Origin of the sequence: Pseudomonas sp. URMO17WK12:I7, from assembly GCF_003269045.1 — a bacterium.
GTDB classification, from domain to species: Bacteria; Pseudomonadota; Gammaproteobacteria; order Pseudomonadales; family Pseudomonadaceae; genus Aquipseudomonas; species Aquipseudomonas putida_J.
Genome location: NZ_QLTL01000003.1, coordinates 207,006 through 257,667, shown reverse-complemented (window position 1 = coordinate 257,667; position 50,662 = coordinate 207,006). Strand labels below are relative to the sequence as shown.

Genomic DNA, 50,662 nt, shown 5'->3' with positions numbered 1-50,662 from the left:
CAGGCAAACGATCAACCCTTGGCGGAAGCCTTGGGCTTTTTCAGCAAGTGCGAGAACACGGCGTGCAGGTCGTCCGAGGCACTCTCGTCGTCCAGGTTCAGCTTGCTGTCGATGTGGTCCATGTGGTGCATCATCAGGCTCACGGCCTGCTCCGCATCGCGCGCCTCGATGGCATCGATCAACTGCATGTGCTCGTCATAGGAGCAATGCGAACGGGTGCCGCTCTCGTACTGGGCGATGATCAGCGAAGTCTGCGATACCAGGCTGCGCTGGAAGCTGACCAGCGGTGCGTTGCCTGCGGCTTCAGCGAGCTTCAGGTGGAACTCGCCGGAAAGGCGGATACCGGCGCCGCGGTCGCCACGGGAGAAGCTGTCGCGCTCCTCGCGCACCATCTGACGCAGTTCGTTGAGCTGCTCCAGGGAGGCGTGCTGCACGGCCAGCTCGGTGATGGCCCGTTCGACCATGCGCCGCGAGAAGAACACCTGCCGCGCCTCTTCCACCGTCGGGCTGGCCACCACGGCACCGCGGTTAGGCCGCAGCAGCACCACGCTTTCGTGGGCCAGCCGCGACAGGGCGCGGCGGATGATGGTGCGGCTGACGCCAAAGATCTCGCCCAGCGCTTCCTCGCTCAACTTGGTGCCCGGCGCCAATCGCTGCTCGAGGATCGCCTCGAAAATATGCGCGTAGACGATGTCGTCCTGGGTACCACTGCGGCCGGCCTTGCCAGTGCGCGCAGGTTTTTTCAGAGGTTGCAGCTGTTCGTTCATGGGCTCTCGAGGCACGAAGAGAAAGTATGGCGCCATTGTACACAGGCTGAGGCGATTCCGCAGGGGGCGTTTTACCTATATAGCCGTTATTCGACGCATTGCGCATACAAAACATAAAACATTATTTGCATTCTTTGTACACAAAAGCATAATCCACCCAGCAACTTCTTGACCCGTGAGTCAACAAAGCGCGTCAGACGTCTGCCTTCCCTCGTGGAGCCACCAAGTGCATTGCTCAGGACCCTGGCTCCAACAACAACAAGAAAGACTTGAGGAGTACTCGCTGTGGAAAGCCGCAAATCCGAAGCACCTACGCTGGATCTCGCGCCGCCGCTCGAAACGAGTTGGCTGGAGCGGATTTTCAAACTCAAGCAACACGGCAGCACTGTCAGAACCGAACTGATCGCCGGGGTGACCACCTTCATCACCATGGCTTACATCATCTTCGTCAACCCAAACATCATGGCCGACGCCGGCATCGACCATGGTGCCGCTTTCGTCGCCACCTGCATTGCCGCCGCGCTGGGCTGCCTGCTGATGGGCCTGTATGCCAACTGGCCGGTGGGCCTGGCGCCGGGCATGGGGCTGAATGCCTTCTTTACCTACACCGTGGTCGGCACCATGGGCTACAACTGGGAAACGGCGCTGGGGGCGGTGTTCGTCTCGGGCGTGCTGTTCATGTTCCTCACATTATCGAAAGTGCGCGAATGGCTGCTGAACAGCATCCCGGTGAGCCTGCGCCATGCCATGGGGGCCGGCGTCGGATTGTTTCTCGGGCTGATCGGCCTGAAGACAGCAGGTATCATCGTCGACAGCCCCGCCACCCTGATCAAGCTGGGTTCGCTGCATGAGCCGGGGCCGCTGCTGGCGGCGGTGTGCTTCCTGCTGATCGCCATCCTCAGCTACAAGCGGGTGTTCGGCGCAATCCTGATCAGCATCATTGGCGTCACCCTTGCGGGCTGGGGCCTGGGGCTGGTGAAGTTCGGCGGGGTGATGTCGATGCCGCCAAGCCTGGCACCGACATGGATGGCAATGGACGTGGCCGGCGTATTCAATGTCAGCATGATCAGCGTGGTGCTGGCGTTCCTGTTCGTGCACATGTTCGACACCGCAGGCACGCTGATGGGCGTGGCGCAGCGGGCCAACCTGGTGGCGCCGGATGGGCGCATCGAGAACCTGTCGAAGGCGTTGAAGGCTGACAGTGCTTCTAGCGTGTTCGGTGCAGTCGTTGGCGTGCCACCAGTGACGAGCTATGTGGAAAGTGCCGCGGGTGTCGCAGCTGGCGGACGCACGGGCCTGACGGCCGTGGTAGTCGGCATTCTGTTCATCGCCGCGATGTTTTTCGCGCCATTGGCTGGAATGATCCCGGCTTACGCAACTGCCGGTGCCCTGATCTATGTGGCGATGCTGATGATGGGCAGCATGGCGCACATTCATTGGGACGAAGCCACCGACAGCATTCCGGCGATCGTCACAGTGATCATGATGCCGCTGACATTCTCGGTCGCTGACGGTATTGCCCTGGGCTTTATCAGCTATGTGGCGCTGAAGGCGGGTACCGGTAAGTACAAGGAAATCTCGGCCAGCCTGTGGGTACTGTGCGCGATCTTCATTGCTAAATTTGTCTTCCTATAACCCCTCGCAACAACAAAGGGCGCCTCGCGCCCTTTGTAAATACCGCTGGCTTCGCAGGCAAAATGCGTAAAACGAACAATGCGCTACCAACTGCCTCTCAGGGCGAATCGTAGAAGCCAATACGTATGAGCGCTACTTCAACTTCGAGTCCCTTCGCGTATTCATCTACGGGGTACAGATCCTCGAATCTGGGCTGAAAGTGGCCAGAGTAGTGATTGAGCGAAATTTGACCATTGTCACCGATGACAATATACCCTGCGCTGATCGCTTTCTCACCCAGCCCCTTCGTACCAAATCCCTGCCCCGAGTATTCAGCGAGACTACCGTGACTAGGCATCGTCGCGTCATCCTTGCTGCTGAACACGACAAGCCTTTTTTCATTCGTGAATACAAATTTATGGTTTAACCCTGGTTCCAGTTGCTCGAAGCCGTTTCTACTGCTGATGACACGGTATAAAGTCTTGCTTTTTTTTACATGCTGTCTCGCGTAGCTCATCTCTTCACGCATATTCCAGTATTGATTGTTCGTAGGCCCTCCATCCTGGGTAAGCGATTTAAAACGACTGGCTGCCTGAGTAGCAAAACGACCAAAAACTTGAACTGCACTCTTTAAAAAAGGGACCTTGCCACTGGGATCCCGCCCGTTGACAGGGTCATTCAGGCAGTAGGCATAAGCGTTGATACCGCCTTTGAGAAACGGGCTCAACGCGTCTGGGCTGATGAATCGCATCAAACGGGGGTTATATACCCGGTGCCCATTTCCGAGTGCATAACATCCCAGTGCAGCATGAAAAAACTCACCATTGAAGCCTACTACCCCGGTAGATGCCGTAGCGGTGCTTCGAACGCCATGGGGCGAATACACATTTCTGGTGCTCATCTGATAAGGCCTCAAAGTGCCACAGGAAACCCGATCATGCAGAATGAGCCCACGGGCGACTACTGACAAAAATGTCAGTCGCGCTGATGACTCCACCTGCAAGCGAATAAACACCAGACGAAAAAAAGCCCGCCAGTGTGAGAGCGGGCCAAAGGACCTACGAAGATTCTTCTAGCGACCAACTAGCTTCCACGATAGGTCGAATAGCTGTACGGCGAGATCAGCAGCGGCACGTGGTAGTGCTCCTGCTGCTCGTCGATGCCAAAGCGCAGCACAACAACATCCAGAAACGCCTGGGCCGGCAGTTGCACGCCGCGGGCGCGGTAGTAGTCGCCAGCGCTGAACTGCAACTGGTAAACGCCACTGCGGTAGTCGTCACCCTGCAGCAGCGGCGCGTCGACGCGGCCATCGCTGTTGGTCAGGGCGGTATTCACCAGCTCCAGCTGCTGGCCTTCGACGCGGTACAGCTCGACCTTGATCGAGCTGCCTGGGCAGCCATGCGCGGCATCCAGTACGTGTGTGGTCAAACGTCCCATCTGCTTGTCGCCTCTTGTTCAATCTATGGGCAAAAAATACACAGCCAACGCCCCGGCATGGGGCCTGCGATGTGCGGGAATGACGCCATTAAGACATTTCATCGCCAGATTGTACACAATTTTTTAATCCCTTCCGTCGTAGCCCCGATAAACCGGCCATCAGTCGCAAATACAGGCGCTGTGCAAAGCCTGACGTCATTAACTGACCAATCAGGCAGGTTTCTTGCACTGCATTCTCATGCGACAAAAGGGAAGAAATGCGGAAAAACAGGCTTACAAAAGATTTCAGAAGTTGTATACAATCAGCCCATCCGGTGGTGCGACATCCCGACGCGGCCCGCCCACCCCCGCACAAACGCACAAGAAGGAAGACTGCAGTGAGCGCTGACTACCCTCGCGACCTGATCGGTTACGGCAACAACCCTCCTCACCCGCAATGGCCGGGCAACGCTCGCATCGCGCTGTCTTTCGTCCTCAACTACGAGGAAGGCGGCGAACGCAACATCCTGCACGGTGACAAAGAGTCCGAAGCCTTCCTGTCCGAAATGGTAGCCGCCCAGCCGCTGCAGGGCGCGCGCAACATGAGCATGGAATCGCTGTACGAATACGGCAGCCGTGCCGGTGTGTGGCGCCTGCTCAAGCTGTTCAAGGACAGCGGCGTCCCCCTGACCATCTTCGCCGTGGCCATGGCCGCCCAGCGCCACCCCGACGTGATCCGCGCCATGGCCGAAGCCGGCCACGAGATCTGCAGCCACGGCTACCGCTGGATCGACTACCAGAACATGGACGAGGCCCAGGAGCGCGAGCACATGCTCGAAGCCATCCGCATCCTCACCGAACTCACGGGTGAGCGCCCGGTGGGCTGGTACACCGGCCGCACCGGCCCGAACACCCGCCGCCTGGTCATGGAGGAAGGTGGCTTCCTGTATGACAGCGACACCTACGACGACGACCTGCCCTACTGGGAGCCGAACAACCCGACCGGCAAGCCGCACCTGGTGATCCCTTACACCCTGGACACCAACGACATGCGTTTCACCCAGGTACAGGGCTTCAACTGCGGCGAGCAGTTCTTCCAGTACCTGAAAGACGCCTTCGACGTGCTGTACGCCGAAGGTGCCGAAGCACCGAAGATGCTTTCTATCGGCCTGCACTGCCGCCTGGTCGGCCGCCCGGCGCGCCTGGCTGCGCTGAAGCGCTTCGTCGATTACGCCAAGAGCCACGACCAGGTCTGGTTCGCCCGTCGCGTGGACATCGCCCGCCACTGGCACGCCACCCACCCGTACAAGAAAGAGAACGCCTGATGACCGCCTTCAAGACCCTCAAGCCCTCCACCCTGGACCGTGATGCCTTCGTCAAGGTTTTCGCCGACATCTACGAGCACTCGCCGTGGGTCGCCGAAAAAGCCTACGACCTGGGCCAGCTGGGTGAACTGGACGAGATCGAGGCGCTGCACCAGCGCATGAGCGACATCCTGCTCAGCGCCAACCCTGCCTCCCAGCTGGCGCTGATCAACGCTCACCCGGACTTGGCCGGCAAAGCCGCCATCCAGGGCGAGCTGACCGAATCGAGCACCAACGAACAGGCCGGCGCCGGTATCCACCAGTGTACCGCCGAAGAGTTCGCCCGCTTCACCGAGCTGAACGACGCCTACAAGGCCAAGTTCCAGTTCCCGTTCATCATGGCGGTGAAGGGCAGCAACCGGCACCAGATCCTCGCTTCCTTTGAAAAGCGCATCCACAACGACGCCGATACCGAGTTCAAGGAAGCCCTGGCGCAGATCAACCTGATCGCCCTGTTCCGCCTGCTGCAGCTGTAAGCGACAGCCGAACCTTATTTTAGAAAAACGAACAATAGAAGAGATAACCGCATGCGCACCCTGATGATCGAGCCCCTGACCAAAGAAGCCTTCGCCCCCTTCGGAGACGTGATCGAAACCGACGGCAGCGACCACTTCATGATCAACAACGGCTCGACCATGCGCTTTCACAAGCTCGCCACGGTCGAGACCGCCGAGCCTGAAGACAAGGCGATCATCAGCATCTTCCGCGCCGACGCGCAGGACATGCCGTTGACCGTGCGCATGCTGGAACGCCATCCGCTGGGCAGCCAGGCTTTCATTCCGCTGCTCGGCAACCCCTTTCTGATCGTGGTCGCGCCGGTTGGCGATGCACCTGTATCAGGCTTGGTCCGTGCCTTCCGCAGTAATGGCAGGCAGGGCGTTAATTACCATCGCGGCGTGTGGCACCACCCGGTGCTGACGATCGAAAAGCGGGATGATTTCCTGGTGGTTGATCGCAGTGGTTCTGGCAACAACTGCGATGAGCATTACTTCACCGAGGAACAGATGCTGATCCTCAATCCCCACCAATAAGAAAAGGTCAGTCATCCTTCTCGGTGACTGGCAGAGGTACATACTGTGGAAGCACACCTTCACGAATGGCTGAACCTGAGCATTCGCTGGGTTCACATGATCACCGGTGTCGCCTGGATCGGTGCATCGTTCTACTTCGTCTGGCTGGAGAACCACCTGAACCGAAGCAACCCGCGCGATGGGTTGTCGGGTGATCTCTGGGCGATTCACGGCGGTGGTATCTACCACCTGGAGAAATACAAGCTTGCACCCCCGAAAATGCCCGAGAACCTGCACTGGTTCAAATGGGAAGCCTACTTCACCTGGATGTCCGGTATCGCCCTGCTGTGCGTGGTGTTCTACTGGAACCCGAGCCTGTACCTGCTGGCACCCGGCAGCACCCTGAGCGGTGCCGAAGGCGTGGCCATCGGTATCGGTTCGCTGGTTGCCGGCTGGTTCATCTACGACTTCCTGTGCGACTCGCCGCTGGGCAAGCACCCTGCCCTGCTCGGCGCCGTGCTGTTCGTCCTGATCATCGCTGCCTGCTTCGGCTTCAGCCTGGTATTCAGCGGCCGTGGTGCGTACCTGCACACCGGCGCGATCATCGGCACCATCATGGTCGGTAACGTGTTCCGCATCATCATGCCGGCCCAGCGCCAGCTGGTGGCGGCGATCGAGAACAACCAGACTCCGGACCCGGTACTGCCGGCCAAGGGCCTGCTGCGCTCGCGTCACAACAACTACTTCACCCTGCCGGTGCTGTTCATCATGATCAGCAACCACTTCCCGAGCACCTACGGTAGCCAGTACAACTGGCTGATCCTGGCGGGTATCGCAGTAGCCGCGGTTCTGATCCGCCACTACTTCAACACCCGCCACGACAGCAACAAGTACGCCTGGACCCTGCCGGTCGGCGCCCTGGCGATGATCTGCCTGGCCTATGTCACAGGTCCCAAGCCGATGGCAGTCAGCCCTGAGCAGGCCGCGGCGAAGGTCGAGTACCAGCCGCTGCCGGCCACCGCCGTAGGTGGCAAGACCGCTGCCGAGCTGCGAGCCGAGGAAGCCGCCAAGGCCGCCGAAGCGCCAGCCGCACCAGCCGAAGCTCCGGCCCAGGCGACCGCACAGGCTGCCGGTGGCGACTTCGACAAGATCCACAAAGTCATCCAGGAACGCTGCAGCGTGTGCCACTCGTCGAAACCGACCAGCCCACTGTTCAGCGCAGCACCTGCCGGCGTGATGTTCGACACCCCGCAGCAGATCCAGGCCCAGGCCGCGCGCATTCAAGCGCAAGCGGTCGCCAGCCAGATCATGCCACTGGGCAACATCACCCAGATGACCGCCGAAGAGCGCAAGCTCGTCGGTGACTGGATCGCCAAAGGCGCTCAGGTCAACTGATCCACCCTCTCCTGCCTGGGCGTCCGCGCGCCCTGGCGGGGGCGGCCTTGCGCCGCGAAGAGGCCGGTACCCCCGGCCTCGCCCTTTACAGATTCATGCAACAAGCAAGCATCGAGCGTTCGACTGCATGCGCGAACCCCAGGCTGCCTCCAACGGGCCTGCCGTATGCGACGGGCGCTTGGATCCGAGAATAAAAACAAAACTCGAGGTGCTGCATGTCCGAGTCACGCAAGGCGTACATTCCAGTTGCGCCGCCGCGACAGCCTCTGCCCCTGTTCCAACTGATCCTGGTTGGCCTGCAACACGTACTGCTGATGTACGGGGGTGCGATTGCCGTCCCTCTGATCATCGGCCAGGCCGCGGGTTTGTCCCGTGAAGAAGTCGCTTTCCTGATCAACGCCGACCTGCTGGTCGCCGGTGTCGCCACCATCATCCAGTCGTTCGGTATCGGCCCGGTCGGGATCCGCATGCCAGTGATGATGGGTGCCAGCTTCGCTGCCGTCGGCAGCATGGTGGCCATGGCCGGCATGCCGGGCGTAGGCCTGCAGGGGATCTTCGGCGCAACCATCGCTGCCGGGTTCTTCGGTATGCTGATCGCGCCGTTCATGTCCAAGGTCGTACGTTTCTTCCCTCCACTGGTCACCGGCACGGTGATCACCTCGATTGGCCTGTCGCTGTTCCCGGTGGCAGTCAACTGGGCCGGTGGCGGCCAGGACGCAACGACTTTCGGTTCGCCGATCTACCTGATGGTGGCTGGCCTGGTGCTGGCAGTCATCCTGTTGATCAACCGCTTCATGCGCGGCTTCTGGGTCAACGTTTCGGTCCTGGTGGGCATGGGCCTGGGCTACATCCTGGCCGGCTCCATCGGCATGGTCGACCTGACGGGCCTGAGCGACACACCGTGGCTGCAAGTGGTCACCCCACTGCACTTCGGCATGCCGACCTTCAGCCTGGCGCCGATCCTGTCGATGTGCCTGGTGGTGGTGATCATCTTCGTCGAGTCCACGGGCATGTTCCTCGCCCTGGGCAAGGTGACAGACCGTGAAGTGACACCAGGAATGCTGCGTCGCGGCCTGTTGTGCGATGCCGGTGCGTCGTTCATCGCCGGTTTCTTCAACACCTTCACCCACTCCTCGTTCGCCCAGAACATCGGCCTGGTGCAGATGACTGGCGTGCGTTGCCGTTACGTCACGGTAACGGCGGGTGCACTGCTGATCGTGCTCAGCCTGCTGCCAAAGGCGGCCTTCCTGATCGCCTCGATCCCGCCCGCAGTACTGGGCGGCGCGTCCATTGCCATGTTCGGCATGGTCACCGCCACCGGGATCAAGATCCTCCAGGAAGCCGACATTGGCGACCGCCGCAACCAGTTGCTGGTGGCGGTGAGCGTCGGCTTTGGCCTGATCCCTGTGGTCAAGCCGGAGTTCTTCGCGCAGATGCCGCAGTGGATGGAGCCCATCACCCACAGCGGGATCGCCATGGCCACGGTCAGTGCCCTGGTGCTCAACGTGCTGTTCAACATCCTCGGTGGTGCCGAGCGCGCCGTGCATAACGACGCCTGCCACCAGCATTGAGCCCCAGGCGGGGCGGCGCAGTTTGCCGCCCCTGCTCATATTCCGCAGTAACCGCTTTACCGTCGACCCGCCGGAATGGGCCGCTCGGGGCGCCTGCGCGCCGAAAAAACCGCCAACAAAAACAATAAGTCCGGGAATCACAACATGAAGCGCATCACCTCGTCCCTGCTGCTGGGCAGCAGCCTGCTGGCCACCCTCCCCGCCCATGCAGGCGATTGGCTGCTGTGGCATGGCGAAAGCCTGACCTACTTGTACGGCAAGGATTTCAAGGTCAACCCCGACATCCAGCAGACCATCACCTTCGAGCACGCCAACAAATGGAAGTACGGCGACACCTTCCTGTTCGTCGACAAGATCTTCTACAACGGCAAGCCCGACCCCGGCAAAGGGGTGACCACCTACTACGGTGAATTCAGCCCGCGCCTGTCGTTCGGCAAGATCTTCGACCAGAAGCTGGCCTTCGGCCCGGTCAAGGACGTGCTGCTGGCGATGACCTACGAACGTGGCGAAGGCGACAACGAGGCCTACCTGATCGGCCCCGGCTTCGACCTGGACATTCCCGGCTTCAACTACTTCACCCTCAACTTCTACATGCGCCAGACCGAAGGCGGCCGCCCCGGTGACGACGTCTGGCAGATCACCCCCGGCTGGTCCTACACCATCCCTGTGGGCAAATCCGACATTCTGATCGACGGTTACATGGACTGGGTCCCGGACAACGACCAGAACAGCCGTGGCACCTACCACGCCAACCTGCACTTCAACCCACAGGTCAAGTATGACCTGGGCAAGGCCCTGAACCTCGGTGCCAAGCAGCTCTATGTCGGCTTCGAATACAGCTACTGGAAAGACAAGTACGGCATCGACAGCCGCGGCAACCTGGAGAGCAATCAGAGTGTCGCCAGCGCGCTGATCAAGGTACATTTCTGAAAACCTGATCAAACGCCCAGGTTTGAATCACTGTGCTCCAGGACGGAGCACTTGAGGCGCGGCGCGCAAGCCAGTAATCTGCGCGCCCCCTCGATCAGGGCAGGAAGGATTCTGCCTGCGTTTACTGACCGCTCAGTCAATGAATTCGGGCGGTTGGCCAACGTGTTGCCAGCCTGAAACACCCATTTTCATCCGTTCAGAACGAGTCGAGCAGGAAGGTAGCAGCTAACCCCGAAAAGTTGGCGCAGCTCTTGCCAAACAACTGTGGCCAATCGAAAAAAGCTGACTCAAAAGACAACAAAAGCGCCTGTACCGAGCGCTGACAACAGATCAATCAAGGGAGCGACACTCGCAATGCGTACCATCAATAGCCTGATTCTCGCGGGCGGCCTGCTGGCCTGCGGCACCACCTTCGCTGGCGACCTGCTGCAGTGGCAGAACAACAGCCTGACCTACCTGTGGGGCAAGAACTTCAAGGTCAACCCGGCGATCCAGCAGACGGTCACCTTCGAGCACGCCGATGGCTGGAAGTACGGCGACAACTTCATCTTCGTCGACAAAATCTTCTACCAGGGCCAGAAGGACGCCGGCAACGGCCCGAACACCTACTACGGCGAGATCAGCCCGCGCCTGTCGTTCAACAAGATCTTCGACCAGAAAGTCGAGTTCGGCCCGGTCAAGGACGTGCTGCTGGCCATGACCTACGAGTTTGGCGAGGGTGACACCGAGTCGTACCTGATCGGCCCAGGCTTCGACCTGAACATCCCGGGCTTCGACTACTTCCAGTTGAACTTCTATAACCGCACCACCGACGGCAGCCGCGCCGGCGACAACGTCTGGCAGATCACCCCGGTCTGGTCCTACACCATCCCGGTCGGCGACTCCGACGTGCTGATCGACGGCTTCATGGATTGGGTGGTCGACAACGACGAGAACCGTCACGGCACCTACCACGCCAACCTGCACTTCAACCCGCAGATCAAATACGACCTGGGCAAGGCGCTGCACCTGGGCGAAAAGCAGTTGTATGTGGGTGTCGAGTACGACTACTGGAAGAACAAGTACGGCATCAAGGACAGCGATGCCTTCACCACCGACCAGAACACCATGAGTTTCCTGGTGAAAGTGCACTTCTGATCGGCTGAACGTGACAGCGCCGTTATATGACGGCGCCGTCATCGACATGACTTGTAAGTTTAAACTTACAGCTTTTTAAGATTTAACTTACCCACCATGAAAGCTGCCTTGAACGTCAAGTACACACCCACCGGTACCAACATGCCAAACACCAGCAATATCAACTCCACTTCGTGGTGCGGAATGACTCGAAAAATATCCAGCACCCGCACAACCGCATTGATTATCAATGCCAGGCCGAACATCGCACAGCATTTGTAAAGGGCCTGAGCGTCGGTGCCGCGCAGCAGGAAGCCAAAGCCCAAAGCCCCCCACGCCAACGCCGTCAAGAGGTACAGCGCGAGGTGGTAGGCGTCGTAAGTCAGTACACCGAACATGTGAAATTCCCCTCCCGATAGAATCTGAAAAAGCACATTACGACTATAAAGCCACCTCAATCGCGCGCAGCGCGAAATTTTGACATTTTTTTTGCATCATTCGACTAGACTCGTGGCCCTCGCACAACCAATAAAGAAAACAGGCCAACTTGATGCGCACTCCCCTCGCCGCGCCATGGCGCTATCTGCTGCTACTCTGCTCAACCTGGTTCGGCATCTTCCTGCTGACACGCTTCATATTGCTGGTGACGCATCTCTACGAGGTCAGCGGCAATTACTTCTCGATCTTCTTCGACGGTGCCCTCTACGACCTGAGCTTCCTTATCTACATGGCCCTGCCGCTGGGTGTGTACCTGGTGCTGTGCCCGAGCAGATTGTGGCGCTCACGTGCTCACCGCTGGCTGCTCAGTGGCTTGCTCGCGGTCAGCCTGTTCGTGATGCTGTTCGTCGCCGTGGCCGAGTGGCTGTTCTGGGACGAGTTCGGCGTACGCTTCAACTTCATCGCCGTCGACTACCTGGTCTATTCCAAGGAAGTGCTGGATAACATCCGCGAGTCCTACCCGCTGCCGGCGCTGCTCAGCGGCATCGCGGTGGCCGCGATCCTGCTCGCACTGGTGCTGCGCAAGCCACTGGCCCAGGCCCTCAGCGGCCCTGTCGCCACCCTGCGCCAGCGCCTGTCCGGGCTGGCCTTGCTGGCGGTGCTGGTCGGGCTGAACATCCTGGTGATCGATCAGCAGTTCCCACGCGGCCAGGGAGGCAACGCCTACCAGCGCGAACTGGCCAGCAACGGCCCGTACCAGTTCTTTGCCGCCTTTCGCAACAACGAACTGGACTACACCCAGTTCTACGCCAGCCTCGGTGCCGGCGAAGTCGGCGCGCAGATGCACCAGGAACTGGCCGAACCCAATGCCCGCTTCCAGGGCCAGGAACCCCAGGACATCCGCCGCCACATCAGCGCCAACGGTGAGCAGCGCACGCCGAACATCATCCTGGTGACCATCGAGAGCTTCAGCGCCAAGTACATGGGCAGCAACGGCGATTCGCGCAACCTCACGCCGAACCTCGACGCCCTGCGCCGCGAAAGCCTGTACTTCAACAATTTCTACGCCACCGGTACCCGCACCGACCGCGGCCTGGAAGCCATCACCCTGTCGATCCCGCCCACCCCGGGCCGCTCCATCGTCAAGCGCATCGGCCGCGAAAGCGGCTACGCCAGCCTTGGCCAGCAACTCACCGCCAAAGGCTACGACGCTGTGTTCGTCTACGGCGGGCGCGGTTACTTCGACAACATGAATGCCTTCTTCAGCGGCAACGGTTACCGCATCGTCGACCAGAGCAGCGTCGATGAAAGCGAAATCAGCTTCAAGAACGCCTGGGGCATGGCCGACGAGGACCTGTACCGGCAGACCCTCAAGCTGGCCGATGCCAATTACGCCCAGCAAAAGCCGTTCTTCCTGCAGCTGATGACCACCTCGAACCACCGCCCCTACACCTACCCGGACGGCCGCATCGACATCCCGTCAGGCGACGGCCGCGAAGGCGCGGTGAAGTACACCGACCATGCCATCGCGCAGTTCCTCAAGGACGCCAAGGGCAAGCCGTGGTTCGACAACACCCTGTTCGTCTTCGTCGCTGACCACACAGCCGGTAGCGCCGGGGTCGAAGACCTGCCAGTGAACAACTACCAGATCCCGCTGTGGATCTACGCACCGAAAATGATCGAGCCCCGCGAAGACGCCAAGCTGGCCAGCCAGATCGACCTGGCGCCGACCCTGCTGGGTCTGCTCAACTTCGACTACACCTCGACCTTCTTCGGCCGCGACCTGCTCAAGGAAGACGACCTGCCGCCACGCGTGGTGATCGGCAACTACCAGCACCTGGGGCTGTTCGACGGCAACAACCTGGCCATCCTCAGCCCGCGGGGCGGCATGCGTGTGCATGAGGATGCCCTGGGCAAGAGCCACGAAACCACGGTGACCAGCGACAACCCGCTGATCCGCCGGGCAATCGCCTACTACCAGAGCGCCGCCTACGGCTTCAGCCAGGGCTTGCTGGCCTGGAAGCCAGAGCAGCAGAGCGTCACGACCGAAAACTGATGACGATGGATGGCACCGGCTCCGCCGGTGCCATACCCTCAGCTGGCCGGGCGAACCATGCGCCACAGTTTCCCCGCAACCGCCACCACCGCCAGCACCACGGCTCCGGCCAGCACACCGGCCACGCCATTGAGCAGGCCGCTGGTCAGCGCCCCTCCGCGCCCTTCGCTGAACGCCTCGACTGCATGATGCAGAGGCGCTACCCCGTGTACCAGGATCCCGCCACCGACCAGGAACATCGCTGCAGTGCCGATCACCGACAGGCTCTTCATCATGTAGGGCGCAGCACGCAGGATGCCGTTGCCGACCGCACGGGCCAGGCTTGAAGACTTCTGGGTCATCCACAGCCCCAGGTCGTCGAGTTTGACGATACCGCCCACCAGCCCATACACACCGATGGTCATGACCACCGCAATGCCCGACAGCACGATGATCTGCTGCGTCAGCGGCGAGTCGGCGACAATGCCCAGGGTAATGGCGATGATTTCAGCGGACAGGATAAAGTCGGTACGCACCGCGCCCTTGATCTTGGCTTTCTCGAACGCCACCAGATCGACATTGGCATCGGCCACCGCTTCCTTGCGCGCCTCGTGCTGGCGTTCGTCCTCTTCCTTGCTATGCAGGAACTTGTGCGCCAGCTTCTCGAAGCCTTCGAAGCACAGGTAGGCGCCACCGAGCATCAGCAGCGGCGTCACTGCCCAGGGGATGAATGCGCTGATCAACAGCGCCGCCGGCACCAGGATCGCCTTGTTCACCAGCGAGCCCTTGGCCACCGCCCACACCACCGGGATCTCGCGCTCGGCGCGCACGCCGGTGACCTGCTGCGCATTCAGTGCCAGGTCGTCGCCAAGCACGCCGGCGGTCTTCTTTGCCGCGACCTTGGTCATCACTGAAACATCGTCGAGCACCGTGGCGATGTCGTCGATCAGTACCAATAGACTGCTTCCTGCCATGTTTGCGGGTATCCAAATGAGTGAATGTGGCGGAGTCTAGCCCAAAGGCGCTGCCTTGAGCGCCCGTCGGGCGCGGTGCTACCATGCCCGATCCCTCTTTGAGGTGGCCAGACACGAGGAAGATCCCTGACCATGAGCACCATTCGCGAGCGCAACAAGGAGCTGATCCTGCGCGCAGCCAGTGAAGAATTCGCCGACAAGGGCTTCGCCGCCACCAAGACCAGCGACATCGCCGCCAAGGCCGGCCTGCCCAAGCCGAACGTGTATTACTACTTCAAATCCAAGGACAACCTCTACCGTGAGGTCCTGGAAAGCATCATCGCGCCGATCATGCAGGCTTCGACGCCGTTCAATGCCGACGGTGACCCGAAAGAAGTGTTGAGTTCGTACATCCGCTCGAAAATCCGCATCTCGCGTGACCTGCCGCATGCCTCGAAGGTGTTCGCCAGCGAAATCATGCATGGCGCACCGCACCTGTCGCCAAGCCAGGTGGAGCAGTTGAACGAGCAGGCCCGGCACAACATCGAGTGCATCCAGCGCTGGATCGACCGCGGGCAGATTGCCCATGTCGATGCCCACCACCTGATGTTCAGCATCTGGGCAGCGACCCAGACCTATGCCGATTTCGACTGGCAGATCTCGGCAGTGACCGGCAAGGCCAAGCTGGCCGACAGCGACTACGATGCTGCGGCCGACACCATCATCCGCATGGTGCTGAAGGGCTGCGAGCCCGAGGCGGCCTGACAATCGGCGCAGGCTTCTTCGCGGGTGAACCCGCTCCACATGACCACCACAGGCCTGAAGCTTGTGGAATCCCTGTGGGAGCGGGTTTACCCGCGAATAGGCCGGAACAGGCTACATCGGTTTAGGCCGCTACACCCGCATCCGCCTTCAACCCCACCTCTTCGATCGCACTGATCGCGCACTGCTCGTCGATATCCGACGTATCGCCGCTGATCCCTACCGCACCCAGCACCTTGCCGTCCTGATCACGAATCAGCACACCACCCGGCGCCGGCACCACCGGCCGTTCGCCCAGCCCGTTCAACGCCGCGAAAAACGCTGGCCGCTGCTGCGCATCAAGCGCCAGCAAACGCGAGCCCTTGCCCAGGGCAATCGCCCCCCAGGCCTTGCCGGTAGCCACTTCCGGGCGAATCAGGCTGGCACCGTCCTCGCGCTGCAAGGCCAGCAGGTGCCCACCGGCGTCAAGCACGGCCACGGTCAGTGGCGCTGCATTGATCTTGCGGCCCGCCGCCAGCGCGGCGTTCACCAGGCTAACAGCGACTTTCAGGTTCAAAGCGTTCATGGAAAGGTCCTCTTCTTGTTGTGAGAAGCCCTGAGGGCAGGTGAAAAACCGATAAGCCAATAGAACACAACTGAATGTATTTTTGTATACAATAAATTGAAACGATCGTATGCGAGACTGCAAACCGCTGTTTTCACGGGCGCTCGAACGAAAGCGACGTAAGCCGACGAAAACCCGTTGACCTGAGCGGCCAGCCATGAATACACTTCGGCACAAAGCAAGTTGTATACAATTACAAAATCGATGAGGCACAAACCATGAGCAAAATGAGAGCAATCGATGCAGCCGTTCTGGTCATGCGCCGTGAAGGTGTAGATACCGCGTTCGGCATCCCGGGGGCTGCCATCAACCCGTTGTACTCGGCCCTGAAAAAAGTCGGTGGCATCGATCATGTCCTCGCTCGTCACGTCGAAGGCGCCTCGCACATGGCCGAGGGCTACACCCGTGCCAACCCAGGCAACATCGGCGTGTGCATCGGCACCTCCGGCCCAGCCGGCACCGACATGGTCACCGGCCTGTACAGCGCCTCGGCCGACTCCATCCCGATCCTCTGCATCACCGGCCAGGCGCCGCGTGCTCGCCTGCACAAGGAAGACTTCCAGGCTGTCGACATCACCAGCATCGTCAAGCCGGTGACCAAGTGGGCGACCACCGTTCTGGAGCCAGGCCAGGTGCCGTACGCCTTCCAGAAAGCCTTCTATGAAATGCGCACCGGCCGCCCAGGCCCTGTGTTGATCGACCTGCCGTTCGACGTGCAGATGGCCGAAATCGAATTCGACATCGATGCCTACGAGCCGCTGCCGGTCAACAAGCCGTCCGCTACCCGCGTACAGGCTGAAAAAGCCTTGACCCTGCTCAATGACGCCGAGCGCCCACTGCTGGTAGCCGGTGGCGGCATCATCAACGCCGACGCCAGCGACAAGCTGGTCGAGTTCGCCGAGCTGACTGGCGTGCCGGTAATCCCGACCCTGATGGGCTGGGGCACCATCCCTGACGACCACGAACTGATGGTCGGCATGGTCGGCCTGCAGACCTCGCACCGCTACGGCAACGCCACCCTGCTCAAATCCGACCTGGTGTTCGGTATCGGTAACCGCTGGGCCAACCGCCACACCGGTTCCGTCGACGTTTACACCGAAGGCCGCAAATTCGTGCACGTGGACATCGAACCGACCCAGATCGGCCGCGTGTTCACCCCGGACCTGGGTATCGTGTCCGACGCAGGCAAGGCACTGGACGTGTTCCTCGAAGTGGCCCGCGAGTGGAAAGCCGCAGGCAAGCTGAAGTGCCGCAAGGCCTGGCTGCAAGACTGCCAGGAGCGCAAGGCCACCCTGCAGCGCAAGACCCACTTCGACAACGTGCCGGTCAAGCCGCAGCGCGTATACGAAGAGATGAACCAGGTATTCGGCAAGGACACCACCTACGTCAGCACCATCGGCCTGTCGCAGATCGCTGGCGCGCAGTTCCTGCACGTGTACAAGCCACGCCACTGGATCAACTGCGGCCAGGCCGGCCCGCTGGGCTGGACCATCCCTGCCGCCCTCGGCGTGGTCAAGGCCGACCCGAAACGCAAGGTCGTTGCGCTGTCCGGTGACTACGACTTCCAGTTCATGATCGAAGAGCTGGCTGTCGGCGCGCAGTTCAACCTGCCGTACGTCCACGTGCTGGTGAACAACGCCTACCTGGGTCTGATCCGTCAGGCACAGCGTGGCTTCGACATGGATTACTGTGTACAACTGGCGTTCGAGAACATCAACTCGACCGACGCCGCCACCTACGGTGTCGACCACGTCGCCGTGGTCGAAGGCCTGGGCTGCAAGGCCATCCGTGTGTTCGAGCCGGCAGAAATCGCCCCTGCCCTGCTCAAGGCGCAAAAGATGGCCGAAGAGTTCCGCGTGCCGGTCGTGGTCGAAGTGATCCTCGAGCGTGTGACCAACATTTCCATGGGCACCGAGATCAACGCGGTCAACGAGTTCGAAGACCTGGCTCTGGTCGGCAACGACGCGCCAACCGCCATCTCGCTGCTGGACTGATCGCCTGACGCCCCCAGGCATGCCCTGGGGGCCTTCATCGCAAGGAGACAACTCATGCCTCGCTTCGCTGCCAACCTGTCCATGCTGTTCACCGAACAGGACTTCCTGGCCCGCTTCAAGGCTGCCGCCGACGCTGGTTTCAGCGGCGTCGAATACCTCTTCCCGTACGACTTCAGCGCTGCCGAAATCAAGCAGCAGCTGGACGCCAACGGCCTGACCCAGGTGCTGTTCAACCTGCCGGCGGGCGACTGGGCAAAAGGTGAGCGTGGCATCACCTGCCACCCTGACCGCGTCGAGGAATTCCGCGCTGGTGTCGACAAGGCCATCGAATACGCCAAGGTGCTGGGCAACACCCAGGTCAACGCCCTGGCCGGCATTCGCCCACAAGGCCCGGACTGCGCCACTGTGCGCAAGACCTTCGTCGAAAACCTGCGCTACGCCGCTGACAAGCTCAAGGCCGCCGGGATCCGCCTGGTCATGGAAATGATCAACACCCGCGACATCCCGGGCTTCTACCTGAACACCACAAAGCAGGCCCTGGAAATCCAGGCCGAAGTCGGCAGCGACAACCTGTTCCTGCAGTACGACATCTACCACATGCAGATCATGGAAGGTGACCTGGCGCGCACCATGGAAGCCAACCTGAAACTGATCAACCACATTCAGTTGGCCGACAACCCGGGCCGCAACGAACCAGGCACCGGCGAGATCAACTACCGCTTCTTGTTCGAGCACCTGGACCGCATCGGCTACCAAGGCTGGGTGGGCGCGGAGTACAAGCCGCTGACCACCACCGAAGCAGGCCTGGGCTGGCTGAAAACCCATAACGCGATCTGAAGGCCAAGCATCAGCCTCTGTGAAACACCCGACACTGTGGGAGCGGGTTCACCCGCGAACACCGGCGAAGCCGGTGCCATCCACCGCAGTGTCTGCTTCGCGGGTGAACCCGCTCCCACAAGGGGCCTGCAGCGCTTGCTCAATCGAGATTCAACAAATACAAAAGAGGTAATTTCTCATGGCTAAAATCGGATTCCTCGGCACCGGCATCATGGGCAAGCCCATGGCTCAGAACCTGCAGAAAGCAGGTCACAGCATCTTCGTTTCCACCCACCACGACGCCGCCCCGGCTGACCTGATCGCCGCTGGCGCGGTGGCCCTGGCCAACCCGAAAGAAGTGGCCCAGGAAGCCGAGTTCATCATCGTCATGGTCCCGGACACCCCGCAGGTCGAAAGCGTCCTGTTCGGTGAGAACGGCGTGGCTGAAGGTGTCGGCCCGAACAAGGTGGTGATCGACATGAGCTCGATCTCCCCTACCGCCACCAAGGCCTTCGCCGAGAAGATCAAGGCCACTGGCGCTGCCTACCTGGACGCCCCGGTGTCCGGTGGTGAAGTCGGTGCCAAGGCCGCGACCCTGAGCATCATGGTCGGTGGCTGCCCGAAAGCCTTCGAGCGCACCCTGCCGCTGTTCGAAGCCATGGGCAAGAACATCACCCGCGTCGGTGGTAACGGCGATGGCCAGACCGCCAAGGTGGCCAACCAGATCATCGTTGCCCTGAACATCCAGGCCGTTGCCGAAGCCCTGCTGTTCGCCGCCAAGAACGGCGCCGACCCGGCCAAGGTACGCGAAGCCCTGATGGGCGGCTTCGCTTCGTCGAAGATCCTCGAAGTGCACGCCGAGCGCATGATCAAAGGCACCTTCGACCCAGGTTTCCGCATCAACCTGCACCAGAAGGACCTCAACCTGGCCCTGCAAGGCGCCAAGGAACTGGGCATCAACCTGCCCAACACCTCCAACGCCCAGCAAGTGTTCAACACCTGCCAGGCCCTGGGCGGCGGCAACTGGGACCACTCGGCGCTGATCAAAGGCCTGGAGCACATGGCCAACTTCTCGATCCGCGACGACAAGTAAGACTGTACCGGCCCTTCGCGGATAAATCCGCGCCTGCACGTTACCCCTTGTAGGAGCGGATTCATCCGCGATGAAGCCGACACCGCTGAACCTGCGACCACAGGTTCAGCGGGTGACACCGAGCAACACCCGCCCCTGGTTCGGCCTGCACGGAGGCAGTTCCAGGGGCGTTTTTGATTCTGCAGAACAACAATAAATGGGAGCCTGCCATGTCGGTCGATCCGCAAAAAATTCTCCGCGACCTGTTCGACACAGCCATCGCCGCCGCCCACCCAAGCCAAGTCCTCGAACCCTACCTGCCCGCCGACCGTAGCGGCCGGGTCATCGTCATCGGCGCAGGCAAAGCCGCAGCCGCCATGGCCGAAGTGGTCGAGAAGAGCTGGCAGGGCGAAGTTTCCGGGCTGGTTGTCACTCGCTACGGCCATGGCGCCAACTGCCAGAAGATCGAGGTGGTCGAAGCCGCTCACCCGGTCCCCGACGCCGCCGGCCTGGCCGTGGCCAAGCGCGTGCTGGAACGGGTCAGCAACCTCAACGAAGAAGACCGCGTCATCTTCCTGCTTTCCGGCGGTGGTTCTGCCCTGCTGGCGTTGCCAGCCGAAGGCCTGACCCTGGCTGACAAGCAACAGATCAACAAGGCGCTGCTCAAGTCCGGCGCCACCATCGGCGAGATGAACTGCGTGCGCAAGCACCTCTCGGCGATCAAGGGCGGCCGACTGGCCAAGGCCTGCTGGCCGGCCACCGTCTACACCTATGCGATTTCCGATGTACCTGGCGACCTGGCCACGGTCATCGCCTCCGGCCCGACCGTGGCCGACCCGAGCACCTCGGCCGATGCCCTGGCGATCCTCAAGCGTTACAACATCGAAGCGCCCAAAGCCGTCATCGACTGGCTCAACAACCCCGCCTCGGAAACCGTCAAGGCCGATGACCCGGCGCTGGCCCGCAGCCACTTCCAGCTGATCGCCAAGCCCCAGCAGTCGCTCGAAGCCGCCGCGGTCAAAGCCCGCCAGGCCGGTTTCAGCCCCCTGATCCTGGGTGACCTTGAAGGTGAATCGCGCGAAGTGGCCAAGGTGCACGCCGGCATCACCCGCCAGATCGTCCAGCACGGGCAGCCACTGAAGGCGCCCTGCGTGATCCTCTCCGGCGGCGAAACCACCGTGACCGTGCGCGGCAATGGCCGTGGCGGGCGCAACGCCGAATTCCTGCTCAGCCTCACCGAAAGCCTCAAGGGCCTGCCGGGCGTGTATGCCCTGGCTGGCGACACCGACGGCATCGACGGCTCGGAAGAAAACGCCGGCGCATTCATGACCCCAAGCAGCTACGCCCGCGCCGAGGCCTTGGGCCTGTCGGCCAGTGACGAGCTGGACAACAACAACGGCTACGGCTACTTCGCCGCGCTCGATGCGCTGATCGTCACCGAGCCGACCCGCACCAACGTCAACGACTTCCGCGCCATCCTGATCCTCGAGACTGCCCAATCATGACGCCTGATAAAAAAGTAAAGATCCTCGCCACCCTCGGCCCTGCGATCAAAGGCATCGACGACATCCGCCAGCTGGTCGAAGCAGGGGTGAACATCTTCCGCCTCAACTTCAGCCACGGCGAGCACGCCGACCACGCCCTGCGCTATCAGTGGATCCGCGACGTCGAGCAGCAGCTAAATTACCCGCTGGGCATCCTCATGGACCTGCAAGGGCCTAAGCTGCGCGTCGGCCGCTTCGCTGATGGCAAGGTCCAGCTGCAACGCGGCCAGGCCCTGCGCCTGGACCTGGACAAGGCCCCGGGCGACAGCCGCCGGGTCAACCTGCCGCATCCGGAAATCATCGCTGCGCTGGAGCCAGGCATGGACCTGCTGCTCGACGACGGCAAGCTGCGCCTGCGGGTGACCGCCAAGCACAGTGACGCCATCGATACCGAAGTGCTGAACGGTGGCGAGCTCTCCGACCGCAAGGGCGTCAACGTGCCGCAAGCGGTGCTGGACCTCTCCCCGCTCACCGAAAAGGACCGCCGCGACCTGGCATTCGGCCTGGAACTGGGTGTGGACTGGGTGGCCCTGTCGTTCGTGCAACGCCCTGAAGACATCGTCGAGGCGCGCCAGCTGATCGGCGACCGCGCCTACCTGATGGCCAAGATCGAAAAGCCTTCGGCGGTCGAACAGCTGCAAGCCATCGCGGAACTTGCGGATGCGATCATGGTGGCCCGTGGCGACCTGGGCGTGGAAGTACCAGCCGAAAGCGTGCCGCAGATCCAGAAGCGCATCATCGGCACCTGCCGCCAGCTGGGCAAACCGGTGGTGGTGGCCACGCAGATGCTCGAATCGATGCGCTTCTCGCCAGCGCCGACCCGTGCCGAAGTCACCGACGTGGCCAACGCCGTGGCCGAAGGCGCCGATGCGGTGATGCTGTCGGCGGAAACCGCCTCGGGTGACTACCCGCTGGAAGCTGTGCAGATGATGAGCAAGATCATCCGCCAGGTGGAAAACGGCCCGGACTACCAGGCCCAGCTCGACGTCGGCCGGCCGAAGGCCGAGGCGACCGTGTCGGACGCCATCAGCTGCGCAATCCGCCGCATCAGCGGCATCCTGCCGGTGGCGGTGCTGGTCAACTACAGCGAGTCGGGCGCCTCGACCTTGCGTGCCGCCCGCGAGCGGCCACGGGCGCCGATCCTCAACCTGACGCCTAACCTGGCCACCGCTCGACGCCTGAGCGTGGCTTGGGGTGTGCACTCGGTGGTAAACGACCGCCTGCGCCAGGTCGACGAGGTGGTTTCCACCGCACTGGAGATTGCCCAGGCACAAGGCATGGCCAGCCGTGGCGACACGCTGCTGATCACCGCGGGTGTGCCTTTCGGCAAGCCGGGCTCGACAAATACCTTGCGCATCGAGACCTTGGTCTAAGGATCTCCCCCTCTCCTGTGGGAGCGGGCTTGCCCGCGAATGCGTCAGCTCAGGCAACGCCGTTGCACCTGCTGACCTCTTCGCAGGCAAGCCCGCTCCCACAGGGGGGGTGCCGCGCCCTGTAACGGCGGAAAACCGAGGCCCAAAGAGGCCCACCGCTCCCCCATCAACCTTGTCGACTGCCCCGATGTACACCAAAAATTTCGTCAACCCGTGCCCCGACTGGGCCACGGCGCTGCTCAACGGCTTCAGCCAGGTGCTGCTGCTGCGCAACCCCCTGTGCGGCCTGTGCTGCCTGCTGGCCATCCTGCTGACCGCGCCCGACCTGGTCGGCGGCGCCCTGCTCGGCGCCCTTTCTGGCCTGCTGACTGCCCAGCGCCGCGGCTACGACCGCGCCGACCGCCAGGCCGGGCTGTATTGCTACAACGGCGTGCTGATCGGCATCCTGATCAGCGCCTTGCTGCCCTGGTCGGTCATTCTGCCGCCGCTGATCATCGCTGCGGGTGGCCTCTCGAGCATCATCACCCACCAGTGGCGCAAGCGCGGCGGCAAGCTGCTGGTCGCCTATACCGCACCGTTCGTGCTGCTCGGCTGGGTTGCACTGCTATTTGCCAGCCCTGCACCCAGTGGCTTCGTCGAGGCTGAACCTGCGTATGCCCTGGCGCGCGGTGTGGGGCAGATCTTTTTGCTCGACCAGCCGCTGGCCGGGTTGCTGATCATTGTGGGGATGTTCATTGCCAACCCTTATGGGGCGATGTGGGCCGTGCTCGGCTCAGCCATTGGCGGCGGCGTGGCGTTGCTCGCCGACCAGGCGCAAGCCGCATGGCTGGGATTGTGCGGTTTCAATGCTGCGCTGGCGGCGCTGGCATTCAGCCGCCAAGGTGAAAAGCCTTGGGTGACTATGCTGGCAATTGCGCTGGCCCTGATGCTGCAACCTCTGTTCAAGATGTTGCCGGTATCTGGACTGACTGCGCCCTTCGTCGCCGCGTGCTGGCTGATGCATCTGGGTAGCCACCTGGCCCAGCCTCGGCAGCGAAACGCCAGCCGCTTGCACAGCTGAAGGGCAGCCCCTAGGCTCAGCCCATCGCAACCGTGGAACGAGCCCATGAACAACCCTGCGAGCCTGCGCGAGCAGCTCTACGTCATCGTCTTCCAGACCGACACCGTGGCTGGAAGACGCTTTGACAAGATCCTCCTGCTGATCATCCTCGCCAGCCTGGTCACCGTAATCCTCGACAGCATCGACGAAGTCCACCAGGGCTACGCTGGCCTGCTGGCCGCCATCGAATGGGGCTTCACCGCAATTTTCCTGGCCGAGTACCTCACCCGCCTGTATTGCTCGCCCAAACCCTTGCGCTATGCCTTCAGTTTCTATGGCCTGGTCGACCTGCTGGCGATCGTGCCGGGGGTCATCGCGTTGTACTACAGCGACGCCCAGTACCTGCTGATCATCCGGGTAATCCGGATGCTGCGGATCTTCCGCGTGCTCAAGCTCAGCCCTTACCTCAAGCAGGCGCACTACCTGATGGAGGCACTGCGCGGCAGCAAGCAGAAGATCATCGTGTTCCTCGTCACAGTTTCAACTCTGGTTACCGTGTTCGGCACCCTGATGTACGTAATCGAAGGGCCGGAGCATGGGTTTACCAGCATCCCCAAGGGCATCTACTGGGCCATCGTCACCCTCACCACCGTGGGCTTTGGCGACATCGTGCCGAAGACACCGCTGGGGCAGGTGCTGTCGTCGCTGGTGATGATCACGGGTTATTCGATCATTGCCGTGCCGACGGGCATCTTTACTGCCGAACTGGCCAACGCCATGCGCGGGGAGCAGTTGCAGCATGACTGCCCGACTTGCCACAAGAAGACCCATGAACATGGGGCGGCGTTTTGTTCCCGGTGTGGGAATGGGCTGTTTCCCAAGCAATGATGCTGCCTGTGCCTGCCCTTTCGCGGGCGTGCCCGCTAAAGGGCAGGCACAGGCAGCGGCATAACCAAAGTGTTTTTTGTTCTTTAACCCGCCTCAAGCCACCCGCTATAGTCGCTGGCAATCTGCCCTAATACCCCTCAAGAACAAGGAAGCATCGTGAAAAAACTCTTCAGCGCCTCGCTGCTCGCCGCAGGCCTTGCGCTCGGCAACCTCGCCCAGGCTGCCCCGACCCTGCTTAACGTTTCCTACGACGTGATGCGTGACTTCTACAAGGACTACAACCCGGCCTTCCAGAAGCACTGGGAAGCCGAGCACAGCGAAAAGGTCAACGTGCAGATGTCCTTCGGTGGTTCGAGCAAGCAGGCGCGTGCAGTGATCGATGGCTTGCCGGCCGATGTCATCACCATGAACATGGCCACCGACATCAACGCCCTGGCCGACAACGGCAAGCTGGTGCCGGACAATTGGGTGAGCCGCCTGCCGAACAACAGCGCGCCGTTCACCTCGGCCACCGTGTTCATCGTACGCAAGGGCAACCCCAAGGCGCTCAAAGACTGGCCTGACTTGCTGAAGGAAGGCGTGCAGGTGATCGTGCCCAACCCGAAAACCTCGGGTAACGGCCGCTACACCTACCTCTCGGCATGGGGCTACGTGCTCAAGCAAGGCGGCGACGAAACCAAGGCCCGTGATTTCGTCGGCAAGCTGTTCAAGCAGGCTCCGGTGCTCGATACCGGTGGCCGTGCCGCCACCACTACCTTCATGACCAACCAGATCGGCGACGTGCTGGTGACCTTCGAGAACGAGGCCGAGATGATCGCCCGCGAGTTCGGCCGCGACCAGTTCGAAGTGGTCTACCCGAGCGTATCGGCCGAGGCCGAGCCACCGGTGAGCGTGGTCGACAAGGTGGTGGCCAAGAAAGGCACCCAGGCCGTGGCCGAGGAATACCTGAAGTACCTGTGGTCGCCAGCAGCCCAGGAAATCGCCGCGCAGAACTACCTGCGCCCGCGTGATGCGAGCGTGCTGGCCAAGTACACCGACCGCTTCCCGAAAGTCGACTTCCTGTCGGTGGAGAAGACCTTTGGTGACTGGCGTACCGTACAGAAGACCCACTTCAACGACGGTGGCGTGTTCGACCAGATCTACACCCAACAGTAATTGATGTGGCCAGCACCGGCCCTTCGCGGCTAAAGCCGCTCCTACAGGGACTCGCGCTCTACTGTAGGAGCGGCTTCAACCGCGAAGGGCCGGCACTGAAAACACACGGCTTCGAACTTTCCCACCCCGATCACAATCAGTTCCTTGAGTAACCCTGCCCCGCTCACCCCGGCCCAAGGAGTACTCCAGTGCTGCGCTTTCTCTCCCCCCTACTGCTTGGCTGCCTGCTGAGCACCCCTCTGCTCGCCGCAGACCCCGCCACCGCCGACGAACAACCCGCCGAACCGGAACCGGTACTGCAAGGCGGTCTGCTGGGTGCCCTGGCCGATGGCTTGGACAGCGCCGCACAGGAGCTCGACCTCGATGCCCACCTGGTCGACGCCTGGCGCCTGCGCACCGACCGTGCCGCCCAAGAGGTGGAACGCCTGGTCGACCGCCATTCGGCCAGCGATTCGCTGCAGCTGGCCGGCAACTTCATCCTGCTGACACTGGCCTGGGCCGGCAACTTCATCCTGCTGACACTGGCCTGGGCCGCCAGCTTCGCCCTGCTCACCAGCCTCGGGCGCTGGCTGGTCAAACGCCTGGCCGGTACCCCATGGCTGAGCGCACGCCAACGCGCCAGCAGCCTGCTTGGCTACCTGCTGCCCTACACACTACCGGCGCTCGCCAGCCTGCCGCTGACCCTGTATGTCAGCCGCTTCCTCGACCCGTCGATCGCCCGCGCCCTGGGCCTTAGCCTGGCCTACGCGACCAGCAGTGGCTTGTTCTCGACTTCGATCATCCTCTGCCTGATCACCCTGTTCGATGCTGGCCACAAGCGCGCGGCGGTAGCGGCGATCAAGCGCCTGGCGCCGCGCCCGTTGTTTCTGATCGGTTTCCTCGCTGCCTGGAGCGATGCCCTGACCAGCCCGCAGATCGCCCGCCAGCTGGGCGGCAACATCACCGCCAGTATTGCCGTGATCACCGGCCTGACCGCCACCATCGTCTTCGCCAGCCTGGTCATCCGCCTGCGCCGCCCGGTCGCCCACCTGATCCGCAACCGCAACTACAAGGACCGCGTACAGCACCGTGCCGTGCAGGAGACCCTGCGCATCTTCTCGGCAGTGTGGTACCTGCCGATTCTGCTGATGATTCTGGTCTCGGCGATCCACCTGCTCGGCGCTGGCGCAGAAAGCCAGAAGGCACTGCAGAACGCCCTGCTGACCACGGTACTGCTGGTTTCCACCGTATTCCTCAGTACCCTGCTGCAACACCTGCTGGCCCCGCACGAAGCGGACCCGGCGCAGCGCGTGCGGCCCTACAAGGAGCGGCTGCGCAGCCTCGCTCACGCCCTGCTGCGCATCGTCATGGCGGTCACCTTCATCGAACTGCTGGGGCGCATCTGGGGCTTCTCGGTGATCGATTTCGCCCTGAGCAACAGCCTCGGCCAGGTGATCAGCAATTCACTGTCGAGCATCGGCCTGATCCTGCTGGTCACCTGGCTGCTCTGGGTGGTGCTCGATACCGCCATCCAGGAGGCACTCAAGCCCGCAGTCGGGCGCCGCGCCTCCCGCCAGCCAAGTACTCGGGTGCGGACCATCCTGCCGATGCTGCGCAATGCGGTGAAAGTCATCCTGATCGTCATCTGCACCATCACCACCATGGCCAACCTGGGCATCAATGTTGCGCCGCTGCTGGCCGGTGCCGGGGTGATCGGCCTGGCCATCGGCTTTGGCTCGCAGCAACTGGTACAGGATGTGATCACCGGGCTGTTCATCCTGATCGAGGACACCATCTCGATCGGCGACTGGGTGGTGCTCGACTCCGGCCATGCCGGCACCGTCGAAAGCCTGACCATCCGTACCCTGCGCCTGCGTGACGGCAAAGGCTTCGTGCACTCGGTGCCGTTCGGCCAGATCAAGGCAGTCACCAACCAGTCACGGCAGTTCGCCTATGCGTTCTTCTCGGTGCAGTTCACCTACGACAGCGATGTCGACGAGTCGCTGGGGCTAATCCATGAAGTGGGGCATTCGATCAGCGAAGACCCGCTGCTGCGCATCAACCTGCAGGGGCCGCTGCAGGTGTTCGGGGTGGATCGCATGGACTTGAACGGTTTTGTGCTGACGGCGCAGTTCCGCACGATCTCCGGCGGGCAGTATGCGGTGAGCCGGGCGTTCAACGAGCGGCTGAAGAAGCGCGTGGACCAGACCGAGAATGTGAGCTTTGCCCAGGTTTATCCCATGCCGCTGCGCGGGATTTCAGCCTGATGTCGCCTGTGCCGGCCTCTTCGCGGCTAAAGCCGCTCCCACAGGTACGGTGCAAGGTTTCAGAACTGCGCGGTCCCTGTGGGAGCGGCTCCCACAGGTACGGTGCAAGGTTTCAGAGCTGCGCGGTCCCTGTGGGAGCGGCTTTAGCCGCGAAAGGGGCGGTACAGGCAGCATCACAGCTGGCGGAACACCAGGGCTTTAAGCCCACCCGCCGGGTCGACATCGGGAAACTCCGGCGGATTCTCCAGCCGCTCGACAAAGGCCAGCGAAGGCGCCTGCTCGGCCATGCCCTCGATCAGAAACTCCGGCCCGATCCCCGGGTCGTTGACGCAGGCCAGCACCGCCCCGCCCTCATTCAGCAGCTCCGGCAAACGACGCAGGATCTTGGCGTAATCCTGAGTCAGCACGAAGCTGCCGCGCTGGAAAGTCGGCGGGTCGATGATGATCAGGTCGTAAGGCCCGTACTTGCGCACCTTGCCCCATGACTTGAACAGCTCATGCCCCAGGTAGGCGACCCGCGACGGATCGTGCCCGTTCAGACGATGATTATCGCGGCCCCTGGACAGCGCCGACTTGGCCATGTCCAGGTTGACCACCTGCTCGGCACCGCCAGCAAGCGCCGCCACCGAGAAGCCGCAGGTATAGGCGAACAGGTTGAGCACGCGCTTGCCCGCTGCCTGCTCCCGCACCCAGCGCCGGCCGTAACGCATGTCGAGGAACAGGCCATTGTTCTGCCGCACGCCCAGGTCGAGCAGATAGGCCAGGCCATCCTCGACCACCTCGCGCTGCTGGCAGGGCTCGCCCCACAGCCACTGGCCCGGGCTGTCGGGCAGGTAACGGTGCTGGATGAGGATCGCCTGGCCGGCCCATTGCGGGCGTTCGGCCAGGTTGCGCAGCATGGCCTCCAGTTCGGCCAACTGGCCCTGGGGCGGTTCGCGGAACAGGGCTACCGACAGCACACCTTGCAGCCAGTCCACCGTGACCTGCTCCAGGCCCTCCCAGCAACGGCCGCGGCCGTGGAACAGGCGACGGGTTTCGGCGGGGGCAGGGTCAAGGGCAGCGAGCAGGTGCTGTTCGAGGGTGTGGATCGGCGAAGTCATGGCGGGTCGCAAGCAAGTGAAAAGGCCGCCATTCTACCCCTTGGCCGGCACTTGTGCAGAACGGAACCACCAGCCCTGCTGCATGCCCGCTGCCGCCAGCAGAATCAACGCCACCCCCAACCACTGCAACGGCGCCAGACGGTGCCCGAAGGCCAGCCAGTCGACCAGGATGGCAGCAATCGGGTAGATGAACGACAGCGCACCGGTCAATGCCGTGGGCAGGCGCTGGATGGCGCTGTACAGCAGCACATACATCAACCCGGTGTGGACCACGCCCAAGGTCACCAGGCTGGCCAGAGCCGACGGCTCACCAGGCAAGCCACCAAGGTTCACCCACGGCGCCAGCAGCAGCACCCCGGTAGCGACCTGGATCAGTGCGATCAGGTGGGGCGGCGTGCCTTTCAGGCGTTTGATGATCAAGGCGGCAATCGCATAGAGAAACGCCGCGCCCAATGCCAGGGCAATGCCCTGCAAGTAGTCATCACCACTGGCCTGCCCAGCGCCATGGGCACTGACGATCGCCAGCATGCCGAGGAACGCCACGCTCAGCCAGGTGACCTTGGCTGCGGTAATTTTCTCGCCGAGGAACAAGGCTGCCAGCCCCACCAGCATGAACGGCTGGACGTTGTAAACCGCCGTGCCGATAGCGATCGACGCCCTTGAATAGGAAGCGAACAGCAGCAGCCAGTTGCCAACGATGGCCACCCCGCTGGCGATGGCCAGCAAGAACGCCGTCCGGGTTATCACACCCGGCTTGAGAAAGCCGAACGCCGCGCAGATCACCAGCAAGGTGCCGGTACCGAACACGCAGCGCCAGAACACCACCTCCAGCACCGGCTGCCCCGACACCAGCACGAACCAGCCGATGGTCCCGGAAATCAACATGGCGGCGACCATTTCCAGCGAGCCACGGCGCAACGAACTGTCCATCTCACACCTCCCTTGGATGATGGCCATAGTATGCGGAGGGTCACCGTGCGCCTTCCAGCGGATATCCAAGGCATATCGGCCGTTTCACCTTTACTATCAAGGCATGTTCCCTGAATTGCCTGATGAGGTGCGTATGACCGATACCATCGACCAACTGCTGATCAACGCCTTGATGGAGGACTCGCGCCGTTCGCTCAAGGCGCTGGCGCAGATCAGCGGCCTCTCTGCCCCCAGCGTCAGCGAGCGCCTGCGCCGCCTGGAAGAACGCGGCGTGCTGCGCGGCTACACCGTGGATATCGACCCGCGCAGCTTCGGCTACCAGTTGCAGGCCATCGTACGCATTCGCCCGCTGCCGGGGCAGTTGCAGGAAGTGGAGCGGCAGATCATCGCCATCCCCGAGTTCACCGAGTGCGACAAGGTGACCGGCGAGGACTGCTTCATTGCGCGCCTGCACGTGCGCTCGATGGAGCAGCTCGACACCCTGCTCGACCGGATCAATGTGCTGGCTGAGACCAATACCGCGATCATCAAGAAGAGCCCGGTGAAGCGGCGGTTGCCGCCTATGGATTGAGTTTCGCCTGTACTGGCCTGTTCGCGGGCACCCCGACTTACCCGCGAAGAGGTCATGCCTGAAAAAGCTGACTATTTTTTGTACACAAAAATGTCACCATAAGTGCCATTTTTGTGTGCACTTTCCCGGGTGACGCCCCAATACGTTACACATCCAGTTCAACTAATTCTGACCAATCGATCAACTAAAACGCTAACTAAAAAATTAAACCTGTTCATTTGGTCAACTTATATTCTGTTCATTTCATAAACTTAATTATCAACTGCGTTAAATTCAAAATAATGGCCACCTGAAACTCGTTTTTCTTTGGCATGGAACTCGCTTTTGTGTGTTCGTGTTTTGTATACAAATTCAACAAAACATAAATACACAAGAACTCGCGACGCCGGCCCAACACCGGCCGCCGCGCCCCGAACCCAGTGATGCCAAGCTGCACCGACGAGATGGCGAGCCCGTGCGCATGCCCGCTCATCGCAGTCCACGTGCATCAGGAGCCTGCCGGAATGAGTACCAGCCTCGACCTTGCCCCTGAACTATCCGTCGCCAGCACCAATCCCTCTTCCACCCTCACAGGCGAAATGCCGCCTCTCGCACTGAGCCCACGCCTGCACAACCGGGACCTCGCGCCCACCCGTATCGAAGGCCGCCGCTGGGGCCGCTACAGCATCTTTGCGCTGTGGACCAACGATGTGCACAACATTGCCAACTACTCCTTCGCCATGGGCTTGTTCGCCCTTGGCCTGGGTGGCTGGCAGATCCTGCTGTCGCTGGCGATCGGCGCAGCACTGGTGTACTTCTTCATGAACCTGTCCGGCTACATGGGGCAGAAGACCGGCGTGCCATTCCCGGTGATCAGCCGCATCGCCTTCGGCATCCACGGGGCGCAGGTCCCGGCGCTGATCCGCGCGGTCATCGCCATCGCCTGGTTCGGGATCCAGACCTACCTGGCCTCGGTGGTACTGCGCGTGCTGCTCACCGCCGTATGGCCGCAAGTCGCCGCCTACGACCACGACAGCCTCCTCGGCCTGTCGAGCCTGGGCTGGGTATGCTTCGTGGCGATCTGGCTGGTGCAGCTGGTGATCCTCGCCTATGGCATGGAGATGGTGCGCCGCTACGAGGCCTTTGCCGGCCCGGTCATCCTGCTGACCGTGGCCAGCCTGGCGGTGTTCATGTACTTCAAGGCCGATGCGCGTATCGCCTGGTCGGTCGCCGAGCCCCTGACCGGCTATGAGATGTGGCGCAACATCTTCGCCGGCGGCGCTCTGTGGCTGGCGATCTACGGCACCTTGGTGCTCAACTTCTGCGACTTTGCCCGTTCCTCGCCGTGCCGCAAGACCATTCGCGTCGGCAACTTCTGGGGCCTGCCGGTGAACATCCTGGTATTCGCCATGATCACCGTGGTGCTGTGCGGGGCGCAGTTCCAGATCAACGGCCAGATCATCGACAGCCCGACCCAGATCGTCGCCAGCATTCCCAGCACGGCGTACCTGGTGCTGGGCTGCCTGGCCTTCCTGATCGTCACCGTGGCGGTGAACATCATGGCCAACTTCGTTGCCCCGGCGTTCGTGCTGAGCAACCTGGCGCCACGCCACCTCAACTTCCGCCGCGCCGGGCTGATCAGCGCGACCCTGGCGGTGCTGATCCTGCCCTGGAACCTCTACAACAGCCCGCTGGTGATCGTGTACTTCCTGTCCGGCCTGGGCGCCCTGCTCGGCCCGCTGTACGGGGTGATCATGGCCGACTACTGGTTGCTGCGCAAAGGCCGCATCAACGTGCCGGAGCTGTACACCGAGCACCCGACTGGCGCCTACCACTACTGCAAGGGCATCAACCTGCGCGCCGTGGCCGCCTTCGTGCCCGCGGCACTGCTGGCCATCATCCTGGCGCTGGTGCCGAACTTCCACGGTATCGCACCGTTTTCCTGGCTGATCGGCGCCGGCATCGCTGCCGCGGTGTACCTGCTGATCGCCCCGCGCAACCGCCAATACCACGATGTCAGCGGCGAGTGCATCGCCGTCGACCACAGCAGCCATTGATCAAGGAAGACTGCCCATGCGTATTTTGATTGCCAACGTCAACACCACCGTAGCCATCACCGAAGCCATCGCCGAACAGGCGCGCAGCGTCGCGGCACCCGGCACTGAAATCATCGGCCTGACCCCCTGGTTCGGCGCCGAGTCGGTAGAGGGCAACTTCGAGAGCTACCTGGCCGCCATCGCCGTGATGGACCGGGTGCTGGCCTACGACGGCCCTTATGATGCGGTGATTCAGGCGGGCTACGGCGAACATGGCCGCGAAGGCCTGCAGGAATTGCTCGACGTACCGGTGGTGGACATCACCGACGCCGCCGCCAGCACCGCCATGTACCTGGGCCACGCCTATTCGGTGGTGACCACCCTGGACCGCACGGTACCGTTGATCGAAGATCGCCTGAAGCTGTCCGGGTTGTACGACCGTTGCGCCTCGGTGCGTGCCAGTGGCCTGGCCGTGCTCGAACTGGAGCAAGACCCGCTACGGGCCGTCGAGGCCATCGTCGAGCAGGCCGAGCGGGCCGTGCGTGACGACAAGGCCGAAGTGATCTGCCTGGGCTGTGGCGGCATGGCCGGGCTGGATGAGCAGATCCGCCAGCGTACCGGGGTGCCGGTGGTCGATGGTGTGAGCGCGGCGGTAACCCTTGCCGAGTCGCTGGTGCGGATGGGGCTCAGCACTTCCAAGGTGCGCACCTATGCCACACCGCGGGTGAAGACGGTAGTGGGCTGGCCGATGAAGTTCGGGCGCTAGTACTGCATCAACCGTACCGGCCTCTTCGCGGCGGTTCGACGCCTCGATAAACCCGCTCCCACAAATACTCACCGTGCTTGAAGGCGATGCACACCTGTGGGAGCGGGTTTACCCGCGAAAGGGCCGGCACAATCAACACAACATCCGCGCCAGCCGCTCGCCGCTGGCACAGGCCAAGGTAAACCCTAGGGCCCCATGCCCAAGGTTAAGCCACAGGTTGCGGTAAGCTGAGGCCCCCACAATCGGCACACCGGTCGGCGTCGCAGGCCGCATTCCTGCCCACTCAACCGCCCCTGCGTAATCGGCAGCCTGCGGCAAGGTCTCCAGTGCCTGGCGACGCAGGCTGTCGAGCCTGCGCGCATCCACCGCTTCGTCGTAGCCAACGATATCCACCATCGCCGCTATTCGCAGCTGCTGATCAAGCCGCGCGTAGACGATCTTGCGCTCGTAGTCGGTAATGCTGACCTCCGGCGCTCGATGTTCCGCCGCGATCGCAGCTGTCAGGCTGTAACCCTTGAGCGGGTAGACCGGCAGCCGCAGCCCTGGCAGCGCCAGCCCGGCACTTCGATGGCCGGTGCACAGCACCAGGCGCTCGACCTCCCTTTGCTCAAGCCCCAGTTGCAATGCCACGACCCGATCCTCACGGGCGATCAGGCGCGTGACCGGGCGGCCCAGCAGGAATCGGCATTGCCCAGATGCCCGCAAGCGCTCTGCCAGGCGCTCGCAGAAACGATGGCAATCGGCGACTTCCTCTTCCGGGGTCAGCACTGCGCCGATAAAGGGCACATCCGCCAATGCCGGTTCCAGCGCCCTGACTTCGCTGGCACCGAGCACCTGCTGATTGTTTGGATCGAGCAAATGTTCGCGGCAATGGGCGAACGCCCGATCACTGCGAAATGCCACCAGCTTGCCGTTCTGACGCCAGGCAAAATCGCTCAGGCCGTCGTCTTCACGCCAGCGTTTCAGGGTGGCCTGGCTGTGCAAGGCCAACTCCAGCAGCTGTGCGGCGTTACGGTGATTGACACTACGGCGGCAAGCCATCACAAATGCCAGCAACCAGCGCCATTGGGCCGGGTCCAGGCGCAAGCGCAGGCGCAGCGGCGAGTCACCTCGCAATAGCCAGCCAAGCGCCTGCCATGGCACACCGGCATCGGCCAACGGCGCTACATAGCGATAAGAAAGCTGCCCACCGTTAGCGAAACTGGTCGCCGAGGCCAGCTGGTCTCGCGCCTCGACCAGCACCACCGACAGGCCTTCGCGCACCAGCGCATAGGCCGTCGCCAGGCCGATCACACCACCACCGATTACCGTTACCCGTTGCGTCATTGTTCTTCCCTGGCCTGACTTCCCTGCCAAGACAGTATCAGCGGATCAGGTCGGGCAGCTATGGGCACCGCCATTCAGACCCTGGCGGACGTTCCGGCTGAGCAGGCTGGCCTTGCCGTCGTGCCAGGTCAGGGTGAGGACGTAGAGGCTATCGAAATCGTCGCCGTTCCAGTCTTCGGTAATCACCCGCTTGTCGCCCAACGCCTTGCCGGCCACGGCATTGATCAGTTCGGGCAGGTAGCCGTGGCCCCAGGCGGTATAGACCGTGGCATTGCGGTACTTCTCGCTGACCAGTTCATCGGCGAGCTCGTCGGTGTCGTTGGCAGCGAATTCGATGTTGACCGGCAAACCCAGGCGAATGGCGCTGGGCGTGATGGTCATCAGCGGGCGGATGTAGCTGTAACTCTGGTCCTGGCTGCCTTCCTCGACATGCCGCGAGGGATTGGCCGCGAATACATAATCCGCCTTGCCGAAACGCTCCGGCAGCAAGGTAGCCAGGTCCAGCGCGCGGTTGAGCCCCTGGCAGTTCAGTTGCCCCAGGCCTTCACCGGGCTTTTCAGCATGGCGCAGAAACACCAGCGTCTGGGTACCGTCAACCGGTTGAGCGCGGCTTTCGACCACTTCCAGTGCCAGCGGCACAGCCGCGGCGACGAGGGCCAGGCTGAGCATCAGGTGGCGGCGACGTCGGAAGAAAGATGGCAACTTCATGTAGGCAGGCTCTTGTGGCAAAAAGTATCTGGATACCCGCCACATTGCCCCGCGGCCTGTGCCGCAGGGCATCCGTGTTAGTGATTGCCATCCTTGGCAACGAGCAGGACTCAGAGTGCCCTTGGCCCGTTTGGTTCCTCCCTGAGTGTGGATGCCGTTCCCTAGGCAAGGATCAGGTTAGAGCAGGTGTGTTGCAGAGATATTTAAGGCTGTGAGGTGTTCGGCTTGAGTTTTGAGGCGCTCTTGAGATTGAGCGCCGCCCGCGCGGCGCATCGCGGATGAATCCGCTCCTACATCCGTTTCGGGCCAGTCTATCCTGCGCCAGATGAGCTGCCCGCCTTGCGCCAAGGCGGACAAAGGTGACTTCACAGGAAAAACTGGCCCGAAATGGATGTAGGAGCGGATTCATCCGCGATGCGCCGCGCGGGCGGCGCTCGATCTCACAAGCGCTGCAAATCCCAAATCAAGCGCATGCTGGCGCACGCGCAATCAATCATCCCGCGTCAGCACTTCCAGCAGTTCGATCTCGAAGGTGAGGTCCGAGTTCGGCGCAATCGCCCCCACGCTGCGCTCGCCGTACCCCAGGTGCGCTGGCACCTGCAGCTTGCGCTTGCCCCCCACACGCATGCCCATCAACCCCTGGTCCCAGCCTTTGATCACACGGCCAGTGCCGATCACGCACTGGAAGGGTTTGCCGCGCGACCACGACGAATCGAACTCGCTGCCGTCGGCCAGCCAGCCGGTGTACTGGGTGGTGATCAGGGCGCCTTTGACGGCCGCTTTGCCGTCGCCTTCGACGAGGTCGGTGATCTGCAGTTCGCTGCTCATGGGCATGCTCCAACGCTGAAATACAAGGGCGCCCTTTTCTCAGGAATGCACGGGTTTGGCAAGCTCCCGTGGCGTGCCGTGCTGGCGCATCGACCACAGCACCCCGCCGATCACCAGAACGATCGCCGCCGCTTCCAGCAGACTCGGCCCGGCTTGCCGCCAAAGAAAGGCATACAACAGCGCGAACAGGGTCTCGAATACGATCAGTTGCCCGCTCAAGGTCAACGGCAGTCGCTTGGACGCCGCGTTCCACAGCGCCGTGGCCAACCAGGAACCCAGCACCGCACACCCCAGGCAAGCGGCCCAGAACAGCCACCAACGGGCCATCGGCGCCTCGACCTGCAGCTGCTGCGGCTGCCATAGGGCCAGGGCGGCAACCATCACCAGGCTGCTCAGGCCTGTCAGCACGCCGATCAGCACCGACCACTGGTGGCTGTCGAAATGCCCACTCTGCTTGAGGTAACGGCTGTTCTGCACCGCGTACCAGGTCCAACAGGCCAGCGCGGCCAGGGCGTATAACAGCCCCATCAGCTTGTCGCCGATATCACCCGGGGCGAAGGCGAACGTCTCCAGGTTGATGCACAACATTCCGGCAAGGATCAGCGCCAGCGGGCCCACCAGCCGCCGGATCGGCACTGCGCCGCTGTCGTTACGGCCATACAGGGTAATGGTCAGCGGCAGCACCCCGACGATCAGCGAGGCAGGTGCCACGCCCAGGCGCTGGATCGCCGCCACCAGGCAGATGAAGTAAACCAGGTTGCCAACCACTGCCAGGCGCAGCAACATCCAGCCGTCCGCCAGGGTCAACTGGCGCAGCTGCCGGGCCATCGGCGCGGCCAGCAGCAACGAGATCAGGCCGACCATCGCATAGCGTACGCTGCTCAGCAGCATCGGGTTGAACTCCGGCAGCAGCTCCGGAACCATCAGTACCATGCCCCACAATGCACCGGCCCCACCGGCACACATCACACCGCGCTTCACACTGCCCGCTCCTGTTCGTGGATGCGCGCAGGCTACCGCTGTGTGGGGCTGGCGGCAAAGTATCTTTTCGCTTGCGGTCTATCCCGCGGGGTCTAGGTCAGCCGAACTGCTCGAACGCTTGCTCCCCAGTCAGCTCCTTGGTCTGGTTGGCGAAGCAATACCAGGCAGGTTTCTGCTCGACGAAGATCTGCAGGTCGAAATCCCAGGCCTCGTCACCGTCCAGCAGGCCCACAGGAACCGCATAGTGGTCTTTATCCTTGAGCCGGTAATAAAGGTGCGTGCCGCAACGGCTGCAAAAACCACGCTGGGCCCAATCGGACGAGTCGTAGACAGCGGGCGCCCGCCCCTCGAAGACCGGCGCTTTGCTGCAATCCACGACCAGCAGTGGGCCGCCGGTCCATTTGCGGCACATGCTGCAATGGCAGGCGCTGATGTGGGTATTGTCGACGCTGGCGCGCAGGCGGGTCTCACCGCACAGGCAACTGCCGCTTTTTTCCAGGGTCATGGTGGGGCTCCTTGCAGGTTGGGCCAGCAAGTATAGATCGGGCTCCACAGCACAGAGCCCGCCCCCCACCCGTTCGATCAGATGAATACGCTGCCGCGCAGGTACAGCGCCGCACGCCCGCTGATGATCACCCGGCCATTGCCAGAAACGTCACAATGCAACTGCCCTTTGCGCGCCCCGCCCTGTTCGCAGCTCAGCGACGATTTGCCCAACCGCTCGGCCCACAACGGCGCCAGCGAGGTATGCGCAGAGCCGGTGACCGGGTCTTCATTGACGCCGACCCGCGGCCCGAACCAACGGGTGACAAAGTCGAAGCCACGGCCGGCGGCAGTGACCGCGATGCCACGCACGTCGAATGCCGACAAGGCGACGAAGTCGGGTTTGAGCGGGTCGAGCAACGCGGCGTCATCGACCACCACCACATAGTCGTCGGAGCGGTACACCGCCATGGCTGCGTTCAGGCCCAGCGCCTCCAGCAACCCGGCCGGCGCATCCACTGCTTGCGGTTGCTTGGCCGGGAAGTCCATGGCCAGCAGGCCGTCGGTACCCCGGCTGACCCGCAGTTCGCCACTGCGGGTGTTGAAGCGCAGCACTTCGGCTTGCTCACCGAGTTGTTCGAACAATACGTAGGCCGAAGCCAGGGTGGCGTGGCCGCACAGGTCGACCTCGACGGTCGGGGTGAACCAGCGCAGGTCGAAGCTTGCACCGTTGCGCACGAAGTAGGCCGTTTCGGAGAGGTTGTTCTCTTCGGCGATACGTTGCAGCACATTGTCCGGCAGCCAGCTTTGCAGCGGGATCACCGCCGCCGGGTTGCCACCAAAAGGCTCGTCGGAGAAGGCATCGACCTGGAAGATCTCGAGTTGCATCAAACGCTCCTTGTGCTCCGGGCAAGCCCGGGTTTGGAAAAGGTTACGCGTGGACTGGCGTGAGCACCGGCTCGCCAGCAAAGAAGGCCTGCAGGTTGCGCAGCACGAGGCTCACGGTGTCGCGTGCGGCCTCGGGCGACTGGCCGGCCACGTGGGGGGTGAGGACCGTGTTGCCGAGGGCCTTGAGGGCGTCTGGCACTGCGGGCTCATCATCGAACACATCGAGGGCGGCACCCGCGAGCTGGCCATGTTCCAGGGCACTTACCAGCGCCTGGGTGTCGACCACACTGGCCCGGGCGATATTCACCAGGTAACCCTCCGCGCCCAAGGCCTCGAGCACCTGGGCATCGACCAGATGGCGGGTACTGGTACCACCGGGGGTGGCAACGACCAGGATATCGACGGCATCGGCCAGGTGCAGCGGACTTTCGTACCAGGTGTAGGGCACGTCCTGGCGAGGGGTGCGGCTGTGATAGCTGATGTTCATGTCAAAGCCCTGGCTGGCGCGCTTGGCGATGGCCAGGCCAACCGCGCCGAGGCCCAGCAGACCCAGGCGCTTGCCGCTGACCGAAGGGCTGATGACTCGGTTCCACTCGCCACGGCGGGTGCTGGCGTCGGCACGGGGAATGTCGCGCAGCAGCGCCAGCAGCAGGGCCAAGGTGTGGTCGGCAACCGTCGCGGCGTTTGCGCCAGCGCCATTGGTGACAGTGATGCCACGGGCTGCCGCGGCAGCCAGGTCGACCTGCTCGTAGCCGGCACCAATCACACAGATGATCTGCAGCTTGGGCAAGGCGGCGATTTCCGCAGCGGTCAGGCCCAGCGGGCCGCGGGTGAGCACCGCGTCGATCTCACCTGCATGGCGGTGGATGGCGTCGGCACGCAGTTGCGGGGACGGCGCGCAGATCAGCCGGTAACCTGCCTGCTCGAGCAATGGCAGGTAATCGTCGACGGTTTCCACCAGTACCAGGACTGTTTTGCTCATACCACCCCTCCATGAAAATCAGCAGGGATTATGCGGGGTAACTGGCCGATACAGTCAACTCGAAAAACAGCAGGAAGCTGTACTGTATGGGTGGAATGGGCTTCAGGGCGCGTTAGGGCTTACAGGTGTACGCCGGGAAAGTTGCAGTGCCTGGGAGATCGAGCGCCGCCCGCGCGGCGCATCGCGGATGAATCCGCTCCTACATTTGTTGCAACGTGGCCACGCCTGTAAGGCCATGGTTGTCAGCCGGTTTGCACGGCTCAAGTCATGCGCCAAGGCAGGCAACCATGGCGTAACAGGTTCGGCACGTTGCAACAAATGTAGGAGCGGATTCATCCGCGATGCGCCGCGCGGGCGGCGCTCGACCTCACAGGCGCTAAAAACCTCAAGACAGGCGCTACACCGTCAGTTGGTTTCCAGCTCGTAGGCCTTGCTCACGAAAAGCGCCGCGAACAGGCTCTTGCCTTCCTTGAAGGTGTACGTTTCCTCGAACTTGCCATCCTCGACCAGCTTCTGCCCGATGGCACACTCCGAATCGCTGTGGTTCTTGCCCTTGGCACCAAAGTCACTGCTCCAGGTGGACAGCCCGACCTCGTCACAGAACGCCGCGAACTTCGCCTTCGGTGCGCCTTCCTGGAAGGCGCTGTACGCTTGCTTGAGCGGCTTGAAACCGCTGTAGCTCACGCTGTAGTTCTCGACCTTGGCCTTGCGCGCAAAGCCGCTCACTGCTTCGGCCAGCACCGCCTGGCCGGTGAACGAGCTGTAGGCGCCGACGATCAGGCCGCTCAGGGCATTCTTGAGCTGAAGCTCGACATCGTCGAGCGCTGGCAGCGACTGGAAGTCGGCCTTGCGCACGATCTGGCCGACCTTCGAGCCGTCATTGCGGTGCGTCACGACGAACTCCATCGAACCCTCACCATCGCCGGAGCGCTGAAGGGTGAAGTCCAGATCGACCGTGGTGCCGTATTCACCGGTGCTGCTGACCAAAAACGCGCCCGTCACCGGCTGGCGTACTGCCAGGTTGGCGCCCCAGGCGAAGTCCGACTGGGTGGCACGGCCATTGGCGGTCAGCTCGGCACGCGGCTGGATCTCGTCGTTGACGTCCGAAACCAGCACCAGCTCGGCACCTTTGCGCGACACATAGGGGTTGGCCATCTGCATGCCGAGCAGCTGGATGTGGATCTTGCCGTCCTTGCTGTCGCCCTCATGGGCCAGTTTCAGCGCATCGGCCTTCAGGTACACACCTGCGGTGTAGCGGCTGGCGGTGGCATTGAGCTGGTACTTGGCCCAGCCGGCCAGGCCCTCTTCCGGCGAACCGCCACGGGCCGATTCGAACAGGCCCTGCAGGCCACGCATGAATTGCTCGGCACCGTTGGTCTGCGCCGCCGCCATGCGGATCTCGGGGTCGGCCACGGTCAGGTTGCCGGAGAACGCCGAGTAGGAAATATCGCCTTCGGACAGCACGTCCTCCAGGAAGTAGCGTTCCTTGAAGTCCTCGTAATAGGCCATCGCGGCCTTCTTGCCCGAGCTTGAAAGCAGCGCGTAACCGCCGCCCAGCGCCAGCACTGCCGCCGCGACACCGCCAATCAGCAGCTGCTTCTTGTTCATCTGTTTAGTCATGGTGTTTGCCTCACTGGACCTGGGCGGAAGCATTCTTCCAGTCGTTCACGTACCGTTGGGAGACCTCTGGGGTCCAGCTGAAGTCGATGCCTGCGCCTGGGAACTCCCTGGCCAGCACGGCGCCGAAAGACACCTGATCGGCACACTTGTCCTGCTTGCAGGCCTGTGGCTCACCGATGCCGTAGGCACGGTAGGTCGGGATGGCCCGGCCATCTTCCAGCGGGTAGTACGGCGTGGCGTTGGCCACACGGGCGACATACCAGCCTTCGCCGTATTCTTCTTCGGCGACCAGGCGGCCCTTGCTCGGGAAGTCGATGCTGTAGAAGTCACCTTGCTTGCCGGTTACATGCACCATCATCGGCGCGACACTGGCCGACGACCCTGGGTCTTGCAGGGCCAGTGGCGAGCCGATGCGCACGGTGATACCGGCCATCTGTGCCAGGGCTTCGGTTTCGCGGCCCTTGAACTCGCCCATGCCAGCCTGCAGCTGCTCATAACGTGCCAGCACACGGGTGTGCACGCGTGCCAGTTCGGCTTGGCGCTGGCGCGCTTCGCGCAGGCGCTCCTGTTCACGCTGGGCCGTCCAGTTGGTGCCTTCGCGCACATCGAAGTACAGGCCGTTGCGGTTGAGGCCAATGCGGTTGCGGACGATCTTCTGCGCGTTGTCATTCCAGCCATTGGCCGCGATCGCCTGCAGGTTTTTCGCGATGAGCAAGGTGGCCACGTCGGTGGTGCTCGGCGAAGTCGTTTTGATCAGCTCGAACACTTCGACCGCCGCCTCTCGGTACTTGGCAGCATCCAGGGCGAACGACTCGTCGGGGGTTACCGCGACGTAGTAAGGGTCGTTGCTGAACGGCCGCAGTGCACCCCAGTTCGAACGCTGGAAGGTCAGATACACCTTCATCTGCCGAGCAGGGATCTCGCCGACCAGGAAGGCCGCCTGGTCCGCTTCCGGGGACAGGTAGGCCACCGCTTTGTTCTTCACCGCGGCTTCGAGGTTCTTGTTGAAAATCAGGGTGCTCGGGTGAACGTAGACCCGGTTCCAGTTATCGCCACGGTAGGTGGCGGGCACTTTCCAGGACAGTTTCTCGAAGCTGCCCTCACCGAAGCCCGATGCCGGGCACGGCATGGCCGGGGTGGCGCCGAATGCCAGGTTGTCACCGTCGTTGATGGTCGAGGTGCTGAGTACCCACTTGCAACCAGAGGCGTCGGTGATCTGCATCAACTTCGGGTTTTGCAGTACCAGAGAACGGCCGAAATCCGCGCTGGGGGCAGCAGCTATGGCCGAAGCGGGGGCAGGCGCTGGAGCAGCTGCTGGCGCATCGGCTACAGGTGCCGGAGCAGCCGGTGCGTCTGCTTTGGCAGGCTCGGCAACAGGGGCTGGCGCTGCGACCACGGGTGCTGGAGCCGCCGGTACTTCTGCCTTTGCAGGCTCGGCAGCAGGGGCTGGTGCTGCGGCCGCCGGCGCTGGAGCGGCCGCTGCTTCTGCCTTGGCAGGCTCGGCTGCAGGGGCTGGCGCTACGGCCACCGGCGCTGGAGCGGCCGCTGCTTCTGCCTTGGCAGGCTCAGCTGCAGGGGCCGCAGCAGTAACAGGTGTCGGTGCTGGCGCAGATGCTGCCGCGGCAGGTACTGCGGCAGGCGTGGCCGCGAGCGTTACCAGGCCCAGGTTGGATGCTGTGCCCGAGCCGCTGGCGAAAAGCTTGCCAGTGCCGTCAACAGCCTTCCAGGAGACCTTCGCCGTCGCGCAGTCCTTGGCGAACACGAACGGCAGCTTGGTCAGCAAACCCGAGAGCAGCGCCTGGTCGTCCCATGCCGGGCGGGTGATGGTCATTTCGACGTCAGGCTTGCACCAGTTGCTGGCGTCCCCTGGCACTTCGACCTTGATGTTGTCTTTCTTCGAGAAGGCCAGCTCGTGGGCGAACGCCTGCGGTACCAGACCACAAGCGCCGATCACAGCCAGCGTGAGCGCGTGCTTTTTCATGGAGTTCCTCAGATCAGTTCCCAGGTGCCGTTGGCTTGTTTGCAGAAGGTGTTCTGCTCCTGCTCGGTCTGCCCGCCTTGCGACTGCAGACTGACGGTGACCGGGCGGCAGGCGGCCTCGGCGGCCACGGTCTGGGTTGGCAGCGACTGGATCGAATCGAGGTCGAAGCCTTGGGTTTCCTTGCTGGCAGCAACGTCCAGGTCGTCCAGGTTGACGGCCGGGCTCACGCGCTTGGCCACGGCCTGGGCCTTCGGTTCGACGTAGTTCTTGTGCACATAGCCGACGGTCACGCCCTTGCGCCCGACCAGGACCCAGTCGCCGGTGGAGCCGACGGCGGTGAACTCGGTGTGGTTCTTCAGGCTGCCAACCTTCTCGCCGCTCGGGTTGGGCGCGGCACGCACGTTGAGGTTGTCGCTGATGGTGACGTAAGGCTCGTTGATCAGCTTCATCGATGGCACCGCCTGGATCTTCGGTGCACGCTTGACCTGGACCTGTTGGGTCTTGGTGTATTCCTTGCCCGGGGTGATCTGCGCGGTGGCGCCAGAGTGGTCGGACTTCCAGGTCACCGGCTGGGCGCTGGCGGTGGCCGGCTGGCTCAGTACTTCCTGAGTGCGCAGCGCCAGCGCTTGCTGGTCCTTCTCATCGAGGTGATGGCCGATGCGGTTGCCGACATAGGCGCCAATACCACCGGCAATCAGGGCGGCGGCGATCTTGCCGTTGCCACTGCCCAAGGTCGAGCCGATGGCCACACCGGCCAGGCCACCGATCACGGTGCCCGCTTGCTCTTTGCTGATCCCGAGCTGTGCGCAGGCCGTGGTAGAGGCGATGGCGACCGCCAAGAGGGAAGCGACGAATTTCTTACGCAAGTGGAGCACTCCATTTCCAGTGAGTGAACAGGCGCACGCGCGCGACGGCCAGAGGCAGGCCGGACGAGATGTGGCTGTGAGGAATCTGCAAGGGGATGGCGATACTGGCGCGCTTCAGCGGCTGGGGGCTGAACGACGATCGGCCCGACAAGCAGCGGGCATTGAGTAAAACCAGTACGGCGAGAAGCATCCAACCAATCCATGTCAGAACAAGGTGATCGACCAGGACGCGTAGTCATTACACGGGGGGAGCCTGGGCGCTAGTAGCGATTTGCCGGCGCATTCTAGCGCAATACGAGACAAAATGTTGCGGGGAAAAGGCTCTCATACGGGCCTGAAATACACCTCGACACGCTCATTGAGCAGGTATTGATGCAATTGCGGTTGCAGGCTCATTTACCGACCGAGCCACGACCGCTGTGCCGAGGCCAGAACAGGCAACGGAAATAGCAGAGAGGAAACAATGACTACAAACCAGGCGAAAACCAGACTCTAACCCACCCAATTCTGGCGCTGCATCCCCAACCCTGGGTTACCCATTTTTTTTCTTACTAGATCTGAATAAAATTTTTACAATTAGTAACAGTTTTTCCGGCAGCCATGCGCCAACTCAGGCATGGCACAACACGTGCTTTGACCGTTATGGCTCAAGGAACGACCTCTTGCGAACATGTCCGGAACCGGCCAGAACATTGCCGCTCGAGTGCGTCGGAAGTCCCGTACTCCGGTACTTCAGTCGAGCTGTTTATTCGATATCCGTATCGCTCCGTAGTTGTTGCACAAGCCGTGCAACACGAGCCCTAACGTCGGTAGATCGAATGCTTGCAAAGAGGCTGGCAGCATTTCGGAGACCATTATGCGCACATCTGCAGGCGTCATAACTTCAGCCGCAGCTCACACCCAAGCGCGGCTCAGCACGCTTTTCGCTCGCCCGGCCCTGCTTGCCGGTGCAGTCGTCGCCGCGCTGGCACTGAGTATTGCCGGGCCTGGCGATGCCTGGGCCAAGGGCGGGACCGACAAGCCGGTCAAGGGCACGCCGTCCCCCTTCACAACGCCAACGCTACCCGACCCGGTCTTTGTCGACCCCTTGGCCATTCACGGCTTCGACATCACCGGTTTCATTCAGGACATGACCGTCGACAGCAGCAATGGCAACTGCCCCAATACAAGTAACCCAAACCGTTTGGGCGGTACGGTGGTGGTCAACGGCACAACCATCAACGTGCCCTGTAACTCGATCATCCAGATGCCCGCCAATACCCTCACCTGGGCTGAGTTCGTCCACGGCGGCCCCTTGGGTCTCAAACAACTACCGGCAACTTACCCTTCTTTCGAAGTGCATGTTGTCGGCAACACGGTCGCGGGCAAACAGATTGCCGGCTTGATCTTCATCTCCCAGCAATCGGCCCACGTCGGCAGTGGCTACATCAGCAGGATCGACCAGACCACTGGCAATATCGAAGTGACCAGTACCAACTCGCCGCAACCGACGATCCTGCAGATCAACGACCCCAACGGGCGTTTCGGGCGGGCCCAGAGCCCTGACCCGCGCTTCTCGGTGGATGACGCCAACCCGACCATTCACTCGGCGACGGGTTACCCGATGTGCGTGCCGCGTACTGGTGATGACCCTCTTTGCCCGCAGAAAAACCGGCCTAAAGTAGTCACCCCGACCACCACCAACAACTGCCGCAACTTTGCCCAGGCCGGCGTGGCGCTGCCGGCTGCCGGTGAATTGACACCACCAAAGGCAGGCCAGCTCTATTGCAGCCAGTTCGTCATGAAGCGCTTCAGTGACCCGACCCGGACTGCAACCGACCCGGACCCGACGCAACAGGTACCGTTCGAAGTCGGCGACTTCATCACCTACTCCGGCACGCTGTTCAAATCCACCACTGCCGGCGTTCCGGACTTCATTTCAGCCCATACCATCGAGGCCAACCTCGGCATCTACACCCAGCCGGGCAGTCAGCCCAGCTATCTGGCCATTGGCGAGTTCGGCGTCGGCACTGCAGACCCGGCCTTGGTCGCGGTAAACGGCGCGGCCCAGGAAACCCAGGACCGCATCTTCCTTGAAGCCGAAACTACCGACGTGAAGACCCCAGTGGACATCTATCTGATCGATGTCGACCCTGCCACCGGCGTACAGCGCAACCGCTGGATCACACCGTTCGAAATGACCGGTGAGTGTGACCCCGCGGGCGTGTTGGCAGCTACCTGCGCCGGCGCTTCAGGCGGGATCACCACGCAAAACGTGGGTGCTCAGCCGCAACGTGCACGCTTGCGTGCGTCCAAGTCTCCGACCGGCCTGCTGAGCCAGCCAAGCCGTACCTTGCGGGTAATGGCTCGCTCACTCTGCGTGCCCGCCAACACCCTTGCGCAAACCGGGGTCGACAACTGCCTGCAGAACGCCAGCCGCCTGACCGTGGCCAACGGGCTGGTTGCCGGGCAGTACGTGGCACCGGTGTTCGAGTTCATATTCCCGGAGAACGTCAAGCCAGGGGACGAGATAGTGCCCAATGACTTCTGGCACCTGCCGTTCCTGCGCAATGGCGAAGGCAGCACCACCCTCAGCGGTGTCGGCGCGCTGGAACCAACGCCCTGGTGAGTTGAAGCAAGCTGTACAACCCAGGAACGAAAAGCCCCGCAGGCGTCGATCTGCGGGGCTTTTCGCTGGCTCGTAAAGGCGTAACCCGATCGTTATCATTGCCCGGCCCCGAACAACAAGGATGTGCGCACGCCATGACCGAACGCGAACAACTCCATCGAGATGGCTATGCCTTGCTCCGTCAGGCAATACCGCAGCAGTGGCTGGAGCATCTGCGCGCAGTGTTCGAAACCGGCGTGGTGCCCTCGCAGCAATGGCCGGTGCCGCGTGGCCCGGACTGGCGCCATTCGCAACTGGATGAAGACCCGCAAGTTCAGGCGGCATGCCGCCTGCCTCAGCTGCTGGCGACCGTCGGGGAGTTGCTCGGTGAGCGGTTCTTTCTTTCCCAGGTGGAAGGCCGCGACCCCGTCGCCAGCGGCGGCCACCAGGCGTTGCACCGTGACCGGTCGGGGCGGCGGCCAGGTGATACGGTGAGCGTGCTGGTCTATCTGGACGATTTCGGCCCCGGCAACGGTGCAACACGCATCGTGCCGGGCAGCCACAGGCCTCAACCAGGCGAGCAACCGTTCGACTTCAACGACGAATCGCTCTCGCAACAACTTGCCGGACATGCCGGCGACATCCTGGTGTTCGATGCCGAGCTGGTGCATGCGGCTAGCCGAAACCTCACCGGCAGGCACCGTCGCACACTGATGGTCAGTTACCGTGCCGAGTCGCTTTACACCTCCCACCTTGAAACACGGGCGCTGCGCAACGTCAGGATGGACACCCTTGACCGCTTCGAGCCCTCGGGCAAGGCGCTCGGCCAACCACCTGCGGGCTGAGCGCCAACCCGCCACGCTCACCTGAATCAGCGATTCCAGCTAGCTTCGCTGTTCTGCAGTGCCGTTGCGATGGTCTGCAGCCTGTCATCCGGCAGGTTGTCCGGCAACGGATCCGCCCCCGAGCTGACATACAACTGCGCATAGGCTTTGCGCAGTTCGGCGTAGGACAGGTCGCGCTTGAGCTGGGTCTGCAGGTTGTTCAGCTCGCCCTGGATCAGCTCGAGCTCACCGATGTTCTGCGTCTGGTAGCGATTGCGCAGCTGCTCGGCGATCTGCCCGTCCAGGCTCGCCAGCTCCTCGCTGGTATGGAACTGCCGCACGGCCTCGTTGAAGTTGGCGTTGGCCACGTACAGCTGCGCCAGCACCGCCATGGACATCGCCTGGCGACGGGCTGCTGCCACGTCCTCGCCGGCTTCGGCGACCTTGATGGCCGCAGGCGCCGAGAGCACGTTGAACAGGTTCCAGGTGACCTTCACACCGTAGTCGGCCCAACTCTGGTTGGTCAGGAACGAGTTGCTGTCGTAGTGCCCGCCAGCGGAGAACTCCAGGCCCGGTAACAGGCGCAGCATGGCCTTGCGGGTTTCCGCAGCGCTGATGCGCGCCTGGTAGTCCTGCTCGCGCAGCTCCGGGCGGCTGGCCAGGGCTTGCTGTTCGAGCTTGGCGAAGTCGGCCTTGAACTCGGGTACCTGGTAGCCTTCTTCCGGCGCCAGGGTGAAGTCGGTGTTCAGCGGCAGGTTGATCAGCGCGGCCAGCTCAGTCTTGGCCAGGGACAGCGCACGGCGCTGCTCTTCCAGCTGTCGGGTGGCTTCGATCAGGGCACGCTGGTAGCTCAGGCTCTGCACCGGATCGCCGACACGCTGCGCCGCCATGCGCTGGCTATTGTCGCGGGCCTGGTCGATGCGGCCCATCAGGCTGTCGATCTGGCTCAGCAAGCGCTGGGCGGCCACGGCTCGCCAGTAGGCAGAACGCACATCCTGAGTGATGGTGTGGATCACCTTGCGCCGCCGCTCATCGAGTATCAACCGCTGGTCGGCTTGTTGCTTGGCACTGACGTAGCTGACACCAAAGTCCAGCACGTTCCACACCATGGTCAGGTCGGCCACGTCGCGATCACGATCCTGGGAGGTCGAGGGTTCGAGGGACTGAGTGCCTGTCTGGACGCTCTGGCTGCTGGATGCACTGACATTGTTACGACCGGCGTAGCCGGCGGCCAGCGCCATGCGCGGCAGCATGTCGAAGCGGGCCAGGTCGACCTGGCGCTGAGACAGCGCCTCCTCCATCACCTTCAGGCGAGCTTCGAGGTTGTACTTGACTGCACGTGCCATGGCCTGGTGCAGGGTCAATGGGCCGCTGACCTGCTCCTGGTCCTTGAACATGGTCGCCAGGTCGGCACGGGCGCGCGCCTCGCTGACACTGCGGTCGATCGGCTCACTGGTGACGGCACAGCCGCTGATGGCCAGTACCAGCAGGCTGGCAGCAAAGAGTTTGTGGCTATTATTCATCCTTGGGCCGCCCCCTGGTACGGCCGGGTTATCAAGTTGCATGCTGTCTTTCATGCCCGCTGCCCGATTTCTGTCGGTTGAGCCAAGGCCTTGGCCAACTCGCGCACATGGCGCTGGTCGGTTTCATTGATCTGCTGCAGTTGCTGACCGAAGGTCGGTGCCCCAAACACGCCGCGCAACCCCTGGTTGAGATCGCTCTGCTTCCATTGGCTGCCGTTGAACACGTTCATCTCGCTGACGCCTGGTACTTCATGACTGAATACGCTGGCCAAGGCGCTGCTACCGAATACCCCGCCATCACCGCCGCCAAAACCCAAGAAGCCGCCCAAGCCACCACGGCCACTGTCACTGCTGCCGAACACCTGGGCGATGAAGCTCGGCGCACTGCTGCCGGCGCCGAGGAAGATGGTACCCAGTGGCTGCAAGTCGCCGCCGACGGTGCGCACATCGAACAAAGGCTGGGGCAGCAGCGGCGAGACACCGGCGTCTGCCACGAAAGCCGGTGCCTGCGGCGCCTGCAACGCGGCCTGAGGCGCACCCAGGGTCTGCGGTGGGTTGAGGCGGTACTCCAGATCACCGACGTCCTGGCTCTGGATGGCCTGCGCCTGGCCGAGCAGCGAGACGGCCAGGGCGTTGCCTGCGCTGTCCTGGATGCCGCTGTTCGGCGCGTTGAGGCTCAACGACAAGCTGCCCTGCCCGCGCAGGTCGCCAACCACGATGCGGTAGCTTCTGGCGTCAACCTGTTGCACCGACTGCACTACACCGCTGGCAGAGTTACTGCCAAGCACCGAGAAGTCGCCAGCATCAACGCCACTGACCGCTTCGTCGAACGTCAGGGTAAAGCTCAGGCTACGATCGTTCGGCGACACCGGGCCGTCGACCACGATGCTGCTCGGCTGCGGCGCCTTGGCATCGACCAGGATGCCGCGGGTATCGCCCGGGTTGTTCAAGGCGGTATTGGCGTCGTTGCCATGGGCGTCACGCAGGCTGCCACCATTGAGGTCGATGGACGAGGCCACGGCAAAGGTGCTGTTGCCGGCCATGCCACTGGTGACTTCGAGGCGGAACAGCAGCCTAGTACCGCCGGAGGTGGAGACATAGTCGGCGAAGACCACCCGGCCGTTGTCCAGGGTAATCGCCAGGCGCGGGTTGCCGTTGCCGCTGTCCACCAGCACCGCCTCGTCGGTGTTGACGATGAAGTCCAGGGTCTGGCCGGCAACGTAAGTGCCACTGGCCGGCACATCGACGCTGACGACGCTCGGGGCTATGCGGTCGATGCTGTAGCTGGCGCCCGTCAGGCCGCCAGCGATGGCGTTGCCGGCGGCGTCGAGGATGCCGGTGCCGCTGTTGGCCAGGTCCAGGCGCAGGCTGCCGAGGCCGCTCAGGCCGCCGACCAGGACGGTGTAGGTATGCCCATCGAGCGCAGTGACGCTGCTGATGCTACCGGCGGCGCTGCCTCCGAAGACCAGGTTGAAGTCACTGGCGTCCACACCGCTGACCTCTTCGCTGAAGGTCACGGTGAAACGGACCGAGTCGCCGCTGCTCGGGCTGGCATCGACGCGCACGATGCTGCTGGCACCT

Annotated in this window: 45 protein-coding genes; 24 read left to right on the top strand and 21 right to left on the bottom strand. The window is 62.4% G+C overall.

What is annotated here, in order from left to right; translation table 11 throughout:
• Positions 1-11: 11 nt before the first annotated feature.
• Positions 12-767 (bottom strand): GntR family transcriptional regulator, encoded by a 756-nt coding sequence (locus H040_RS05370; RefSeq protein WP_027921253.1) that lies wholly within the window; start codon positions 765-767, stop codon positions 12-14.
• A gap of 285 nt (positions 768-1,052) precedes the next feature.
• On the opposite strand from H040_RS05370, the gene H040_RS05365 reads away from it, so the two are divergent.
• Complete coding sequence (locus H040_RS05365) at positions 1,053-2,402, top strand: NCS2 family permease (protein WP_027921252.1); 1,350 nt, start codon at positions 1,053-1,055, stop codon at positions 2,400-2,402.
• 97 nt (positions 2,403-2,499) lie between these two features.
• Here H040_RS05365 and H040_RS05360 read toward each other — a convergent pair whose 3' ends face one another.
• A complete protein-coding gene (locus tag H040_RS05360; RefSeq protein WP_081784360.1) occupies positions 2,500-3,282 on the bottom strand; it encodes an RHS repeat-associated core domain-containing protein in 783 nt (260 codons plus the stop codon).
• A 182-nt stretch (positions 3,283-3,464) separates the two neighbouring features.
• Positions 3,465-3,818: a hydroxyisourate hydrolase gene (gene uraH / locus H040_RS05355; RefSeq protein WP_016711727.1), complete on the bottom strand. Its 354-nt coding sequence runs from the start codon at positions 3,816-3,818 to the stop codon at positions 3,465-3,467.
• Positions 3,819-4,195: 377 nt separating this feature from the next.
• Between uraH and puuE the strand changes: the two genes are divergently transcribed.
• The 7 genes from puuE to H040_RS05320 all read left to right on the top strand — a co-directional run bounded on the left by puuE (position 4,196) and on the right by H040_RS05320 (position 11,204).
• Entirely contained in the window at positions 4,196-5,122 is a 927-nt protein-coding gene (gene puuE, locus H040_RS05350; RefSeq protein WP_027921250.1) for an allantoinase PuuE, read from the top strand.
• The gene (gene uraD, locus H040_RS05345) at positions 5,122-5,637 is read left to right on the top strand and encodes a 2-oxo-4-hydroxy-4-carboxy-5-ureidoimidazoline decarboxylase (protein ID WP_027921249.1); all 516 of its coding nucleotides are present in this window, start codon (positions 5,122-5,124) and stop codon (positions 5,635-5,637) included. Before puuE ends, uraD begins: the two co-directional genes overlap by 1 nt.
• A 51-nt stretch (positions 5,638-5,688) precedes the next feature.
• A complete protein-coding gene (locus H040_RS05340; RefSeq protein WP_027921248.1) occupies positions 5,689-6,192 on the top strand; it encodes an ureidoglycolate lyase in 504 nt (167 codons plus the stop codon).
• A 45-nt stretch (positions 6,193-6,237) separates the two neighbouring features.
• Positions 6,238-7,566, top strand: a complete 1,329-nt coding sequence (locus tag H040_RS05335) for a urate hydroxylase PuuD (RefSeq protein ID WP_027921247.1) — start codon at positions 6,238-6,240, stop codon at positions 7,564-7,566.
• Positions 7,567-7,781: 215 nt separating this feature from the next.
• Entirely contained in the window at positions 7,782-9,137 is a 1,356-nt protein-coding gene (locus H040_RS05330) for a nucleobase:cation symporter-2 family protein (protein WP_027921246.1), read from the top strand.
• A gap of 144 nt (positions 9,138-9,281) precedes the next feature.
• Positions 9,282-10,067 (top strand): outer membrane protein OmpK, encoded by a 786-nt coding sequence (locus H040_RS05325; RefSeq protein WP_027921245.1) that lies wholly within the window; start codon positions 9,282-9,284, stop codon positions 10,065-10,067.
• A gap of 354 nt (positions 10,068-10,421) precedes the next feature.
• Complete coding sequence (locus H040_RS05320) at positions 10,422-11,204, top strand: outer membrane protein OmpK (protein WP_027921244.1); 783 nt, start codon at positions 10,422-10,424, stop codon at positions 11,202-11,204.
• A 65-nt stretch (positions 11,205-11,269) separates the two neighbouring features.
• On the opposite strand, the gene H040_RS05315 is transcribed toward H040_RS05320, so the two are convergent.
• A complete protein-coding gene (locus H040_RS05315; RefSeq protein ID WP_027921243.1) occupies positions 11,270-11,581 on the bottom strand; it encodes a hypothetical protein in 312 nt (103 codons plus the stop codon).
• 152 nt (positions 11,582-11,733) lie between these two features.
• Between H040_RS05315 and H040_RS05310 the strand changes: the two genes are divergently transcribed.
• Positions 11,734-13,677, top strand: a complete 1,944-nt coding sequence (locus H040_RS05310; protein ID WP_027921242.1) for an LTA synthase family protein — start codon at positions 11,734-11,736, stop codon at positions 13,675-13,677.
• A gap of 38 nt (positions 13,678-13,715) precedes the next feature.
• Here H040_RS05310 and H040_RS05305 read toward each other — a convergent pair whose 3' ends face one another.
• A complete protein-coding gene (locus H040_RS05305; RefSeq protein WP_027921241.1) occupies positions 13,716-14,630 on the bottom strand; it encodes a DUF808 domain-containing protein in 915 nt (304 codons plus the stop codon).
• 132 nt (positions 14,631-14,762) lie between these two features.
• On the opposite strand from H040_RS05305, the gene H040_RS05300 reads away from it, so the two are divergent.
• Complete coding sequence (locus H040_RS05300; protein WP_027921240.1) at positions 14,763-15,374, top strand: TetR/AcrR family transcriptional regulator; 612 nt, start codon at positions 14,763-14,765, stop codon at positions 15,372-15,374.
• A gap of 121 nt (positions 15,375-15,495) precedes the next feature.
• On the opposite strand, the gene H040_RS05295 is transcribed toward H040_RS05300, so the two are convergent.
• Entirely contained in the window at positions 15,496-15,936 is a 441-nt protein-coding gene (locus tag H040_RS05295; protein ID WP_008091653.1) for a GlcG/HbpS family heme-binding protein, read from the bottom strand.
• Positions 15,937-16,193: 257 nt separating this feature from the next.
• On the opposite strand from H040_RS05295, the gene gcl reads away from it, so the two are divergent.
• The 9 genes from gcl to H040_RS05245 all read left to right on the top strand — a co-directional run bounded on the left by gcl (position 16,194) and on the right by H040_RS05245 (position 28,102).
• Complete coding sequence (gene gcl, locus H040_RS05290; RefSeq protein WP_027921239.1) at positions 16,194-17,969, top strand: glyoxylate carboligase; 1,776 nt, start codon at positions 16,194-16,196, stop codon at positions 17,967-17,969.
• 54 nt (positions 17,970-18,023) lie between these two features.
• Positions 18,024-18,806, top strand: coding sequence for a hydroxypyruvate isomerase (gene hyi / locus H040_RS05285; protein WP_003259508.1), 783 nt, complete (start codon positions 18,024-18,026; stop codon positions 18,804-18,806).
• Between the two features lie 178 nt (positions 18,807-18,984).
• Positions 18,985-19,878, top strand: a complete 894-nt coding sequence (locus H040_RS05275; protein ID WP_008091658.1) for a 2-hydroxy-3-oxopropionate reductase — start codon at positions 18,985-18,987, stop codon at positions 19,876-19,878.
• Positions 19,879-20,087: 209 nt separating this feature from the next.
• Positions 20,088-21,362, top strand: a complete 1,275-nt coding sequence (locus H040_RS05270) for a glycerate kinase type-2 family protein (RefSeq protein ID WP_027921238.1) — start codon at positions 20,088-20,090, stop codon at positions 21,360-21,362.
• The gene (gene pyk / locus H040_RS05265) at positions 21,359-22,774 is read left to right on the top strand and encodes a pyruvate kinase (protein ID WP_027921237.1); all 1,416 of its coding nucleotides are present in this window, start codon (positions 21,359-21,361) and stop codon (positions 22,772-22,774) included. Before H040_RS05270 ends, pyk begins: the two co-directional genes overlap by 4 nt.
• 187 nt (positions 22,775-22,961) lie before the next feature.
• Positions 22,962-23,834, top strand: a complete 873-nt coding sequence (locus H040_RS05260) for an urea transporter (RefSeq protein ID WP_027921236.1) — start codon at positions 22,962-22,964, stop codon at positions 23,832-23,834.
• Positions 23,835-23,879: 45 nt separating this feature from the next.
• Entirely contained in the window at positions 23,880-24,701 is an 822-nt protein-coding gene (locus tag H040_RS05255; protein ID WP_027921235.1) for an ion transporter, read from the top strand.
• Between the two features lie 156 nt (positions 24,702-24,857).
• Positions 24,858-25,856: a sulfate ABC transporter substrate-binding protein gene (locus tag H040_RS05250; RefSeq protein WP_027921234.1), complete on the top strand. Its 999-nt coding sequence runs from the start codon at positions 24,858-24,860 to the stop codon at positions 25,854-25,856.
• Between the two features lie 188 nt (positions 25,857-26,044).
• Positions 26,045-28,102: a mechanosensitive ion channel family protein gene (locus tag H040_RS05245; RefSeq protein WP_027921233.1), complete on the top strand. Its 2,058-nt coding sequence runs from the start codon at positions 26,045-26,047 to the stop codon at positions 28,100-28,102.
• Between the two features lie 173 nt (positions 28,103-28,275).
• Here H040_RS05245 and H040_RS05235 read toward each other — a convergent pair whose 3' ends face one another.
• Together H040_RS05235 and H040_RS05230 are read right to left on the bottom strand one after the other, a co-directional pair.
• The gene (locus tag H040_RS05235) at positions 28,276-29,202 is read right to left on the bottom strand and encodes a class I SAM-dependent methyltransferase (protein ID WP_027921232.1); all 927 of its coding nucleotides are present in this window, start codon (positions 29,200-29,202) and stop codon (positions 28,276-28,278) included.
• 33 nt (positions 29,203-29,235) lie between these two features.
• Positions 29,236-30,132, bottom strand: coding sequence for a DMT family transporter (locus H040_RS05230; RefSeq protein ID WP_027921231.1), 897 nt, complete (start codon positions 30,130-30,132; stop codon positions 29,236-29,238).
• A 133-nt stretch (positions 30,133-30,265) separates the two neighbouring features.
• Between H040_RS05230 and H040_RS05225 the strand changes: the two genes are divergently transcribed.
• The 3 genes from H040_RS05225 (at position 30,266) to H040_RS05210 (ending at position 33,484) form a co-directional block, all read left to right on the top strand.
• On the top strand, positions 30,266-30,703 hold the full coding sequence (locus H040_RS05225; protein ID WP_027921230.1) for an Lrp/AsnC family transcriptional regulator: 438 nt from the start codon (positions 30,266-30,268) through the stop codon (positions 30,701-30,703).
• Between the two features lie 503 nt (positions 30,704-31,206).
• The gene (locus tag H040_RS05215; RefSeq protein WP_027921228.1) at positions 31,207-32,739 is read left to right on the top strand and encodes an NCS1 family nucleobase:cation symporter-1; all 1,533 of its coding nucleotides are present in this window, start codon (positions 31,207-31,209) and stop codon (positions 32,737-32,739) included.
• A gap of 16 nt (positions 32,740-32,755) precedes the next feature.
• A complete protein-coding gene (locus H040_RS05210) occupies positions 32,756-33,484 on the top strand; it encodes an aspartate/glutamate racemase family protein (RefSeq protein WP_027921227.1) in 729 nt (242 codons plus the stop codon).
• A gap of 132 nt (positions 33,485-33,616) precedes the next feature.
• Here the strand turns inward: H040_RS05210 and H040_RS05205 are convergent, their stop codons facing one another.
• From H040_RS05205 to H040_RS05150, 11 genes are all read right to left on the bottom strand, one after another.
• A complete protein-coding gene (locus tag H040_RS05205) occupies positions 33,617-34,810 on the bottom strand; it encodes a D-amino acid dehydrogenase (RefSeq protein ID WP_027921226.1) in 1,194 nt (397 codons plus the stop codon).
• Positions 34,811-34,855: 45 nt separating this feature from the next.
• Positions 34,856-35,518 carry a hypothetical protein gene (locus H040_RS05200; RefSeq protein WP_027921225.1) on the bottom strand — a complete coding sequence of 221 codons (663 nt, stop codon included), beginning with the start codon at positions 35,516-35,518 and terminating at the stop codon, positions 34,856-34,858.
• Between the two features lie 489 nt (positions 35,519-36,007).
• On the bottom strand, positions 36,008-36,346 hold the full coding sequence (locus tag H040_RS05190; RefSeq protein WP_027921224.1) for an FKBP-type peptidyl-prolyl cis-trans isomerase: 339 nt from the start codon (positions 36,344-36,346) through the stop codon (positions 36,008-36,010).
• A gap of 39 nt (positions 36,347-36,385) precedes the next feature.
• On the bottom strand, positions 36,386-37,327 hold the full coding sequence (locus H040_RS05185; RefSeq protein ID WP_027921223.1) for a DMT family transporter: 942 nt from the start codon (positions 37,325-37,327) through the stop codon (positions 36,386-36,388).
• A gap of 97 nt (positions 37,328-37,424) precedes the next feature.
• On the bottom strand, positions 37,425-37,832 hold the full coding sequence (locus tag H040_RS05180; RefSeq protein WP_027921222.1) for a GFA family protein: 408 nt from the start codon (positions 37,830-37,832) through the stop codon (positions 37,425-37,427).
• 77 nt (positions 37,833-37,909) lie between these two features.
• The gene (locus H040_RS05175; protein WP_027921221.1) at positions 37,910-38,698 is read right to left on the bottom strand and encodes a PhzF family phenazine biosynthesis protein; all 789 of its coding nucleotides are present in this window, start codon (positions 38,696-38,698) and stop codon (positions 37,910-37,912) included.
• 43 nt (positions 38,699-38,741) lie between these two features.
• Entirely contained in the window at positions 38,742-39,680 is a 939-nt protein-coding gene (locus H040_RS05170; RefSeq protein ID WP_027921220.1) for an NAD(P)-dependent oxidoreductase, read from the bottom strand.
• 405 nt (positions 39,681-40,085) lie between these two features.
• Positions 40,086-41,300, bottom strand: coding sequence for a hypothetical protein (locus tag H040_RS05165; RefSeq protein ID WP_027918620.1), 1,215 nt, complete (start codon positions 41,298-41,300; stop codon positions 40,086-40,088).
• Positions 41,301-41,310: 10 nt separating this feature from the next.
• The gene (locus H040_RS05160; protein WP_027918619.1) at positions 41,311-43,281 is read right to left on the bottom strand and encodes a hypothetical protein; all 1,971 of its coding nucleotides are present in this window, start codon (positions 43,279-43,281) and stop codon (positions 41,311-41,313) included.
• An 8-nt stretch (positions 43,282-43,289) separates the two neighbouring features.
• Complete coding sequence (locus H040_RS05155) at positions 43,290-44,147, bottom strand: SH3 domain-containing protein (RefSeq protein WP_027918618.1); 858 nt, start codon at positions 44,145-44,147, stop codon at positions 43,290-43,292.
• Positions 44,140-44,337 carry a hypothetical protein gene (locus H040_RS05150; RefSeq protein ID WP_027918617.1) on the bottom strand — a complete coding sequence of 66 codons (198 nt, stop codon included), beginning with the start codon at positions 44,335-44,337 and terminating at the stop codon, positions 44,140-44,142. Before H040_RS05150 ends, H040_RS05155 begins: the two co-directional genes overlap by 8 nt.
• Before the next feature lie 666 nt (positions 44,338-45,003).
• On the opposite strand from H040_RS05150, the gene H040_RS05145 reads away from it, so the two are divergent.
• A complete protein-coding gene (locus tag H040_RS05145; protein WP_050437206.1) occupies positions 45,004-46,755 on the top strand; it encodes a hypothetical protein in 1,752 nt (583 codons plus the stop codon).
• A 134-nt stretch (positions 46,756-46,889) separates the two neighbouring features.
• Positions 46,890-47,579 (top strand): phytanoyl-CoA dioxygenase family protein, encoded by a 690-nt coding sequence (locus H040_RS05140; RefSeq protein ID WP_027918615.1) that lies wholly within the window; start codon positions 46,890-46,892, stop codon positions 47,577-47,579.
• A gap of 26 nt (positions 47,580-47,605) precedes the next feature.
• On the opposite strand, the gene H040_RS05135 is transcribed toward H040_RS05140, so the two are convergent.
• Together H040_RS05135 and H040_RS05130 are read right to left on the bottom strand one after the other, a co-directional pair.
• The gene (locus H040_RS05135) at positions 47,606-49,081 is read right to left on the bottom strand and encodes a TolC family protein (RefSeq protein ID WP_027918614.1); all 1,476 of its coding nucleotides are present in this window, start codon (positions 49,079-49,081) and stop codon (positions 47,606-47,608) included.
• A gap of 50 nt (positions 49,082-49,131) precedes the next feature.
• The coding region (locus H040_RS05130; RefSeq protein ID WP_256595182.1) for an Ig-like domain-containing protein at positions 49,132-50,662 on the bottom strand (1,531 nt) is incomplete at its 5' end.

Excerpts from the sequence above, each read along its gene's own strand:
- H040_RS05370 (WP_027921253.1), bottom strand. The coding sequence starts at position 767 with ATGAACGAACAGCTGCAACCTCTGAAAAAACCTGCGCGCACTGGCAAG.
- H040_RS05360 (WP_081784360.1), bottom strand. The coding sequence starts at position 3,282 with ATGAGCACCAGAAATGTGTATTCGCCCCATGGCGTTCGAAGCACCGCT.
- uraH (WP_016711727.1), bottom strand. The coding sequence starts at position 3,818 with ATGGGACGTTTGACCACACACGTACTGGATGCCGCGCATGGCTGCCCA.
- uraD (WP_027921249.1), top strand. The coding sequence starts at position 5,122 with ATGACCGCCTTCAAGACCCTCAAGCCCTCCACCCTGGACCGTGATGCC.
- H040_RS05340 (WP_027921248.1), top strand. The coding sequence starts at position 5,689 with ATGCGCACCCTGATGATCGAGCCCCTGACCAAAGAAGCCTTCGCCCCC.
- H040_RS05330 (WP_027921246.1), top strand. The coding sequence starts at position 7,782 with ATGTCCGAGTCACGCAAGGCGTACATTCCAGTTGCGCCGCCGCGACAG.
- H040_RS05325 (WP_027921245.1), top strand. The coding sequence starts at position 9,282 with ATGAAGCGCATCACCTCGTCCCTGCTGCTGGGCAGCAGCCTGCTGGCC.
- H040_RS05320 (WP_027921244.1), top strand. The coding sequence starts at position 10,422 with ATGCGTACCATCAATAGCCTGATTCTCGCGGGCGGCCTGCTGGCCTGC.
- H040_RS05315 (WP_027921243.1), bottom strand. The coding sequence starts at position 11,581 with ATGTTCGGTGTACTGACTTACGACGCCTACCACCTCGCGCTGTACCTC.
- H040_RS05310 (WP_027921242.1), top strand. The coding sequence starts at position 11,734 with ATGCGCACTCCCCTCGCCGCGCCATGGCGCTATCTGCTGCTACTCTGC.
- H040_RS05305 (WP_027921241.1), bottom strand. The coding sequence starts at position 14,630 with ATGGCAGGAAGCAGTCTATTGGTACTGATCGACGACATCGCCACGGTG.
- H040_RS05300 (WP_027921240.1), top strand. The coding sequence starts at position 14,763 with ATGAGCACCATTCGCGAGCGCAACAAGGAGCTGATCCTGCGCGCAGCC.
- H040_RS05295 (WP_008091653.1), bottom strand. The coding sequence starts at position 15,936 with ATGAACGCTTTGAACCTGAAAGTCGCTGTTAGCCTGGTGAACGCCGCG.
- gcl (WP_027921239.1), top strand. The coding sequence starts at position 16,194 with ATGAGCAAAATGAGAGCAATCGATGCAGCCGTTCTGGTCATGCGCCGT.
- hyi (WP_003259508.1), top strand. The coding sequence starts at position 18,024 with ATGCCTCGCTTCGCTGCCAACCTGTCCATGCTGTTCACCGAACAGGAC.
- H040_RS05275 (WP_008091658.1), top strand. The coding sequence starts at position 18,985 with ATGGCTAAAATCGGATTCCTCGGCACCGGCATCATGGGCAAGCCCATG.
- H040_RS05270 (WP_027921238.1), top strand. The coding sequence starts at position 20,088 with ATGTCGGTCGATCCGCAAAAAATTCTCCGCGACCTGTTCGACACAGCC.
- pyk (WP_027921237.1), top strand. The coding sequence starts at position 21,359 with ATGACGCCTGATAAAAAAGTAAAGATCCTCGCCACCCTCGGCCCTGCG.
- H040_RS05260 (WP_027921236.1), top strand. The coding sequence starts at position 22,962 with ATGTACACCAAAAATTTCGTCAACCCGTGCCCCGACTGGGCCACGGCG.
- H040_RS05255 (WP_027921235.1), top strand. The coding sequence starts at position 23,880 with ATGAACAACCCTGCGAGCCTGCGCGAGCAGCTCTACGTCATCGTCTTC.
- H040_RS05235 (WP_027921232.1), bottom strand. The coding sequence starts at position 29,202 with ATGACTTCGCCGATCCACACCCTCGAACAGCACCTGCTCGCTGCCCTT.
- H040_RS05230 (WP_027921231.1), bottom strand. The coding sequence starts at position 30,132 with ATGGACAGTTCGTTGCGCCGTGGCTCGCTGGAAATGGTCGCCGCCATG.
- H040_RS05225 (WP_027921230.1), top strand. The coding sequence starts at position 30,266 with ATGACCGATACCATCGACCAACTGCTGATCAACGCCTTGATGGAGGAC.
- H040_RS05215 (WP_027921228.1), top strand. The coding sequence starts at position 31,207 with ATGAGTACCAGCCTCGACCTTGCCCCTGAACTATCCGTCGCCAGCACC.
- H040_RS05210 (WP_027921227.1), top strand. The coding sequence starts at position 32,756 with ATGCGTATTTTGATTGCCAACGTCAACACCACCGTAGCCATCACCGAA.
- H040_RS05205 (WP_027921226.1), bottom strand. The coding sequence starts at position 34,810 with ATGACGCAACGGGTAACGGTAATCGGTGGTGGTGTGATCGGCCTGGCG.
- H040_RS05200 (WP_027921225.1), bottom strand. The coding sequence starts at position 35,518 with ATGAAGTTGCCATCTTTCTTCCGACGTCGCCGCCACCTGATGCTCAGC.
- H040_RS05190 (WP_027921224.1), bottom strand. The coding sequence starts at position 36,346 with ATGAGCAGCGAACTGCAGATCACCGACCTCGTCGAAGGCGACGGCAAA.
- H040_RS05180 (WP_027921222.1), bottom strand. The coding sequence starts at position 37,832 with ATGACCCTGGAAAAAAGCGGCAGTTGCCTGTGCGGTGAGACCCGCCTG.
- H040_RS05175 (WP_027921221.1), bottom strand. The coding sequence starts at position 38,698 with ATGCAACTCGAGATCTTCCAGGTCGATGCCTTCTCCGACGAGCCTTTT.
- H040_RS05170 (WP_027921220.1), bottom strand. The coding sequence starts at position 39,680 with ATGAGCAAAACAGTCCTGGTACTGGTGGAAACCGTCGACGATTACCTG.
- H040_RS05165 (WP_027918620.1), bottom strand. The coding sequence starts at position 41,300 with ATGACTAAACAGATGAACAAGAAGCAGCTGCTGATTGGCGGTGTCGCG.
- H040_RS05160 (WP_027918619.1), bottom strand. The coding sequence starts at position 43,281 with ATGAAAAAGCACGCGCTCACGCTGGCTGTGATCGGCGCTTGTGGTCTG.
- H040_RS05150 (WP_027918617.1), bottom strand. The coding sequence starts at position 44,337 with ATGCTTCTCGCCGTACTGGTTTTACTCAATGCCCGCTGCTTGTCGGGC.
- H040_RS05145 (WP_050437206.1), top strand. The coding sequence starts at position 45,004 with ATGCGCACATCTGCAGGCGTCATAACTTCAGCCGCAGCTCACACCCAA.
- H040_RS05140 (WP_027918615.1), top strand. The coding sequence starts at position 46,890 with ATGACCGAACGCGAACAACTCCATCGAGATGGCTATGCCTTGCTCCGT.
- H040_RS05135 (WP_027918614.1), bottom strand. The coding sequence starts at position 49,081 with ATGAATAATAGCCACAAACTCTTTGCTGCCAGCCTGCTGGTACTGGCC.